Genomic DNA, 57,671 nt, shown 5'->3' with positions numbered 1-57,671 from the left:
ATAATCCTTCGTGGTGGAAGGTATTGACCTTTCTCTGGATAATATACCTTTTTTAAGATTTGAATCAGCTTCGGAAATATCTTTTTGAACGGCGGGTGTAGATTCTTCAGGTGATTGAGATGTATTTGACACATCGACCTTTGCCAGGGGAGCATCCTCCTTGGCATCATTAAAATTGGTCTGCAGCGCTACTTCCATCAGTTTGTCATCAGGAACAGATGACGGTGACACAGGCAACTGTTTTGACATTTCAGGAATTGAAGGCTGCATTTCAATCAATGGCCCAAAAAAAGCATACCCTGCAAACAACCCTGCCCCTAATAAAAAAACCACCCATAAAACTCTTTTATCTTTTTTCTTCTGAGGTAGTTCGATGTCGAGCTGATTTTTCAGATTAGCCCACCCAAGATCTTCCCGTCTTTTGAGTGTTTTTTTATCTGTTTGTGTATTATTCTGCATCATATTTTGTTTGAATAAAATATATCTGAAATCTCCATTAGTATCATCTACCTGGTTTTTATTGATTTGCTATTAGGGTCCTTTTGATGGTTTATTTTTTCTTTAAGCAAGGTTCTTGCCTGATTGAGATACCATTTAGAAGTGCCCTCACTCACATTTATTTTTTTTGCAATTTCCTGGTGAGAATACCCCTCCAATGCAAACATATTGAACACTGTCTTATGGGTGTCCGGCAAAGCGCTAATATGTGAAAGCAATTCTTCAGTATCCCAATGACCCACTGCCGATTCATCGAGAATCTGACGCACATCATCCAACTCAATAAATCTTGGACTTTTTTTAGATCTGAAGTGATCGACCACACAATGGAACATGATCTTTCTCAACCAACCTTCGAAAGAGCCAGTAAACTGGTATTTGTCGATACTTTTAAAAACTTTGATAAAAGCATCATGAGTAATCTCCTGTACCAGGTCCTCGTCTGAGGTATAGCGGAGACCCATATAGAACAAGGTTTTAAAATATTTTCGATATAAAGCTTCCTGGCACCTCCTGTCATTGGAGACGCAACCACTCACTAAAGTGGCATCATCAAGCTTTTTAGCTGAAAATATTCCCATGCAGGTCAGTGTAGGTTAATACCCAATTTGAATTCGGTGCGTCTAAAATAAATGTCTTCATCCACAAAAGTACTGCCTTCCATATAGCCGTAATAAGCTTTTTGCAATAATACACCTACGCCAATGACCCACCCTAATTTTCTGGCAGTACCAAATTCATAGCCAAAAAACGGGTTTATAAACAGTCCTCCCTTTTTATCCACCAGGCCAGTAAGATAATTTTTTGCGGCCAGACCATGCCCAATTTTTAAACTTATGAGAGGACTACTGTAATTTTTGATCATTCTCCATCTGGCTTCTCCAAATAAAGGCAAGATCAATCTGCGGGCATTCAGATCATAATTGTACATACCTACCCCTGCACCGAGTGCTATTTGACTATTTATATAATAATGCCCTGCCATGGATACCCCCGTCGAAACTTTGGTTGTACCAATATTCCATTGACCATTATTGACGCCCATGATCTCCGTTGAAAGACCCCATCGATACCCAGGACTGCTATAATTCAGACTGTTTTTTTGGTTTTCAAAGGATAAAATCGCAAGATCTCTTGTTCTTTGACATTGATCAAAGTGCCATTGTCCAATTTGATCGTGTACGGCCCGTCCAGGTTTTTTTCGACGATCTGACCAATAATCGAAGTGCCGTTTCTTTTGACAAACCGATATTTCAAATAAATCGGTTCTTCTTGTGCGGATATCGCAAAATATAATAGCAGCCCAATCAGTCCTAGGATTATTTTCTTCATAATGATTAGTTTTTGACCACAGGTATTAAACTGATTGATTTAATATTCTTAGGATCACTGGCGTCTAACTGCAAGAGTCCGTTTTCACCTACTACGATTAAATGGGCAGCATCCAGCGCTATCACATCATAAGCATGAAATGAAGTTAGATGACTGAGCTGATGTTTATCAATGGCATTATTATCTTTCACATCAAAGACTTTAAAGCCATAGTCTCCTTCGCATAGATATAGAACATCCTCTACGATCGATAAACCATGAGGATTGGACATGGCGTATTTTTTGATTAATCTTGGTGAAGTAATATTGGTGATATCTACTACATCCAGTTCATTTGTAAAGTTTTCACACCTGGTCCCATTTCTTAAAGTGATATAAGCTATATCGCCTTCAACATAGACTGGATCGCACGCCCGCGCGTGGGAGAAAGTACTCAGCAAAGTAGGTGCTTCTGGGTTTTTATTGTCCATGATATACATGCCACTCTGAGCGCCAATAAACAATTTGTCTTTATAAGGAAAAAGTGTTTCGACATTCCATGCGACCGATACTGACTTTCCTTCTTTAGGATTCTTTGCGTCATCAATATAGATCACATGCAGATCTGATTGATCTATTGCATAGAGGTAAGGATCAACTATTCCAAATCTTGAAAAAGAGCCTGCTATACCTACCGAAGCACCACTAGCCCCTGATGATCCAGGTGTTTTGATACTACTCTGTGCAGCTACATCAGCACTAAACCAAAATACACCTCCGCCACCAGGAAAACTGTTTTGACCAAATCCTTGTTGGTTACAGTCCAGCACCTGGGTCACGTTGGTTCGTGAATACCCAATCAGGATGGGTTGATTGTCCACATTGGCGCTCCATCCATATGATCGGTTAAAAACAGCATTTAGCCGTTTGAGTAGTTTTGGTGCGGTGACATCACTAATATCTATGGCCAGCATATCGATAGCATTGTCAGCATAAAGCACATTTTCTTTCACCGCCATGTCCATATTGCCGGCTATCGTGATAAAAGAAACATTTTGAGGGCTTGCAGGATTTCTGTTATCTATGATGTGAATACCTTCCGCTATTTCGTTGACGAGAAGATAATGACCATACACATAGATTTTGCCGGGATTCTTCAGTTCCTGAGCTTGACCAACTTTAAACTCAGATCTGATGGCATTGGCGGTCTTATAGATAGGATCAAATCTGACAAATTTTTGATGGCTGATACAGTCATCCTTAAAACAGGAGGTGAAGGAAATAAGTAAAAATAAGAGCAAAAAGCAGACTGATTGTTTCATAAAATTTGATTTATACCTGTTGAGACGGAAATAAATCCATTAACGTTGGAGCTAGAGTCTTCTTATTCAGCAAAACCTTCTTATTTTGATACAGAATTGATAAAAACTTAACAAATGCAAAGAACTATCGGCTGGTTTAAGGATGCCATCATCTACCAGGTACATGTCAAGACCTACCGTGACACGAATGGTGATGGTATAGGAGATTTTGCGGGGTTGATCAGCAAGCTGGATTATATCAGAGATCTCGGTGTCAACACTATCTGGGTCATGCCCTTTTATCCCAGTCCATTACGAGATGACGGATATGATATCGCCGATTATTACAATATAAATAAAAGATACGGAGACCTCAATGATCTCAAAGAGCTTATCAGTCAAGCTCATGCCAGAGGCCTGAGGATCATCACAGAACTCGTTATCAACCACACCTCTGACCAACACCCTTGGTTTGCAAGAGCCAAAGCTGCGCCTCCCGGTTCATCTCACCGCAATTTTTATGTCTGGTCAGATGACCCTACCAGGTATAAGGAAGTTCGCATCATATTTACAGATTATGAACCCTCTAACTGGTCCAAAGATGAGGATACCGGCATGTACTATTGGCATCGGTTTTTTAGTCATCAACCTGACCTTAATTTTGACAATCCAGAAGTGCAAACAGAGATTTTTAAGATTCTGGATTATTGGGCTGCCATGGGAGTCGATGGATTCAGACTGGACGCAATACCCTACCTATTTGAGCGGGAAGGTACCTCCGGAGAAAATTTACCAGAGACCCATGATTTTCTAAAAAAACTTCGTACTCACATGGACAAGCATCATGAGGGATTGTTGTTCCTGGCGGAGGCCAATATGTGGCCGGAAGACTCAGCTTCGTACTTTTCAGATGGTGATGAGTGTCATATGAATTATCATTTTCCACTGATGCCCCGACTCTATCTTGCATTGAAAAAAGCTGATCGCACACCTATTGAATATATCATGAATCGGACACCTAGCATACCTGATGCTTGTCAATGGGCTATATTCCTACGATGTCATGACGAGCTTACTTTGGAGATGGTCACTGATGAAGATCGCTTGTATATGCGTGAAAATTATGCACCCGATCACCGGGCTCGAATCAATCTTGGCATCAGAAAAAGACTAGCCACTTTGATGGACAATGATGTGCGGCGTATCAAACTCATGAATGCGATGTTATTCTCTATGCCCGGTACCCCACTGATATACTATGGTGATGAGATAGGAATGGGTGATAATATATGGTTGGATGATCGTGATGGCTTACGAACGCCTATGCAATGGAATGAAAGCAAAAACGCAGGATTTTCAGAAGTCGAGTCTGAAAAACTATACCTCCCTGTCATTGTAGATGAAACATATCACTACACGAAAGTAAACGTAGAAGAATCTGAACTCCATGCAGATTCTCTACTCCATTGGATGCGCCGGATTATCCACATCCGCCGACAATATCATGTCTTTGGCCGGGGCAGTTTTACTTTTACCCAGGCAGATCATCCTTCTATATTATCCTATTGGCGAGAATATGCCGGCGAAAGAATATTGGTAGTGATCAATCTCAGCGATATGGAACAGCTCACTTCCATAGTTCTGGGCAAAGCCGGTTACCAGGGGGCCATGGAAGACTTATTGAGCAATGATCGGGTACACCCGGAGGACGGCACTTTAAACTTAAGACTTACTCCATATGAATTCAAATGGTTTTCCGAGATAGAAGTGGAGCGAATAGAGTTGTTGGAGGATAAGTTGGTGATGGGGATGGATTGATCCCAACCTACTTTACCAACTCGTCAATCAGTATCCTAAACTGCCCATCCGCCAAAAACTTAACCTCAGCCTGATCATCCATCAATACAGGATCCAGCGCCCACACATCTTTGATATCTGCTTTCATACTAAACCCTAAGGTCTTAATCTGTGAGAGTGCCTCCTTAAGATTCTTTTTACCTGAATCTATATAACTGCCTACATCATACACCATAAGCTCCTCTAGTTTTTTGTTGAGGTTTTTTTTGAGTATCCAGGAGGCCGCTTTGACTAAGATGTTTTTGGATTTAAGCGAATAATCCATATCCTTCAATTCAAATCGTCGTCTGATTTTATTGTACACCGGCACTCCTTCCAGCTCCAGCGTAGCTGGGTAGGTACCGGATACAAATGCTTCAACATGGACTTTTGGGCTGCGCCCGGTGATATGCAGTGAGTCTATGATCATGACTTTATTGCCGTCTCTAAATTCCTGATCTTTAAAATAATCCCTCAGCAATTGCTCTCCCCTTTGAAGTGGAAATCTCACAGTGAGTTCGATCAGCGAATCTTTTGCCAACTTATCGATTTGTTCGAAAGTAGGCAAAACCCCCGCGTAAGGCAATTCCGGCTTGGGGCCAAACTCAATATCCGTAATCGATCTGAATTCCAGCGAAGTCTGCACCGTGCCATCCACGGTATTGATAGGTACCATTTTGATCTTTTCAGGCTGTATGAGTAACCAGGAGACATGAGGTGTATCGGAGATTTGAATGGGCTGCTGAATTTTCCTCCAGGCAAGATCAACGTAATCCCTGAGCCTAAATCCGTCTTGCAACTGAGCATCAATATTTTTACAGACGATGTTTGCACTTCGACTCATTATTTTGTCTGCAATAAGTTCTATGGGTATGTTGATGATCCCAAGCTTGACTTTTGGAGTTTCGATCCATTCATGACTTATAATCGTCGTAGTCGTCTCGAATCGCCAGTCTTCCAGGATGGAATAATCCGTATTAAAGAATATGCGCATCGCACCTTCGGCTTTTACCCGACTGATACCAATATCTCTTTCGATGTGTAGTCTGAAAGGTACGTTATACATTAATTTATTTGGCAGGATGGAGAGTTGGACACTGTCCATTTTTTCTGCCCGTATGATCATTTTATCATCAGTGATATCATTGTCCTCATAAAGGATAGTTGGGATTAATAAATTGACCTGCCTGACAAGGGCATCAGAATCAATCAGTACTGGCAAACGGATCTCGGAAATCGAATTGATCGAACTCATGGCAGGAATATTGGTGGGTGAAGGTCCCGGTGAAGAGGAAGGCGCAGAAGGGCTCATGCCGACTGGTGGGGGTACAGATTTTTTACTACAGCTTATCCCAGCCAGCAAAAAAAGAATGAAACAAAAACATGTCGAAAACTTGTGATTCATCAAATCCTTTGTATTTTTCATTTAAATACCAATTCAACTAATTTATGAAAAAGCTACTGTTAAATCTGATCATAATATTAATCATTTTTACGCTTCCTTCAGCAGTCTGGGCACAAAAGAAAAAAGGGGTTTCTCAAAAAGTAGCTACAACAGAAGCACCGAAGATGATGAGTTCGTCCATGACCTATGATACCAGTTTGTACAACTCCATGCAGTGGCGCAATATTGGGCCTTTCAGAGGTGGACGATCCTGCACCGTAACCGGAGTACCCGGCAAACCCAATCTCTACTACTTCGGCTCTACAGGTGGAGGGGTGTGGAAAACTGATAATGGAGGCAATACCTGGAAAAATATAAGTGATGGATATTTTGGAGGCAGTATTGGTGCAGTGGCGGTGTCTGCCTCAGATCCGAATGTCATCTATGTAGGAGGCGGAGAGGAAACAGTCAGAGGGAATGTCTCTTTTGGGTATGGAGTCTGGAAATCTGAGGACGCAGGAACTACCTGGAATTCACTGGGATTGGACAAAACAAGATTCATTGGCAGGATACGTATACATCCTACCAATCCCGATATTGTATATGTAGCGGCTATTGGAAATATTTTTGCTGCACATCAGGATAGAGGTGTATTTAAAAGTATGGATGGAGGAAAATCCTGGAAGAAAGTGCTTTATATAAATGACACAGCAGGAGTAGTGGACCTTTGCCTGGATCCCAATAATCCACGGATCATGTATGCCAGTTCATGGAGCATTCGCCGCACACCATATAGTTTGGAATCGGGTGGACCCGGCTCCGCACTGTGGAAATCTACCGACAGTGGCGAAACCTGGACCAATATTTCCGCCAATCAAGGATTGCCGAAAGGGACCTGGGGTATCAGTGGAGTCAGCGTATCCCCTGTCAATTCTGATCGCGTTTATGCGATCATAGAAAACGAAAACGGAGGCGTATTTTCCTCTGATGATGGGGGCAAAACCTGGGATGCTCAGAGTAAAGATCGCAACCTCAGACAAAGAGCCTGGTATTATAGCAGGATCTACGCTGACCCAGTAGATCAGGATATCGTATATGTCATGAATGTATCCTATCACAAATCAAAAGATGGTGGCAAGACTTTTACCAGTGCAAATTCTAACCATGGAGATCACCACGACCTCTGGATAGCACCGGAAAACAATCAAAGAATGATCATCGCTGATGACGGAGGAGCTCAAGTGAGCAATGATGGTGGTGAATCCTGGTCTACTTACGAAAATCAACCTACCGCACAATTTTACCGAGTGACTACAGACAATGCTTTTCCCTATAGAATACTGGTAGCCCAACAAGACAACAGCACACTGCGGATTTATCATCGTACAGAAGGGTTTGCAATTACGGAAGATGATTGGGAACCTACGGCTGGTGGCGAAAGTGGTCATATAGCAGTAGATCCATTAAACAATGATATTGTGTACGGAGGAAGTTATGATGGTTTGCTGGAAAGAGTGGATCACAGTAAAAAAATCGAGCGATCAGTCGATGTACATCCTGATAATCCAATGGGGCATGGGGCTGAGGGCGCATCATACCGTTTCCAATGGAATTATCCCATATTCTTTTCTCCGCACAATCCGAAAAAAATGTATGCTGCCTCTAATCACCTCCATGTCACCTATGATGAAGGACAATCCTGGGAACTCATCAGCCCGGATTTGACCAGGAATGTAGCCAGTAAAATGGGCCCCTCGGGCGGTCCAATCACCAAGGATAATACCAGTGTAGAATATTACTGCACCATATTTGCAGCGGCAGAGTCACCACGTGTAAAAGACCTTATCTGGACGGGCTCAGATGATGGACTACTGCAATTAACCAGGGATGGGGGCAAAACCTGGACCAATGTCACCCCTCCTGATATGCCTCAATGGACGATGATCAACAGTCTGGAACCTGATCCTTATAATGATGGCGGATGCTATTTTGCAGCTACTGGTTATAAACAAGGTGACTTCACTCCCTACTTGTACAAAACAGAGGATTATGGAAAGTCATGGAAAAAAATTACTAACGGTATCAAATCTGAACATTTTACGCGGGTGATACGATGTGATCCGAACCGCAAAGGTTTATTGTATGCTGGTACTGAAACGGGTATGTATATCTCTTTTGATGATGGTGGGTCCTGGCAATCTTTTCAATTAAATCTGCCTATCGTACCGATCAATGACCTGACCATTAAAAACAAAAATCTAATAGCTGCTACGCAGGGGCGTGCACTCTGGATCATCGATGATCTTACTCCACTTTATCAATTGAACAATTCTATCCCTAATACCAATTCCTACTTATTCAAACCTATGGATGCCTACCGAATGGGTGGCTCAAGTGGTGGATTCAGGAGATCTAATTCGTTGACGGTAGGTAAAAATCATCCTGGTGGTGTGATTGTCAATTATTTTTTACCAGACGCTCCAAACAAAACAGACACTGTAACGCTGTCGTTTTTTGAAGAAAGCGGAAAGCTGATCAAAACATTTTCCAACTTTCCCAAAGAAGATGAAGAAAAAATAGAGCCCAAAAAAGGAGCCAATACTTTTGCCTGGAATCTTCGATATCCCAATGCAAAAGGCTTCGATGGCCTCATCATGTGGGCAGGCTCCCTCACAGGTCCCATGGCAGCACCCGGCAAATATGCTGTGGCCTTAAATACTAAAAATCAAAATCTGAAGCAAGACTTTAATATTATCAAGTCACCTAAAACTGCCAATTCTGAGCAAGACATTGCAAGGCAAGTCGAATTCATCAATCAAAACAATCAAAAACTGACTGAAACTCACCAGGTAATCAAAGACATCAGAGCACTCAGAGCCCAATTAAATACTTATATGGAAAAAATTAAAGACGATCCGACTATGAAAGATGTTCTTGATCAGTCTAAGGCGATTGACTCTTCCATGACTAAGATCGAAGAGTCGCTCTACCAGACCAAAAACCGAAGTGGTCAGGATCCACTTAATTTCCCTATCAGGCTTAACAACAAACTTGCTTATCTCAATTCTATTGCCAATCGGGGTGACTTCCCTCCTACCCAATCTACACTAAAAGTACAAACAGAGATCTCCTCCCAAATCAATGATGAAATTTTTAAATGGCAGGAAGTGCTCAATAAGGAAGTACCCCGCTTAAATACCCTGATTAAGTCCAAAGCGATAGATCCAATCTCGATCAAAAAACAAGTCAAACCATAGTTTTGATATCAGGTAGGTTGTTATTGTATTTATCGATTGTAGCCTTTTTGGTTTAGAAAAATAAAAAACTGGATATTGCTTGATTATTATGAAATATTTGAAAATGCTATTTCATAAAAAATGGACTTTGGGGTTCATAATTTATGTAGTATCCTTCTTCCAACTACATGCGCAGGATAGCCTGGAGATAAGTCTTTTGTCCTGCAGCCCGGGGACAGAATTGTACAGTACTTTTGGCCACAGTGCTATACGGGTTCGTGATTTTGTGGCAAGCACGGATTATGTATTTAACTATGGCACTTTTAATTTCCGTGAAAAAAATTTTTATCTCAAGTTCATGCAGGGTAAACTCAATTATTATCTCACCGTCACCACCTATGATGAGTTTATGTATGAATATCAAATGGAAGATAGAGCAGTATATGAGCAAGTCTTTGGCTTGAGTAATAACCAAAAAGTCTCATTATACCGGGATCTCCAGATCAATGCACTGCCAGCCAACAGAAGATATAAGTACGATTTTTTTTGGGACAATTGTTCTACCCGTGTCAGAGACAAAGTAGAACAAATCTTTGATCAAAAGATCATATATCCTATCAAAAACGATAACTTAACCTTTAGGGACTACCTTCACAAATATCTCACTAACCAACCCTGGAGCAGATTCGGGATCGATCTGATATTGGGACTACCTGCTGATGAACTCACCGATGCACGCAAGGCTATGTTTTTACCACTGGAGATGATGTATGTCTATGATGAAACCAAGGTCGAAGGCCGGCCCACTAACACGGCATCCAGAGAGCTTTTTGCACAAAAAAGCAAACTACAAACTACGAACTGGTTTACCCCCTTTAATGCTCTATCTATCATGCTCATTATCAGCGCATTATTATATATTTTCGGCAAAAAACTCTTTATTTATACTTTTTTAAAAACAGCTTTCATGGTATTGGCTGGATTAGCAGGATTGATCATTAGTTTTCTCTGGTTTGTCGCTGATCATCAAACCACCGAATTCAACTTACATTTGATTTGGGCAAACCCAATATTATTACTTTACCCTTTTAGAAAAAGACTATTCAGTCAATCCCTTTTGAATAAATTAAGCAAAATCTTTATTGGAATGCTGGTTGCTTTATTTTTTTGGTTTCCAATTTGTCCGCAAAATATGCCTCAGGAATGTCTGATAATATGGTTTCTGATGATACTTTTTGTATTTCCTGACACTAATTGGAGCTTCATGATCAATCAGAATCAAAACGAGAATCCGGCCAAACCAGTTGCTTGAAAAAATAATTATATTTTGATGAGTTAAAATTGTGTAAATTTCGTTTGGTTTTTTTAGATTTGCCCATGCTAATCTGGTGATTTACAGAAGCTAACCTAGAAAACGTACAAAGAACCTTTATATCCTATGCCAAAAAAAATTACATATCTTTTTTTCTATATATTCTGCTTATCGATATTTGTGTCATCTTGCAAAAGCGGCCAGGTAGATGATCCAACAGATCCTGGTAAGATTGCTCAGGTTAAAAGTTACGACGCAGATGTAAGTTTACAGTGGTATAAATTATTTTTAGAAATAGATCGATTTTCACCTGGGTATCGTCCACCGGCTGCTGCCAGATTATTGGGATATGTAGGCTTGGCCGGTTACGAAGCTGTAGTGCCGGGCATGCCAGACTATAACTCTTTATCCAAATTGTATCCTGACCTTTTAGTTCCCTCTATTGAAGTGGGCAAAGAATATCATTGGCCTACGGTGCTCAATTCTGTTTATTATCACTTGTTCAAAAAATTTTATCCAAATATCACTCAAATCTATATTGACAGGATAGACGCCATCAACCTTCGTTTTAATAGCATCTATGGTTTGAAAATCCCTAAAGAAGTGATAGACAGATCCACTTCAAGAGGTATTGCAGTCGCTGATGCATTTTACACTTGGTCAGAGACCGATCAAATTGGTCACAATGGTTTTAAAAATCCTACTCCTCTGGATTACGTTCCGCCCAAAGGACCTGGCAAATGGCAACCCACCGGGCCAGATTACTCTCCTGCCTTATTTCCTTATTGGGGCAAAGTAAGACCCTTTGCATTGAAACAAGATGAGCTATTAGGTCGACCATATCAATATTGGGTTGGAGAATTTAGTGAAGATGTCAGATCTCCCTTTTATTTGCAAGCCATGGAAGTCTATGGCATGACCAGTCCAGTCGTCTACAATAGACAATGGATCGGTGAGTTTTGGAGTGATGATATTTATGAGCTCACTTTCGAACCATCGGGCAGATGGATTTCTATTGCCAACCAGGTGATCGAAGATCATAAATCCAGCCTTGAGACAGTGGTTTTCTTATATGCCAAATTAGGTATGGCTTTGACTGATGCAGGAATATCTGTATGGAATACCAAATACACTTATAATATTGAAAGGCCAGTGAGTTTTATCAATCGTATTATCGATCCTGCATGGACTCCTACTTTGAATAACACTGTCAATGGTTACAAAGGTATCACCCCCTCATTTCCTGCATATCCATCGGGCCATTCAGGTTTTGGTGCAGCAGCAGCGGGTATACTCAACACTTTTTACGGCACTGAATACGGTATGACAGATAAAAGCCACGAACTTCGTACTGAATTTAATGGTATACCACGCACGTTTAATTCTTTTGATGAAATGGCCATTGAAAATGCTATTTCAAGGATTTATTTAGGCGTGCATTATCGTATGGATGCAGATGAAGGATTGGCTATTGGATATAAAGCAGCCAGAAAGGTGAATAGTTTACCTTGGAAAAAATAAACTGCCTGGTAGCTGTTATTGATGACAATAAATAACAGCTAAGATGTTTAGCAAATCTGGTTTTACCTGCTGAACCGAAGATAAATTATATACTTCCAGAACATTTTCTTACTTACTGCTAATGGCTCGCACGAACCATTCAGTATAAATGTAGATTTTAAATCAACTAGTATGAAGTTTTTGAAGTATGTTTTTGCCTTGTTCCTCATGTTAGCCTGCCAAACTATGCGGGTAGCACATCCGGAGAAACCTATTATACCTCCCATTCCTCCAAAGACTGCAGCGATTCCTACTGATCCCGAAGAATTGAAAGAATTCGCCATCAAGTTGGCTCATAAATACATCATCGTAGATGGTCATGTAGATCTTCCTTATCGATTGAGCATTAAAAACTTCAGACCTACCAAAGAGTTTGTAGGCATTCCCGTTGAAAGTAAAGAAGGAGATTTTGACTATGTGAGATCAAAAATAGGCGGTTTGTCATGTCCCTTTATGTCCATCTATATTCCTGCATCTTATCAAAAAGGTGGTGCAAAAACCTATGCAGAATCTTTAATCTCTATGGTAGAAAGCATCATCGAGGCGCATCCTGACAAGTTTGCCCCTGGCCTTACGGTAGATCAGGTAGAATCCAATTTTACCCGAGGATTGATTTCCCTTCCTATGGGTATGGAAAACGGCGCTCCAATCGAAGATGACCTCGCGAATATTGCTTTTTTCCATTCCAAAGGGATTCGATATATCACGTTGACTCACTCAGAAGACAATCAAATCTGTGATGCAGCTTATGCCAAATCCAGAACGTGGAATGGCCTCAGTCCTTTCGGTCAAAAGGTAGTGCTTGAAATGAATAGACAGGGGGTGATGGTAGATATCTCTCATGTTACCGACAGCACTTTTTGGCAGGTCGCACGGATCAGCCAGGCACCAGTGATCGCTTCTCATTCATCATGCAGGTCCTTCACACCTGGATTTGAAAGGAATATGGGGGATGATATGATCGCCGCATTAAAAGAAAATGGCGGAGTGATTATGATCAATTTTGGATCTGATTTTCTCGATGGGTCGATTCAAAAGAAAAATGATTTCGCTCGTAATGAATTGAATACAATATTAAAAGAACAAGGCCTTGAACCAAAAGACTCAGCAGCACATGCTATCTCCCGAGAGTATGCCAGGACCCATCCTGCATTGTATTCGGATGTTAAAAAAGTGGTGGATCACATCGATCATGTAGTCAAACTAGCAGGGATAGATCATGTTGGCTTAGGATCTGATTTTGATGGCGTAGGTGACTCATTGCCGGTAGGGCTAAAGGATGTAGCCGATTATCCAAACATAGTACATGAGCTCCTGTTGAGAGGCTATTCTGAAGAAGATATAGCTAAAATCTGTTCAAAAAATCTATTGCGGATTTGGAGGCAAGTAGAACAAGTATCCAGCAAGTTAAAATCTTGAGTCATCTTGGTAAAAAATCAACTTTGTTTTAAGCCAGGTTGCTCACATCTGGAAGCAGGTAGATGTCTCAACGATAATTAGTAATTTTATGAAAAGCCTTAGTTATGACATACAAAACTTTCAGTCTATGGATATGCCTGACCATGTTGAGCTGCCAGCCTGCTGCGCTTAAAGGTCCGGTAGTCGCCAAATCAGCCGGCTTTGATGAGTACTGGTATCAAAATAAAGCTGAGATTACAGCCTATGATCTGAACCAGGCAAGATATGGTGAGATGCGACAGGGAGAAGCAATCCTAATCTTCGTGACGGAAGAATTTTCTAAATCCAAACAAGTTAAACTGGACAATACCTCCATCCTGCCTGAAAATAAGGTGCCTGTATTAAAGATGAACATGACTAAGCGCTTCGATACAGGCCTATACCCCTATAATATTATGTTGTCCAGTTTTGTGGCCGCTGGGGGAGTAGCACCCTGGCAAGCTATCAAGATCGCTGCTTCAGTTACAGAGTGGTGTGGACAAGTATATGCTCAGCTTAACCTCAATAATGACCATTATCGATACCAATTGCACTCCTATTTTGAATCAGATGGTGAAAAAGATATGCATCTCAACCGGCATATGACTGAGGATGCTATTTGGAGTCTTATCCGCCTCAATCCGGATGCATTGATTCAATCGGACAGCATCATGGTCATCCCTGGACTGGTCTATTCCAGGTTATCGCATAAAGCACTCCAACCTTATCGAGCCAAAACCAGGCTTTTATCCATAGACAATGGCAATAAAGTATATCAATTAGAATATCCGGAACTGCAAAGGTCTTTGTACATCGAATATGAATCAACCTTCCCATATCAAATCATCAAGTGGAGCGAAGAATACAAAGAGGGTTTTGGTGACCAGGCAAGGGTATTGACCACCACCGCAGTCAAGAAAAAACAATTAATGATAGATTATTGGAACAAACATGGCATCGCAGATGATAGTTTAAGAGCATTGTTAGATTGGCATAATCTGGTCATAGACTCAACAGACAGTAGTCATGGCAATTAGATATAGGATATACTTTATCAATCCCGTTTTTACTTTCCAAACATAATTTTAATTCTTATAGATTTTTTTTCATTCTTTTGTACCCATGGATATATTACAAGCTATAATTATCGCCATCGTGGAAGGCATTACCGAGTTTTTGCCCATATCTTCCACCGGACATATGATCATTACAAGCTCTATTATGGGCATACAGACAGGGGAATTTACCAAATTATTTGAGGTTTCCATTCAGCTAGGGGCTATCCTGGCAGTGGTAGTACTATATCGTAAAAAGTTTCTAGAGCCTATACTCAAAGGATTTAAGAACATATCATTTTATTTTAAACTAATCATCGGTGTGATGCCTGCGCTGGTATTGGGTTTTTTGTTTTCAGATAAAATCGATGAATTGCTCGAAAGCCCCAGAGTCGTAGCGATCACAATGATCTTAGGCGGAATCGTCCTGCTTTTCATCGACAAAGTTTTCAAAAACCCAACAATTCATGATGAACCAGGCATCTCCAATAAAAATTCTTTAGTGATCGGATTTTGGCAGACAATAGCTATGATACCTGGAGTAAGTCGGAGTGCAGCCTCCATTATAGGAGGAATGCAACAGAAATTGGATCGTGATACTGCCGCAGAATTCTCGTTTTTTTTGGCAGTTCCAACCATGGCCGCTGCCACCTTATACTCGCTGTTTTTAAAACATTGGATGATCGACGGGATACAAATGAAAGGTTATGATCTTATCCTTAGATCCTCAGAAAATATCATAGCCTTTGTAATAGGCAATATCGTAGCTTTTCTGGTTGCTATCCTGGCGATCCGATTATTGATAACCTACCTTCAAAGATCCGGATTTAAAGTCTTTGGGTATTATAGAGTAATCGTCGGCATAGTACTTTTATGGTGGTTTAATCGCTGATAAAATTTTATACCCGGATGAATACTCAAGACAATCCTGCCAGGAGCAAAAAAACTTGGGTTTACATTCTTTCGGCATTTGTCTTTTTAAAAATATCACTCCATGTGATACTCAATGCTCAATGGTCCTTTCATAGAGACGAGTTATTATATCTTGCCCTTGGACGACATCTTGCATGGGGTTATGCTTCAGTACCACCTGCTATCGGGTTTTGGGCATGGTTTGGAGATTCTGTTTTGGGAGGATCTGTAGGTGCTATCCGGCTGATCGCTACCTTATTTGGTTCGATAACAGTATTGATGACGGGACTAATAGCCAAAGAGATATGGCCCACTACAAAGGCCCCTTTTACAGGAAATTGGTCCATGACCTTAATTGGTATGGCAGGCATAACCGCCGGTGCCTTTTTAAGACCAAGCATGCTGTTTATGCCGGTGGTGTTTGATGTTTTTTATTGGACCCTGCTGTGTTGGATCTTTATTAAATATATCAATACAAATGATACATCCTGGTTGTTATACTTTGGTTTTACAGCTGGATTAGGACTATTAAATAAATACACGGTATTGATTTTTTTATTTTCTATGCTTCCGGGATTGTTGCTGACCAGTTATCGTAAGATCTTTTCAAGGCGTCAGCTTTATTATGCTATCGGATCGACCCTATTGATCCTATCGCCCAATATTTACTGGCAATACACGCATTCATTTCCAGTTTTTGAGCATATGAGCAAGTTGTCGGCAACCCAATTTTCACATGTTTCCCTATCAGGTTTTGCCATCGATCAGCTATTGTTTTTTCTTCCGGCTTTGCCAATTTGGATCGCTGGGCTATATGTTCTCTTGATCTGCAAAGAAACTGCTCCCTGGCGGATATTTGGATGGATGTATCTGATGGTGATTCTGATCTTATTGGCATTTAGCGCCAAAAGCTATTATTCTATTGGAGCATACCCGGTTTTGATCGCTGCAGGCGCTGTATACTTAGAAAACAAGACACAAGATAAATGGAGAATGATTCGCTACATCTTACCTGGTTGGATGATTTTATTTGGCTTGATCAATTTACCGGCGTCCTTACCCCTATTGCCTCCGGCAAAGGAGGCCAGGTTCGTTAAGGTGCTTACTCGGATTCCAGGTATGGAAGGCATTCTGAGATGGGAAGATGGTCGTCAATATGACTTGCCTCAGGATTTTGCGGATATGCTTGGTTGGAAAGAAATTGCCCTTCATACAGGTAAAACCTGGCAAAACATAACTGATAAAAAAACAGCAGATATTTATGCAGAAAATTATGGTCAGGCAGGTGCAATAGAACATTTTGGCAAGCCTTATGACCTTCCTCAAGTGCTAAGTTTTAGTGATAGTTATCGCTATTGGCTACCAGACACACTACCAGCTGACTTTCAAACATTAATATATGTCAATGATGAGTTAGGAAGCGATATGCCGGGTTATTTTCAAAAAATTGAGAAAGTATTTGAACTTGATATGCCATTATCCCGACAGCATGGTACACAGATATATTTATGTCAATATCCGACTCCAGCTTTCTTTGACAGAATGAATAATGCTTTCAAACTTTTCAAAACTACACAGCCATCAGGTAATGACTGAGCTGGAATATTATTGTGATATCATTTATACGGCTCCGAATACCGCACTATAATACTCTCTGTTCATCCTGGCAATATTGTCAACGGAGATATCCTTTGGGCATTCTGCTTCACATGCATAGGTATTGGAGCATTTTCCAAAGCCTTCAATATCCATTTGGTTGACCATATTTTTAACCCTGGTCTTACGTTCAACCTGGCCTTGTGGCAATAAAGCGAGGTGTGACACTTTAGCAGAAGTAAATAACATGGCAGATGCATTTGGGCATGCTGCTACGCAGGCCCCACAACCTATACATGCTGCAGCATCAAATGCAGCACTGGCATGGTCCCGATTTACAGCGGTAGCATTTCCATCGGGGGCTTGCCCAGTATTGACAGATATATATCCCCCAGCCTGGATGATACGATCGAACGAAGATCGATCGACGACCAAATCTTTAATCACAGGAAATGCATTGGCTCTGAAGGGTTCGATGACGATCGTATCTCCTTCTTTAAAATGTCTCATATGCAATTGACAGGTCGTGGTGCCTTTCAATGGCCCATGTGGCTGTCCATTGATCATCATACTACAAGCACCACAGATGCCTTCCCGACAATCATGATCAAAGGCTATGGTATCTTGTTTTCGATCTAACAAAGATTCATTAAGCACATCCAACATTTCTAAAAATGACATGTGTTCATTGGCATCGACTGTATGGAGTTCAAATCGACCCTGATCTTTGTTGTTTTTTTGTCTCCAGATTTTTAGTGTCAGTTTCATCAATCTATCTTTTTAAATGACATGGATCATTGGACTTCTGTCAAAGGACATTAGGTATTATTTATAGCTTCTAGATTTCAATTCGACATATTCAAATTTGAGTGGTTCTTTACTGAGGATCATATCACTGTCGTTCCATTCCCAGGCTGCTGCGTAAGCAAATTCCTCGTCTTGCCTGAGTGCCTCTCCTTCAGCATCTTGATATTCTTCCCGAAAATGACCACCACAACTTTCGTTACGATTCAGTGCGTCTACGATCATCATTTCGCCCAACTCCATAAAATCAGCTACGCGATTGGCTTTATCTAATTCGGGATTAAATTCGTCGGCTGTACCGGGCACGTAGACTTCTTTCCAAAAAGTGTCTCTGAGTTTTCTGATTTCCTGGCGCGCATACATTAAGCCCTCTTTAGTTCTGGCCATACCACAATAATCCCACATGATTTTGCCCAACTGTCTGTGCAGACTTTCTACGGACTGGCTGCCTTGAATGGTCAGCAAATGCTGTATTCTGTCTTTGACATCATTCTCAGCCTGATCAAACTCAGGACTGGTTGTTTTAATAGATGGCGTCCGGATCTCATTAGACAAAAACGCACCGATCGTATATGGCAATATAAAGTAACCATCAGCCAGGCCTTGCATTAAGGCAGATGCTCCTAATCTGTTAGCGCCATGGTCACTAAAATTGCACTCTCCCAATGCGAACAACCCTGGCAGATTAGTCTCCAGGTTATAATCCACCCAGAGTCCACCCATGGTATAATGAATAGCGGGATAGATCATCATTGGAGTCTTGTAGGGATCATCACCAACTATTTTTTCATACATTTCGAAGAGGTTGCCATACTTTTCGCTAATGACTGCTTCACCTAAAGATCTGATGGTGGCTGCATTCGGATTATGTATCCCCTTTGTATTAGCTTGCGATTTACCATAGCGATCGATCGCGGCATCAAAGTCCAGGTACACTGCCAATCCGGTGGCATTGACTCCTCTCCCTTCATCACAGACCTTTTTAGCAGCTCTGGAAGCTACATCCCTGGGTACGAGATTGGCAAAGGCAGGATACATCCTTTCCAGGTAATAATCTCTATCCGATTCTGGAATGTCCGTAGCTTTTTTTGTTCTGTTTCTGATGGCCATCACATCATCCACATTTTTCGGTACCCATACCCGACCATCATTGCGCAGGGATTCGGACATGAGGGTGAGTTTAGATTGGTATTCTCCACTGACCGGGATACAGGTTGGATGTATCTGGGTGAAACATGGATTGGCCATCAAAGCTCCTTTTTTTACAGCTTTCCAGGCTGCACTCACATTACAACCCATAGCGTTAGTAGACAGATAATATACATTGCCATACCCACCTGTGGCTAAGACTACACAGTGTGCACTGTATCGCTCCAGCTGCCCTGTCACAAGGTTGCGTACTATGATACCCCTTGCTTTACCATCAACGATCACTACATCCATCATTTCATGGCGATTGTACATTTTTACGGTGCCCAGTGATATCTGTCTGGATAAAGCACTATATGCTCCAATCAATAGCTGTTGCCCGGTTTGACCCCGAGCGTAAAAAGTCCTTGATACCTGTACACCACCAAATGACCTGTTTTCCAACAAACCACCATACTCACGAGCAAAAGGAACACCCTGTGCGACACACTGATCGATAATATCGACACTCACTTCTGCCATTCGATATACATTGCCTTCCCGGGCACGGTAGTCACCACCTTTGACCGTATCATAAAATAACCTGAAGACACTATCTCCATCATTAGCGTAGTTTTTAGCGGCATTGATACCTCCTTGTGCAGCAATGCTATGTGCCCGACGAGGGCTATCGTGAAAAGTGAAACACTGTACATTATAGCCGAGCTCGCCTAAACTGGCCGCAGCAGATGCTCCTGCAAGCCCGGATCCTACGACAATCACATCTAATTTTCGCTTATTTTGAGGAGCTACCAGAGGTACTTTAGATCTATAGTTGGTCCACTTTTCGGCGATGGGGCCAGGCGGTACTTTGGAATTCAATTCCATGCTGAATAATTATTTAAAAAGAAAATGATAAATAGGAATAATAGCAAAACCAAGCGGTATGAGTATGCAGAATAATCTTCCAATACCCTTTATGATAGGTGTATACCTTGGATGATTGAATCCGAGGGTCTGAAAAGCACTTTGAAAGCCATGCTCCAAATGGAAGGCTAACACCACCATACTGATGACATATAATAATACGATCCACCATTGATCATAAGCCATGGAAACCCTGGAATAAAGATTTTGCATCGCTTCGTAATCAACATAGTTGACGGTCTCTAAGACTCCTTGCTTCATCTTAAACCAAAAGTCACCCATATGCCCAACCAGAAAAAATAATATCATGGTACCTAATAACCCCATATGCCTGGATCCAAAAGTAGTCTTTGAGGCGTGCTTGGTATTGTAATTACTAATTCTCGACTTTCTATTCTCATAAACCAAGATAAGGCCCTGAATTGTGTGTAACAAAATAAAGGTATATAGAGAATAGCTGATAAATTTGATCAATGGGTTATGAGTCATAAAATAAGTATACTTATTAAATGCTTCACCCTCATCATCTTTAAGCAATTGAAAATTGCCCATAAGGTGCACGACAAGAAAAAGGCAAAGGAATAAGCCTGTCAGGCTCATGATGATTTTTTTGCCAAGAGATGACTTAAAAAATTGTAGAATCCAATTCATAAAACTTTGATTCGAAAAAAGGTGGATATACTCAATATCAAAGGCAAAATTACTAAAGCATGTATGGAAGATTTAACACATTAGTCTTTCTTGGCTATTTAGAGAAAATCTAAATAAAAGTTTGTGAAAACGAATTTCGATAAAACCGAACAATTCAAGTCAACTCTCGTCTTCAACCAAATAATCTTAACTTTGCTGCCGATGAACAAAAATTTGTTTCAGGAATATTTAAGCCTGTTCCCCCCTGTCGAACTACCAGCCACCCTGACCTTAGACTCTTATAGAACTTTTGAGCAAGTCAATGATTTAATACCGTTGGACCTAGCTGCAAAATTTATCCTGCAAGAAGACGAATTGCCTGAAGAAGAATTTACGGAATTCCTGCCCTGCTTCAAACTACCCCAGGGCACTGCAGAATATATCACAGTAGTTTATTGGAAAGCATCTCTCATGCGCTATGATTTTATACTGAGTACTTACACCAAAAACGGTATCCCAATATCCAGGCAAGTAATAGCAGGGACCTCCAGTGATGGAAAAATTATCACCAAAAAAGTTGCCACGATAGATCCGGATGGCTCTATCACCGTCATAGCCTCAGATCTTGCTATTGATCAGCTTTCCTTTGATCCTGCCAAAACCAAAGAACTTACCTATGAACTCCTGCCCAATGGGTATATCTCCACGCTAGATGAAAATGAATAAACTAAAAAAATCAGCCACTCAGAAATACCATTTTGACGCGCTAAAGGCACTTGTATCAGATTTTCTCAAACACCATTCGGATAAATATTATTCTGCCAGGCAGATCCTACGAGCTGTCAATGCATCCAACGATTTTTCAGAACTGGATCAGGTGCTGACCAGACTTGTCAAAACCCGCCAGATCCACGAAAGAAAAGGAGGGCAATACAAATATGGACCACTAGACAAACCCGGGAGATCTGCTGCGGATACCAAAAGGCCCTCCGGTGCGATCGAAGGCAGGCTGGAGGTGATAAGGAGTGGAGCTGCCTACCTGATCTCAGATCAAAGTGCAGAAGATATCTATATCCATGAAAAAAATCTAAATGGAGCCATCCATGGTGATATCGTCAAAGTAAGCTTTGTCCAAAATGCAAGACGAAAGCCGGATGGCAAAGTGATCGAGATCGTAAGGAGAGAAACGCATTTTTTTGTAGGTACACTCAGTCGTCGAAAAACCATTTGTGTAGTACAGCCTGATAGTCCAAATCACAGATTTGAAATCCATATCAGCAATGGGGACAGTATGAATGCCAAGGAAGGAGACAAAGTCATCGTACACATTCTTTCATGGCGAGATGGTACTCATCGATATCCTAAAGGTAAGGTCACTCAAATATTGGATAAAGGCTCCATTATTGACAATGAGATGACCGCTATTTTGATCAATCACGGTTTTCCCATTGATTTTAGCCATGAAGCTCAACAAGAGGCTCAAAAGGTATCGGGTAGCATGAAAGATGGATTATCCTGGCCTGACCGCAAGGATTTCCGGAATACCACCACATTTACTATAGATCCCGAGACAGCCCGTGATTTTGATGATGCCTTGTCTGTTGCCTTTATGCCGGATGGCAATCTTGAAATCGGTGTGCATATCGCTGATGCTTCACATTACCTCTCGGAAGGAAGTATATTAGATCAGGAGGCTTATGCCCGATCCACATCGGTATACCTGGTAGATCGGGCATCCCCGATGCTGCCGGAAATATTGTCAGGAGATATATGTTCTCTCAAGCCGCTCACTGATCGTCTTACTTTCTCCGTGGTATTTACTTTTGATCATCATAAGACAAAAGTGCTCCAAACCTGGATTGGCAAATCGGTTATTCATTCAAATCACCGCTTTACATACGAAGCTGCTCAGGATGTTTTGGACTTGAAGCAAGGGTATTACTTGAAAGAACTTGGTGAATTAAATAGGTTGGCCAAACTCCTTCGAACGGAGCGATTTAAAGCAGGGTCTATCGGATTTGATTCACCCGAGTACAAATTTCAACTGGACCCGGTCTCCGGGAGACCATTGGCACTTACAGAGAAAGTACGGATAGATACACATCTTTTGGTGGAAGAATTTATGTTACTTGCCAATAAAGCGGTCGCCGAGTATATCTTTAAAAAGGAGAAAAACCAGGACAGCATACCCTTTGTATACCGGGTGCATGACCTGCCTGACCTCGACAAATTAAAGGACCTGGCATCTTTTTCAAAAGAAATTGGATATGATCTCAAAATAAATACACCTAAAGAAATAGCAAAATCGCTCAATGCACTTTACGAAGCTAGCCAGACCAACGATGCACTCAAACTCCTGCAGCCGTTGGCTATTCGCACGATGGCCAAAGCGGAATACACGACCAACAATATCGGTCACTATGGACTAGCTTTTGAATTATACTCACATTTTACTTCTCCGATACGCAGGTACAGCGACATCCTGGCACACCGGATCTTGTTTTTAAATATGCATCAGACCTTTAGAGTCGATAAAAAAAGATTGGAAGAACAGTGCAAACATATATCTAACCAAGAACGCAAAGCGATGGATGCTGAGCGGGAATCGGTCAAATTTTTCCAACTATTATTCATCATGGATCATGTCGGCGAAGAGTTTGATGGCGTGATTTCCGGGATTATCGAGAAAGGAGTATTTGTAGAGCTCGACGAAAATCATGTAGAAGGTTTTATCCCATTTGTCGAGATGGCACAACCTTTTTATTTGTCTGATAACAGGCTCAAAGCACTGGGTCGCTCGACCGGACTTGTTTTGTCTATGGGAGACAAGATTAAAATCAAAATTCAGGCAGCCGATATGACACTCAAAAGAGTTCAAATGTCATTTATATCCAAAACCTGAACAAACTTAGAGATATGAGACAGGCGTGCATTTTGGGACTTTTGATTGCGTTTGGCTTACTGAGTTGTGCCAGTCATCGAATGACTACATATGGTGGTATTGGCCCGGAAAGATCATTATATTACTATCAAACCGGCCAAGGAGAGCCGATCATCCTGGTCCACGATGGACCGGGGCTCAATCACTATTATTTCCTTCCTTATATGGATCGCATGGCGAGTCGTAATCATATGATTTATTATGATCAAAAAGCCTGTGGCGAATCTGAAATACCTACAGATACTGCTGCCATGAGCCTGGCTTCTTTTGTGGACGATATAGATCAGGTAAGGAAAAAATTTGGGCTTAAAAAGTTCCATTTGTTAGGTCACTCATGGGGTGCCATGTTAGCTGCAAAATATGCCATACAATATCCCCAATATCTTTCATCTCTGATATTAGTTAGTCCTGCCGGATTTTCATCTGCAGATGTAAGTGAGGCTAGTAAAGCCCTCAATCGAAAATTTGATTATACCGACCAGTTTCAACGCACCCAGATCATCGAAAGTCAGGATTTTAAAAACGGAGCTCCGAGTGCTATGGCAGATCTGATGAGGTTGAGTTTTAGGCAAAATATGGCCAAAAAAGATCTCATTGATAGTCTGAACATCTTCATACCGGAAGATTATGCCAAACGCAATGCCCAATTAAAGTATTTATTTCATGATTTAAGAGATTATGATCTTTATCCTTCTCTATCTACCATTAAAGCTCCTACCTTGATCATTGCCGGCGAAGTCGAAGTTGGCCTGCCTGCGACCAATAAAATAAATCAGAAAATACCAGGGTCGATTTTAAAAGTAATAAAAGAATGTGGTCATTTTCCATTTGCAGAGCAACCTGCAGCATTCGATGCGGCCATTTATAATTTTTTGTTACAGCTGAAGTAATCAGCATACTTCCTATTATATCGTATACTAATTATTTTTTGCATTTATCTATAGTCTGATTACGAGCATTAATATTAGATTTATAGAATGCTATTACTCATGAATCTTCCATTAAAAAATGATGCGGCTACTTTTGGAGTGCTCATTCTGGTTTTGGCTGCCATATTTTATACAACCCAAAGTAAAAGCCCGGGATGGCAAAAATTTTACAAATATGTTCCTGCACTACTGTTGTGTTATTTTGTTCCAGCACTGCTCCATTGGCCTCTAGGCATCATCTCGAGTGACGATTCTAAGTTATATCCATTTGTTTCCAGATATATCCTTCCTGCCAGTTTATTATTGTTTTGTATCAGCCTGGATTTAAAAGAGATTTCCAGGTTGGGACCTAAAGCATTAATTATATTTTTAGCAGGAACTATAGGCATTATCATTGGAGGACCATTGGCATTGTGGTTGGTGAACACACTAACCCCTGGTATCCTGCCGGCACCTGCCACTGAATTATGGGCAGGCCTCTCTACCATCGCTGGGAGTTGGATCGGTGGCGGTGCCAATCAAACTGCCATCAAGGAAATCTTTGAAGTGCCCAATACTCTGTTTGGTACTGTAGTGGTCGTGGACATTGCAGTGGCCAATTTATGGATGGCCATTCTACTTTATGGTACCGGTATTCATCACAAAATAAACAAATGGCTTAAAGCAGACTATAGTGCCATAGACCGATTACGAGTAAAAATGGAGCACTTCAGTGCAAGTGTAACACGACAACCCACTCTGCCTGACCTGATGATACTGATGGGTTTGACATTCGGAGGGGTAGGGCTGGCTCATTGGCTGACGGATGGTATCATGCCGATCATGGAGGTATACAAAGAAAGATTGGCTGCCTATGAGTTACATGCTCTGAACTCTTCCTTTTTCTGGATAGTGGTATTGTCCACCACTTTAGGTATACTATTATCTTTTACCAAAGCACGGTCTTTTGAAGGCATAGGTGCTTCTAAATGGGCATCACTCTTTTTGTATATCTTGGTGGCAACGATAGGTATGCAAATGGATCTCAGTCAAATAGGCCAAAACTTAGGTTTGATATCAGTAGGTATTATCTGGATGATGATTCATATAACGATCATCCTGCTTGTTGCCAGGATGATACGAGCCCCTTTCTTTTATGTCGCGGTTGGAAGCATGGCCAACGTTGGAGGTGCTGCCTCAGCACCCGTGATAGCATCTGCTTTTGCTCCTGGCCTAGCCCCAGTGGGCGTACTTTTGGCAGTATTAGGGTATGCCATAGGTACTTATGGTGCCTTGATATGTGCTTATTTAATGCACATGGTTGCGGGCTGATGCTCAGTCCATTTTATAACTCAAATTTTGAATTTTTAACCTCCCGAAAAGATATTGGGCTTTCAAAAGCCAGATCACTTGGTTCTGGTTACCATTTTGGCCAAATCCTGTCCCGTCATGATCCCAACCAACAAGTTTGTTTAAAAAATAGTACCTTTGCAGACTTTATTTGCCAAACTTTCAAGGCACATCACCAGTAAATTACCTATGGATAAAAAAAGAATCCTCTTCATATCTCAAGAAATGAAACCCTACACCGAAGAAGGTGTAATGTCAGACATTGTCAATCAAATCACCCAATATGTTTCTGGACATGGTTACGAAATCAGAGTATTGATGCCGAGGTTTGGTACCATCAACGAAAGACGCCACCGCCTTCATGAGGTGGTCAGACTCTCCGGTATGAATATTATCGTTGATGATGATGACTATCCATTAATTATCAAGGTAGCTTCTCTTCCAGGATCCAGAATGCAAGTGTATTTTCTGGATAATGAAGAATTCTTCAAAAGAAAATTTATCTATCAGGATGCTGCAGGCAAGCAGTTTGATGACAACCTTGACCGAATGGTGTTTTACTGTAAAGGCTCCATCGAGACTGTTAAGAAATTTGGTTGGGTACCTGATATCATTCACTGTCACGGTTGGATGACTTCACTGATCCCTCTTTATCTCCGTACTACTTACAAGGATGAGCCGATATTCAGAAATGCTAAGATTATATATTCTGTTTATGACGCTGATCTGGATATGGCCTTTGATAAGAAATTTTTAACTAAAGCTTCGATCAATAACCTGGATCCTAAAAAACTCGAAGACTTTTACTCTGGCAAAAGTTATAGATTACATCAGGGTGCCATGAAATATGCAGATGCGATCATGACAGGCAGCGAAAAACTAAATAAAGATGTTCTAGTTGCTAAAAAAAGCCTTGGAAAAAAACCACAACTGGAATATATGCCAGAAGAAAATAGAACCGCGACTTATTTCGAGTTCTACGAAAACCTCCTCAAGTAATATTCAAGTTTATTCTCAAATATTTATGAGAAGTAAGATTCTAGTCATTTTTCTGCTTGCCATCGCGGCAACCTTGCAATTCTGCAATGATCCTGCTTTTATTGGGGCTGATCTACTTAAGGATGACGAGATAGACCTTAGTTTCGTCGATACCTTCAAGTTGGAGGCTCAAACGATTCTGGATACAGGGACCATTACTTATGATCCGAGTATTCCGGTCGTTCTGAGCAGCTTACCGGTCGGAAAATTCATCGATCCTGTTTTTGGTACCGTAGATGCATCCATTTACTCCCAATTCCTGAAGTCAAATTTTGTTTCCCCTCCTAGCTTTGTGGGTGCCACCCTGGATTCTATCATGTTATATCTCGCTTTAGACACTATCACGCCGGTATACGGCAATACCATTGATGAGCATGACCTCGAAGTTTTTAAAATGAACGGAACCATTCCGTACAATATCAGATATAGAAGTGGGTATTATGACTTCCCTTTCAACCCTATACCGATTGGTCAACTTCTCGGTTCTTTTCCCGATCCCAATAAGCGGGTTAGAATAGTAGAACCCACTGATACCTTTGATTATGATCCTCATGTGGCCTTTAGACTCGCAGACTCTTATGGTCAATACATTATGAATCTTGACTCCTTATATTATAATAGTGATTCTATTTTTTTGGCGAATGTACCTGGTCTTACCATTCAACAAAGCAATGAGAACAAAAGGATGGTAGTATATGATATCAATTCAAATTATTCAAGACTGCAAATCCTATATACCCAGGGTGGCGAAAAAAAGATCTATCTTTTCCCATTGCAGCAAGGGCCTAGAGTGCCTCAATGGAAACAAACCTTTTCTCAAACCATCACTGATGCTTTGTACTCTAAAGAAAAAGGTAATGAATTGATCTATCTACAATCTCTTGGAGGATTAAAAGCAAAGTTGGAATTCACCAATCTCACTTTGCCCCCTAATGCCATTATTAACAAAGCAGAGCTAGAATTTACTGTAATTGAATTGCCTCAGGATCAACCTTCTATATATACAGCTCCTACTAGGATAACCCTTTATCGAAAAGATGTAAATGGAATCTTCACTTTTATCTCAGATCAAGGTAATTTGGCAGATTACTCCCTAATCGGCGGATTAGTGTCTGAAAAAGTAGTCAATGGACTTACGGTCAAATATTATTCGATTAACATTTCTAACCATATCCAGGACATTTTAAAAGGCAGGCAAAATCCCGAAGTCTATGTTGGGATCGCACCCAACAGTGCTGAAAATATCTTGCCCCTACCAGAAAATCTGTCGCGGGTAGTATTAGGAGGCCCTAAACATCCAGAATACCCTTGCAAGCTAAAAATCAGTTTTACTACTTATTAAAAATCAGTCTATTATATCATGAGGTATAACTCCAATCAGGTCAAACTACTTTTTCCGGAATATGGCAGGAATGTCCAGGATTTAATTCAAACTATTCGACACGAACAAGATCCTGTCAAGCGGCAAGCCCAGGCAAATGCTATAGTCAATCTGATGGCCCACCTATCTCCCGGACAAAAAAATGGTATTGATATCAGACCCAGGCTTTGGAAACACTTTTTTGCAATCGCAGAATATCAAATAGATGTAATCTCCAATGAGGGAATTAAGTATGAAGTAGAAGCAGAAAGAATCAGGCCCGCCAGAATCGAATACCCAACCAATAATGAGGCCTTCAGACACTATGGCAACCATGTAAGAAGATTGGTCGAGAAAGCCATTGAAATGGAAGACGGGCCAAAAAAGTCTTATTTGATTTCACTGATTGGTTCTTACATGAAAATGGCCTATAAAACCTGGAACAAAGATCATTATGTCAGTGATGAGGGTATCATCAAAGATCTAAAAACGCTATCCAAAGGCAAACTCAATATTGAAGACGCCACTGCCCTGGATGTTTTATCCAGAAAAGGTAAAGGAGTAAACCTCCAGCCCGCTACTTCAGAATCCAGACCAGTAAAGGTTAATAAATTTAGAGGTCGTAGTAGCAACAACAATCGGCGATTCAACGATAGGAATCGCAACAATCGGCGCCGTTAAACGTACTGTTCTACCTAGTTCCAGTTTTTTTGGATTAGCGCTGATTCTTTATCTACCTATTCTATAATTTCCATAGGGATTCTTATCATATTATGATTTAAATTAATACATTTGAGTCTACTTATCAACTCTTTTTATGTATACAGATTCGTTTCAAGTACAAGGTGGCAGAAAACTAAAAGGCACCCTACAACCTCAAGGTGCCAAAAATGAAGCCCTCCAAATATTATGTGCCGTATTATTGACAAAAGAAAAAGTCACTATATCCAATATCCCAGGCATTTTGGATGTCACGAGATTGATCGAATTATTGGCAGGCTTGGGGGTCGAGGTAACCAAGATCAGTGAGGATACCTACGAGTTTGTTGCCAGGGACATTGATACCGAATATTTATCCAGCGAGGAGTTTGATAAAAAAGCCAAGGCTATCAGAGGGTCAGTGATGTTGATAGGTCCCTTACTCGCTAGATTGGGCAAGATGTACCTGCCAAAACCCGGCGGTGATAAAATAGGTCGCAGGAGACTGGATACCCATTTTAGCGGATTGCAACATCTTGGAGCAACTGTCCATTATGATGCGTCAAAAGCGCAATATTATGTAGAAGCCGAAAAACTGATCGGTAAATACCTATTGATGGACGAAATATCTGTCACAGGCACCGCCAATGTCATCATGGCAGCAGTTTTTGCCCAAGGGACTACCACGATCTACAATGCGGCATGCGAGCCTTATACGCAGCAATTATGTAAGATGTTGGCGAGGATGGGGGCTAAAATCAGTGGCATCGGATCAAATATGCTTATGATTGAAGGCGTAACTAGTTTGTCTGGCACGGCACATAGGATGTTACCTGATATGATAGAAGTAGGAAGCTTCATAGGCCTGGCTGCAATGACTCAATCTGAGATCACAATCAGCAATGCTGGAATTAAAGATCTTGGCGTAATACCTGATGTATTTAGAAAAATGGGGGTGACCATTGAAGAAAAAGGAGATGACCTTTTTATTCCAGCTCAGGACGAGTATGAGATTTCGACCTTTATGGATGGCTCGATCCTCACTATTTACGACGCTCCATGGCTAGGTTTTACACCTGACTTGATGAGTATCATTTTGGTACTGGCCACTCAATCCAAAGGGAGTGTATTGATACACCAAAAAATGTTCGAAAGCAGATTGTTTTTTGTAGACAAACTAATCGATATGGGAGCACAGATCATTCTCTGCGACCCTCATAGAGCGACTGTAATCGGACTGAATAGAAAGTTCTCTCTTCGGGGTATTGAGATGAGCTCACCAGACATTCGGGCAGGGGTAGCCTTGCTGTTGGCTGCTATGAGTGCCAAAGGAAAAAGTGTAATACACAATGTGCATCAAATCGATCGGGGATATCAAAATATTGATGGTAGACTGAATGCCATCGGAGCAGAGATCACCAGATTATGATTTGCGATTTATAGTAAAATCGATCAAGGCGTGTAGTCCTTCACGACCCTCTCCTGGAGGAAAAGTAAATAAGGCTTCTTTGGCCTTCAAGGCAAACTCTTCCATTTTTTGAGTGCTGTATTCCAGACCACCATTAGCTCTCACCTTTTCGATGATATTTCTGACTTTTTTCCTATCGTCGCTTTGATTGCGGATAATGTGGATGATTTCTCTTTTTTCATCCGGCGACACTTTATTCAAGGTATAGATCAGAGGCAAGGTCATTTTTTTCTCTTTGATGTCTATGCCTGTTGGTTTTCCAATATTGTCATCACCAAAATCAAACAAATCATCTTTGATCTGAAAAGCCATGCCGATCCACTCCCCTATCTGTTTGATTTGAGAGATAATTTGCTGGTCAGAAGTCACTGAGGCCGCCCCTGCAGCGCAAGAGGCTGCAATCAATGAAGCAGTCTTCTGCCGGATGATTTCGTAATATACTGCTTCATCAATATCCAGTTTTCGGGCCTTTTCAATTTGCAGGAGTTCGCCTTCGCTGAGTTCTTTGATGGCTTTGTTGAGTATATGCAGGACTTCATACTGTTTTTCTTCCAATGCCAAATTCAACCCAGTTGAAAATAAATAGTCCCCGACCAAAACCGCTATTTTATTTTTCCAAAGCGCATTGATAGAGAAAAAACCACGGCGCTGCATAGACTCATCGACCACATCATCATGGACCAGGGTAGCGGTGTGTATGATCTCCACCAATGCAGCAGCTGTAAAGGTGGCATGCGTAATTTCATTGACCATTTTGGCACAAAAAAATACAAACATCGGCCGTACTTGTTTCCCTTTACGCTTTACGATATAATATGTGATCTTGTCTAATAATGACACTTGACTGCGCAGTGAGTTTTTGAAATATTTTTCAAACTCCTTTAATTCACTTTCGATCGGTGCCTGAATGGTCTGAAGATTCATGTTAGCTGACTAGGCCGCAAGATACCATTATTGTCCTAGCTGCGTTATATATTCAGCCTTTGTTCGGAAAAATAGCAGAAGATTATTTTTATCATATTATACTAATTTATATTTATTATATCCTAAATAACAATATTTTAAACTAAAAATGATTCATTGCCAAAAATTTTACCTGCTTCGACGCATTTATATAAACCAGGATATGCGGCACTCCCTGTCTAATGTTTTAATTTTGTGACTGTTCATGCTTTCTTTATTTAGAAAAAATAGTTTTTTTAATAGCCTTTTGCTATTGTTCTATGCATTGATACTCCAGATCATACCTGCCATATTTGGATTCAAATTGCATGACACCCAAGGACTCCAGTTTGGACCTTTTCGTCCGATAGTACAGGTTTTAATATTATTCATACTAGCTGTTTTTATTAATCGATTAGTGATAGAAAATCGAATACATAGGGACATTATGCTGTTTCCGGGCTTGTTTTTTATTCTATTCTCAGTGATCCTTCCGGAGTTTTGGAACAAACCCGATATACATATAGCTAATTTTTTTGTCATCTGGGCCTTACACGAACTTTTCCAGATATATAAAGTATCCAACCCTGCTGTACACATCTTTAATGCCGCTTTTTTGATAGGCATCGCATCGATTATTTGTCTACCAATGTTATGGTACCTTTTATTAATCTTTATAGGTATAACTAATCTTAAAAAAATGGAATTGGTCCACCTGATTCAAATCCTTATCGGTGGAGTTATCCCGTGGTTTCTTTGGATTACCTATCATGTTTGGACCGGACAGACCGGTCCGATGATAGACGAGATGATAAGCCAGGTTGGATTTGACTTATTTTCTAAAGTTCCTGATGCCATCTCTTTGTACAAGTACATTGGTTTCGTGTTTTTGATTTTATTTTTATTTGTCCTGTATAATGAGTTTAGAAAGAAAAAACATATACAAGCTCAGAAAAAGATAGATATCCTGTATCTGGCAATTATTATATCTATTTTGGCTGCATTATCACACCGGCCTTTCACTATGGAGGTTATGCTATTTGCAGCGCCGATGATTGGCATCTTTATTGGTTTACTATTTTCTCATTTCAAAAATTTTAATGTACCTGAGATGATTCACTTTCTGCTTTTTTTTACGGTGCTGGTCATGCAGGTTTTTTATTATTTTAAATTTTAATTTCTTCAGATCATGTCAGTATTAAAGTGTGGTGTAGTAGTTTTTCCCGGTTCTAATTGTGATGATGATCTCATACATGTACTGGGAGAGGTCTGCAAATTGCATGTCGAAAAAATATGGCACAAAACGCATTCATTACCTTACCTGGATGCAGTCTTCCTGCCTGGTGGATTTTCATATGGTGATTATTTGCGTTCCGGTGCCATTGCCAGGTATGCCAATATAATGCCTGACCTAAGCAGATTCGCAGCTAGCGGTGGATTCGTATGGGGTATTTGCAATGGTTTCCAAATATTATGCGAAGCTGGCTTACTGCCTGGTGTATTGCTAGCCAATCGTGATCAAAAGTTTATTTGTGACAATGTTTTCCTCAAGACCATCACCACAGACAGCATCATTACCTCCATGATGTCAGTGAGCGATATTGTCAAAATCCCAATCGCCCATGCTGATGGAAGATATCATGCTGATGATGTCACTCTCCAACAACTTTTGCTGCATGACCAGATTATATTTAAATACTGTGATCAAAATGGAACACTCACAGAGGATGCCAACATCAATGGCTCTCTGAAAAATATAGCCGGTATCTGCAACAGGGGCAGAAATGTGTATGGTATGATGCCGCATCCGGAAAGGGCTTCAGAGGATGTCCTTGGCAATTCTGATGGACTCATTATGTTTCAATCTATGATTCGTCGACTTGCTCAAAGAAAAGTATTAGCCAGTTAATTATTTCTTAATCAGTCATTAGTACATGTGTTAATCGCGTAATTTTGTGACATATTTTTCCAATCTATGCCTTTATACCTTATAGTTTGTAGCTTATTTTTTATCCATGGAAAAAGTCCTGTGACCTGGAACACTTCTGCACAAAAAATAAGTACTGATGAATATGAATTGGTTTTTACAGCTACGATCGAAGATGGATGGAATATTTACTCTCAATATCTGGCCAGTGATGACGGCCCGGTCAGAACCACAATCGCATATGATGCGCCAGATTTATTCCAAATGATTGGAAAAAATGCCGAAACGGGCGATATCAAAAAAACCATGGACGACATGTTTGGGATGGAAGTGATCAAAATCAAGCATAAGGGCGTCTTTACACAAAAAATTAAGATCAAAGATATTTCAAAACCCATCACTGGCAATATAGAGTATATGTGTTGCAATGATGCACAATGCCTTCCTCCGAGGCAAGTACCATTCAGTATCGATCTTTCTAAGATGATCAATTAAATCTCTTTTATGCAGTATCTTTTATATTCTTTATTTGCCTTATTTTATTTCCAGGCGACTCCTGGCATCCTAAAACCGGCGCATTGGTCTCACCGCATTGAAAAAGTAAACGATACTCAATATAAGCTCATCTATGAAGTTAAATTAGACCATGATTGGGGTACATATAGCCAATACCAGGACAATCCGGATAGCCCGGTGATGCCGATTGAGTTTAATTATGAAGATTCGTCCAATATCAGATTTATCGGAAGGACAGAAGAATCAGGTCATATCAAAAAAATATATGATAGTGTATTTGAGACAGAGGTAGTGAAGATCATTGAGAGTGCGTCATTCACCCAATTAGTAGAAATCATTGATCCCCAAAAGCCCATCACAGGATACAAAAATGGTCAGGTATGTAACAGTGAAAGATGCATCATGGATGACTATGATTTCACATTCCAGGTTGCTAGTGCTACCAATACCGGGCAGGTAAGTTCTGAAGCAAATACAACTACATCCACAGACAATGATCACACGATAGATCAATCCATATCAAGCTTGCAGACCAGCTACTCCACTGTCAAAAGCACCTGTACCACAGAAGAAAAGCAGATTAGTCAATCTCATTTACTTACCTTCTTTTTCGGTTTTTTGGGAGGCCTACTCGCACTCCTGACCCCATGTGTATTCCCCCTGATTCCACTGACCGTAAGTTATTTTACAAAAAGCAGTAAGGACAGGGCTTCTGGTATTCGCAACGGGATTTTATATGGACTGTCTATCATCGCGATATATGTCGGCATTGGACTTCTGATCACCTCGCTATTTGGGGCTACCGCATTGAATGACCTGTCTACAAATTGGCTGGCCAATCTGATATTTTTTGTTGTATTTGTAGTATTTGCCTTATCATTTTTTGGATATTATGAGATCACTCTACCCAGCAGCTGGAGTACCAAGACCGATGCCCTGGGTCGCAACGGAAGCATGATAGGCATATTTTTCATGGCTTTTACCCTTGCTATTGTCTCTTTTTCGTGTACTGGACCGATCATCGGTACCGCTTTGGTACAATCAGCTACCTCCACCATAGGCCCAGCCATCGTCATGTTTGGTTTTGCTTTAGCATTGGCATTGCCGTTTGGTCTGTTTGCAGCCTTTCCTGCATGGCTCCAATCCCTACCCAAGTCTGGAAGCTGGATGAATAGTGTCAAGGTAGTACTCGGCTTTCTTGAGCTTGCCTTAGCTTTAAAATTCCTTTCCGTTTCAGATATGACCTCACATTGGGGATTTTTGAGATATGAATTATTTATGGGGTTATGGATTCTGCTGTTTGCAGGCATGTCTGCTTATTTATTGGGTTGGATCAGATTTCCTCATGATAGTCCGCTGAAGAAAAAAACACCTTTGCGTTGGGCTTTCGCCGGGTTGTCATTGGCATGGACCTTATATTTATGTACAGGTTTTTTCACCAACCAAAAGACCCACTCTTATCAATCCTTATCCCTACTCAGTGGTCTTGCACCCCCTGCCTATTATAATTTTTTCAAACCCCAACAGATTGGCGATCTAAATTTAAAACAAAGGTTCCCCTCCTATTCAAAATGTGCCAATAATCTGGATTGTTTTAAAGATTATACAGAAGGGGTCACCTATGCCAAAGAAATCGGCAAACCTGTACTTTTAGATTTTACAGGGTATGGTTGTGTCAATTGTCGTAAGACTGAAGAAAATATCTGGATAGATGAAATGGTTTGGAGCAAACTTAAAAATGATTTTGTATTGGTATCACTCTATTGCGATGATGAGACTCCTCTTGATCAGCTTACTTACTCTATCAGCACCAGTAAAAAGCTTAGAAATATTGGCAATAAATGGGAAGATTTTCAGATCGTCAATTTCCAACAAAACTCCCAGCCGCTGTATGTACCAATCGATCCATTTGACCAGGAAATCCTGGTACCTGCACGAGGATATCATAGCAGTATCACCGAATACCAGCAATTTTTGAACTGTGCTCAACAAACCTTTAAGTCAAAGGCGACTGGCTCTTTGGGCCAAAATTAGACGCCAGGAGGATTCAATAGTGTGTGTAATTTATTTGCCAAGATAGCCACAGTCAAGACAGGTAGATTCAACCTCCTGATCAAAAAGGAATTTCTATATAATAAATCTTATTAGGCTTTTTAGTAAGGGTACTGGACCTGAGCCATGGGTTGAGCACTTTTAGCATTCGATAGGTAGTCCCGTGTTGTCTTGCCCATGCTCCCAGGTCAGGAATCGAACTATTTACTTCTATTGATTTGGTTTTTATATCACTGTATCGATCTTTGGTATCAATAAAAAATCCATAATCGTCAGGATGTTCGATAATGTCTTTCATAGCCAACAATCTAAATATGTACCTGGAAGACTCATCATTGATGTTGAGGTCATAATATGAATCTTCTCCTTGTCTCGAAAGTTCTTTATTCAAGTTGCCTTCACCGGCATTATAGGCTGCTGCAGCCAGGGTCCAGGATCCAAACCGTTGTTTGTACCGCAACAAATGCTGGCAGGCGGCTATAGTGGCCTTTTCAAAATGATATCGTTCATCAACTTCTTCATCGATTTGCAATTTATAAGAGTCTGCTACAGGTTTCATAAACTGCCAAATACCTTTTGCACCAGCTGGCGAAGTCTCATTTCTCAAGGAAGTTTCGATCACAGGGATATATTTAAAATCCAGAGGGATCCTGAATTCAGCGAGCGTTTTTTCAATAATAGGAAAATACCGTTGAGCCGTTTTAATACAAAGTACTGTATTTGAATGCCAGTATGTATTGACCAACAGCTCTCTATCCAATCGCTCCCGGACATCGATATTTTGTATAGGCACAGATTCTCCTGCGAATGTATATTTATCCCTAATCGGGACTGAATGAATGTTTTGAGGCACGACCGTCGCTACCGGAGCCGCCTTTAGTTTTGACGATTCATTTGGTGTAACATATGATATAAAGAGCAACATACTCAATATACCTGCCATAAAATAAGAAAACCTTGACATCCATATATTCATAACAACAAAATTTTAAGAGTTAGATGGCACTATTATATTCAATCATCGTGCCCAAAATGTCCAAATTTACCCTTATTGAGACTTGCATTCAACCTTTGAACAAAGTTTAACCGTATTTGACGATTTGAGAACAATTATAATCGTCTTGAAAGAATAATTCGATTTCAGACCACCCTGGGTCTTTTAAATATAGGCACTGTGCTACATGGCTCTCCATACATCAGGCTTTGTACGAGGGGTTGTAGTTTGTTGGCAATAGCCAGGTAAGCTGATGCAGGCAGTTCATCATCACTGCATCCCTTTATGACCACTCGCTTTCCTTCCATATCAGACCAGTCCCTGGAGCTTATTTGATGAAGCAATAGGGACTCATACACTTGTTCAATTCTTCCAAAATAAATTCCAGAGGTAAATGGTGTAGCATAAATAGCCACTAACATATAAGCCCACATCGGGATAATGGCTTCTGAGCTACAAAATACAGCTAATGTTTTTCCTTTAAACTCCGACCAATCAATATTTTTGAGTGATTCCCGGAAGTCTTTTTCCTTCACAATCAAGCCTTTAAATAAAAACGGTTGCAGATCAAATGGCAGGATAGATCCTTTTTGAACCAACTGATCCAAGGCCACAGTTTGAAGCTCGCTTTCCGCGACTCTATTGACTAATATGGTATCTGATTCTGCCATTGATTAATGTTCTGGTGCTATTTCTGCGTCGAGGTCCGTGATCATACGCTCGATCGGGATCTCTTCGCCAACTTCGTTAAATCCACCTTCAAACTCTTTGATGGTAGGTAATTGATCAATGCTTTTAAGACCAAAATAGTTCATAAATTTTTCGCTGGTCACATACAATATTGGTTTACCTGGGCCTTCACCTCTCCCTTCAATGGATATTAATTCCTTTTCAAGTAGCTTTTGAATAGTGTGATCACAGTTTACACCCCGGATTCGTTCAATCTCTGGCTTTGATACAGGCTGTTTGTATGCGATAATGGCTAGAGTCTCCAGAGCGGTGCGACTGAGTCTTTTTTGATTCATTTGATTCAAAAAAGTCTTCACTATCGGATGGTAAGCACCTTTGGTCATAAATTGATATCCATCTGCTATCTCCATCAACTCAAAAGCATAATCTTCCTGCAAATACTTCGATTTAATAGCATCCAGAGATTCTAAAACCAAAGCGCGTTCGACCTTTTCTTTATGATAAGATTCAAGACAAGCCACGATATCATCTAACCCCAATGGCTCAGAAGAAACAAATATCAGGCTCTCGATTTGCAATTCAAATAATTCCACTTCAGTCGGTTTTTTAAAGCGCCAAAATTAACCCAGTTTTTTCAGTTATCCTCATATTACTCTCCTTTGAAACGCAAAAGCGCTATCCGGCTCGTAGAATTACGTGCCGCCTGATCTACAATAATTGACTAACAATCAATATTTTGCAGTTCATATGGATGTATTAGCGATAGATGTAGGCAATTCTGATGTGGTGCTTGGACTTTGGGGTAAGGGCCAAACTATACCAAAAACGATGAGAATGAATACCTTAAGCATTGTTGAAAACCCTAATGCATTCCTTGAATTGCTTTCCCTGGTACACGAAAAGTGGGGGCCTTCGGACTCAGTCAGGCTTGTCATGAGTAGCGTGGTACCTATGGCGACCAAGCCTATCCTCCAATATTTAAATCAATTTTTTAACACTTCAGTCAAATTCCTGGATCAGTCCCAATATCATAAACTTCCCCTGACCATACTAAAACCCGATGAAATAGGTACAGATCTAGTGGCAAATGCCCTGGCCGCACATTCGATGTACCATACTGATTCTATTATCGTGGACTTTGGTACCGCCATGAGTTTTACTACGATAGACAAAACCGGTAAAATCATTGGCGTTAGTATAGCTCCTGGCTTATATACTGCCGTAAGGGCACTTACTTCCAATGCAGCTCAATTGTCTGATGTCCAGCTTCACATGCCCAGCTCCGCCCTGGGTCAAAATACGGAGCACGCGATCCAATCAGGTATCATGTTTGGATACGATGGTTTGGTTAGAGGGATTATCTCCGCTCAGGAAAAAGAATTAAACCTGAGGTTAAATGTGGTCGCTACCGGCGGGCTTAGTGCGCTGATACATACTTTAAGCGATAGAGTCGACGATTATCAGCCTCATCTTACTTTAGAAGGATTGCGCCTGGCAGAATCTTTGATTTAAACCTATCCTCCTACAAATTATCCTGTGGGTCAAATCGGTTCTTACGATATGGCAGTTTCAGGAAATTAAATGTACCTGGATTGGCAAATAAGTTGAAGGCATAAGTGCCGCGATCCGGCTGAAAGCTAAATGTCATCTGCCAACAATGGAGCGATCGGGTAAATCCAAAGTCAGGATACGAAATGTTTTTTCTCTTAAAATCGTAACCGATATTGCCTACGCTGATCGCCCAGTTTTTGGTCAACTGGACAGATCCTTGTGTATTGATCGAATTGGCCAGGACTCCAAATTTTTCTTCACCAGTCACTGGATTTCGGTCTATGCCAAAGGACAAGTTGTGATTAAAATAAAATCCTTTAAACATCTGCCAGAATGTCTCAGGGTTTTCCCGTTTCTTTTTTGGTGTGTTTTCAGTGTCTTCTTCAGGGGCAGGATCTTTTTCTTCAGGCTTTTGCCCTTTCAATTTTGCGATTAGATCTTTTATATCCTGAATGCTAAAATTTGACCCCAGATTGACGCTATAATTGCTCAACCGGGCCAGGCCTTGTCCCGATTTTGCCAATAACTCATTGATCCTACGGCCAGTATCATCTTTTTTATAAAAATCAAATGACATATTCACGTTGAGCGTGGTCAAACCACCAAGAAATCTGGTTGCTCCACTAACAGACATTGGAGTCCATTTAAACGAGTCAGCAGCAAAATTGTAAAACCCTGACATATAGATATTGTCAAATAATTTAAACTTCTTTTCAGTGGAGTCTTTTTTGTCCAGGTATTTGGCTTCAAATATATTAGTCAGATTATACCCTATACCCAATTGTTTCCCCTGTGGTTGAATATCATTGTAAGTCATCCCTTCAAATATAGAATAGGCCTGCCTTCCATTTCGGGTATCGTAATACTTGGTATACTGATCATTTGAAGGGGTGTAATTGAGCGACACTGAAGGTCTCATTGTATGCCGAATACCTCTGATAAAGCCTTTTTTAAATTTCATGGTCCCATAGATTGAGGTATTGAGGCTGATGCCTGCATCAAACAAATGTGCCGCCTTAAAACCATTGAGCGTATCCCTTTTAAGCGTGTCCAGGCTACCGTTGACATTGGTAATTTCCTGGTTTTTAAGATTCCAGATCTCTCTAAAATTAACTGATGGTGACAAATTAAAATATTTCATCACCCTAAAATTCACATCAGAGGACGCTACATGTCTGACCCCAAACGATGAAGCCAGGTTATTTAAAGTACTTGGATTAAAAAAGGTAGTATCAGTAGCTCTCACCATGGATTGCACACTTGAGTTATAATTAAAAGAGACTCTTTCATACCACTTCTCGTCGCCACTCTTTAGTTTTCGTTTTAGGGGATATATCCTCTGCATTTGAAGGTTGATATTTGGAAGGTTAAGGATCACTGATTTGTCGCGCGTATTTTGAGAATGACTCATGGATGCTGAGAGCGAAATTGGTTTCCCTGGAAACTGCATGGTATAATTGACATTACTGGAGTAGCTATTGTTTAGTACCTGGGATGCATTGTTATAGTTTAACTGTTGATATCCATTCGTTTGAAAATTGACCGAGGCAGAAAAGTTTCTGTAGGGATTGGATTGAGATGCCTGTCGATGACTCCACCGGATATTGTAAGATTTTTCGTTTTGTAAGGCTGCTGATTCGCCGGATTCATATTTCCTGTCAGAATACCCAAAGTCAAAATTGCCACTGAACTTATATCTCTTAGAGTAGTTGGATCCCAATTTTATTCCCCAACTACCCCTGGTATAAATATCAAACTGAGTACTCAAATCAAAATGAGGCCCCAAAGGAGTATAAAACCCAATATCCCTCAATCCAAAACCCAGCGAAGGTGAGTACTCATAATCACTTGGAATGATCAACCCTGCACTCCTCTTATTAGAGATCGGAAAAAACCCAAAGGGCAACCAAATAGGTGTAGGTACTCCCATGATCTCAAGATTAGAAGGACCCACGATGACCATTTTATCCTTTACAAATTTTTGCTTGGTACTTCTGATCCCAAAATGCGGATGTTCAGCATTACAAGTCGTCAGGATGGCATTTTTGTTAAAGATGATGTCTTTTTGTGTAGTATCAACCGGATCCCCTCCGATGAATTTAGTTTTAGTACCCCGGATGAATACATCCGTGTAATGGCTGACTATTTCATCTATGATGCCTTTGCGCGTCTTGAAGTTGTACCGCATTTTTACGGCATCAAACTCCTGGTCACCATCCGAAAAATGGGGCAACCCGATCCTTTTTCCGTTAGTATCTAAGACTCCTTCCGCATAAGCTATATTCTCATTCATATCCAACCTGATCATAGCCGCAGTCAGGGTATAAGATTGATAGGTCACCTTGGCATTACCAAATAAATAAAACATTTTTTGCTGAGCATCAAGATAGGAACTGTCATCACTGGAGTATTCTACTTCGGCATCCGGTGCATCAGGAGAAATCAAAATATCAAGGCTATCGCGGACACCTATAGAATCTTTTTTATTACTCGCAGTATCTGCCAATACAATAGCACTTCTACCTCTAGTTTGGCTGTAGACCTGAAGGACAGTTAAAAAAAAATAAATGACTATAATGAAAACTCTCAATCCATCGGATTAAACGGTGAAACGGGCTTTTTTGTCTCCAACTTAACGCAAGATTAATTTAGATGTTAAAACAACTGCAAAAATAGAACTTTGTAGTCAGACATTAGCGACACAAAATCCTCCCCACTCTGTCCAGAAACTAATATCTTTGCCCCTTTATGTCAAAAGAAACCAGAATCGCTCTCCTGGCTATTGTCTCGGTAGCTATATTGATTATTGGCTACAAATTTATTATCGGTAAAAGTATATTGTCCAAACGACAATTTTTTTATGTGAAATACAAGGACATTGATCAGCTTCAGGTATCGAACCCCGTCATGATCAATGGATATCAAGTAGGTTCGGTCAATAAAATATACCTCGATCCGGCGGACAATACTACACCCATTGTTGTATTGGAAGTGAATAGTAATATCAAAGTGCCAAAGGAAGCCAAAGCAGTATTGACCAGTTTGGGATTGATGGGAGGTAAGGCTGTTCAACTTCAATTTACTGAAAAATGCACCACTAACTGCGCCAAAAGCGGAGATTATCTGATCGCAGATGCCAAAAGCCTCATCAGTAATTTTATTGGCGAGGGAGAATTGGAAGGTTATATGGGTACTCTAAAAAACACGGCCTCCCAACTTTTTGATAGCATCACCGGAGAGTCGGGAAAAAAAGAAATAAAACAAAGTGTTGCAAACCTCGAGATGACCCTCCAAAATTTGGCTCACGCCACTACTACACTCAATAGCTTGTTATCTCGCAATACTTCCAAATTGGACAAAATGATTACCAACATGGAAAGTGTGATTGGTAATATCCAAAATTCTAATCACGAGATTTCAAACATATTAAAAAATGCTGATTCTATCGGTACTCAGGTACGTGATGCTAATCTCTCTAAGACTATAGGTGAATTTAATGAAACTCTTCAGGAAGGCAAAAAATCTATACAAGGCCTTCAGCATACTTTAAAATCTGCAGATGAATCTTTGATATCTGTCAATGCGCTCATCAAAAAAGCTCAGGAAGGGGATGGTACAGCTGCTAAAATCTTGAATGATCCCGCTTTGTATCAAAACCTGTCTAATACCTCACGCCAACTAGAGCTCTTTTTGCAGGACCTTAGGCTTAATCCTAAGCGCTATGTCAATGTATCTGTGTTTGGTAAAAAACAGAAAGAATACACTCCAGCTGAAAATGATCCGGCTATGGTGTCAGATACTTTAAAATAAATCCTATTGAGGTAAAAATTGGATTGCTCTTTTCACTGATGGATTGAGAGCAGTGCCTTCTACTTGTGTAGATACTTCTATAAAAAACTCAGACTTAGTCTTATTTAACCATTTAGCCAGCTTTGAAACTTGCCGATGTACCACAGACTTGTTGCCTAACTTGTCCATACTGGAATATTGAGGTTTAATAGGCAGATTAAAATCTATTATTTTTTCACTATTGGCCTTTAACTCCACAGAATCCTCCAGATGAATCGAGCCCCAGGTGTAATCATTTGTACGCTGATCTTTACCCCTTCCTCTATGATAGGTCTCTATAAGTTTTACCTCCAGTTTTTTAAGGACTTGACTTGATTTGGTATGTAATCTCAGGCTACCACTGATTACAGTTGTAGCCGTATTAAAAGTGTCTGGCACATCCAGGTCTACTTTCAACCCTTCAATTCCAAAAAAAAGTTTGACTTTTCCCAGCATGTTCTACTAATTGAATATTTTTTTTGCAAGCCAACCTTCATGCAATGGTTTCAAAAAATGGTAGCGCAATTCTCTTTTGGAGGCGATTGTAGTATCACCATACATCGCATTTTTGTTAAGCATTCCATTTGATATCATATGCTTAATAGCTGGCAAATCTTCGAATTTCATTGTCTCACCCTGTAAGATGCCGATTTTGGTCTTGACTAACAAAGAAATCCTATAATCTGCCTCTAGCTTTTGGATGAACCTCAATAGTTTATCGATAGAACATCCACTCGCACCATATTTGGATTCATCCAGGCTGATGATCAGGTAATTATCTTGCCACCACTCTGCGCTAGCTTCCAGCGTAGCACTATGGCTGGTCCATTCTGAAATGAACACTTTTAACTCTTTCTTCATTTGGATCAAGGTATCCTCAGAGATATCTCCTACTATCGAAAACATCCAAATTCTGGCGTCATCCGGCAATTGATTAAAATCTATCCACATAATATGGACAAAATTAGCCTTTATTTTGCTCAAGTATCATTTCAGCCAGGTCATACACCATGACTTGGCCTTGTTTTTCTTGTTGCTTTATTCCATCCGTCATCATGGTCAGGCAAAATGGACAGTTGGTCACTATTCGGTTGACTCCTAGACCCAAAGCCTCTTCTACTCTTTCTTGATTGATCCTTTTTGCGCCGGGCTCATCCTCTTTAAACATTTGAGCGCCTCCTGCACCACAGCAAAGTCCATTCTCTTTATTTCGTTTCATTTCTTTGACATCCACATTCAACCTCTTTAAAGCTTGTCGCGGATCTTCATAGATGCCATTGACCCGACCTAAATAACAAGAGTCATGCATCGTGGCGGTTATCTCTTCATCAGACTTTATGATCAACCTTCCTGTTTTTAGCAATTCATGGATGAAAGTGGTATGGTGCACTACTTCGTAGTTTCCTCCAAGAGCAGGGTATTCATTTTTTAAAGTATTAAAGCAATGAGGGCATGTAGTGACGATTTTATTGATTTTGTACTGGTTTAAAATGCCTATATTTTGCAGAGCCAACATCTGAAAAACAAATTCATTGCCGGACCTCCTGGCAGGGTCACCACTGCATTTTTCTTCATCACCAAGTACTGCAAATTTTACTTGCGCCATATCCATGATCTTGGCAAATGCCTGAGTCACTTTCTGTGCCCTGCTATCAAAGGCACCAGCACAACCTACCCAAAATAAAACCTCAAAAATATCTCCTGTATTAGTATACTCCGCTACAGTCTTTACTTTTTCCATATGCATTAATTTTGATTGGCCCAGTCTGTTCTACTTTGACTCATTGGCCACACACACCCATTATTTTCCAGGCTATTAAACATGGCTGTCCAACTGGCGGGGCCTTTAGATTGACTCAGGATTTCATTGCGCCGAAGCTCAAGGATTGGCTCCATGGGGTTGATGAGTACAGGGCATGCCTCTACACAGGCCTGACAGGTAGTGCATGCATGCAATTCTTCAGCTGATATGTATGAAAATAGAGATTTGCCATCCTCATAGCCAGGTATAACATGGCTGCCATGATCGAGGTTTTTACCTATCTCCTGCATTCTATCTCTAATGTCCATCATGATTTTTCTGGGGGAAAGTTTTTTGCCGGTGATGTTTGCTGGACAAACCATGGTACATCTGCCACATTCAGTACAGCTATAGGCACCAAGTAGTATTCTTTGAGATAAGTCAAACACATCTTTGGCCCCGAATTCATCCAGTCCCGGGTCAGAGATCGCCGCTGGCTGAGTGCTTTCGACTGCCAACCCCAACATAGATTTAACTTCATTCATGATTACTGGCATATTCTCCATCTCCCCCCTGGGATTGATTTTAGAATAATATACATTTATGAAAGCCAAAAATATGTGCAAGTGCTTGGAAAATGGCAGATAATTCAGGAATCCGAGTACGACCAAATAGTGAAGCCACCAGCCTCCCCTTTCAAGTATATGCAAAGAAGAAATAGACATACCTCCGAACAGAGCAGGTCCGATATATCGACTGATTAAAAAATGACCGGCCTGGCCATTCATATCCGGTGATATTTGAGCCAGTACTCGCTCGGCCCCGTTCATACTCATAATGCCTATGATCAATAACAACTCACCGATGAGTATAAGATTGGCATCTCTTTTTGGCCATCCGACCATCTCAGGCTTTTCAAACCTGTCCACTTTCTGTACATTTCTTCTCCACAAAAAAACCAGGGTAGCGACTAAAGCCAAAAAAGACAATACTTCAATGAAGGATATTAAAAAGGTATAAAAATTACCCAAAGGAGAAGCAAAGATCCGATGTCGGTGTAATAACCCATCCAAAACTATTTCTATCAATTCCAATTGAGTCAAAAGAAAAGCCGCATAAATAAAAAAATGCAATACTGCCGGTTTCCACATCTTAAACATTTTCTTTTGCCCAAAAGCGATGAGCACTACCTTCTTCCACCGGTCTAGTGCATTACCATCAACTTTTTCAGGCTTTCCCAGTTTAATATTTCTGTACAGCTTTTTATAGTTTATATAGGCCAGGCTGAATCCGGCAAAAGAGATGATTATAAAAAGGATGACAGACCACATAAGCGTTAAAAATTCTACCTTGCATAAAATTACAAATCAAACGACTGACTTCTATGAAAATTTTGAACGAAAGTCAAATTCGACAAAAGATCAGGCGGCTCGCCATCGAAATCTTAGAAAAGAATTCAGATTCGAAATCGATCATTCTTGCCGGTATCAACAATAAAGGCTACGCATTCGCAGAGCTTATCAAAACCGAAATCAAAGCTTTTTCAGCTATCCCGGTTATAATCACCCGGATCAAGCTGAATCCAGCAGATCCACTTTCTCAGGAGGTGACCATCGAAACACCTTTTGAACAATTAGACAAAAAAAATATTATCATTGTTGACGATGTCGCCAATACAGGACGAACCTTGTATTTTGCGATGAAGCCATTATTCAAAATTTTACCTAAAAAAATTGAAGTAGCAGTATTGGTTGACAGGATGCACAAATCTTTCCCGATCCATGTAGACTATGTAGGATTGTCCTTATCCACTACCATGGAAGAAAATATTGAAGTAAATCTCAGCGAAAGTGAGTGGTCTGTAGATTTGAACTGATTAAACCCTTGTTTTTAATATTTCCCAGGTATGGTCGGCCATCAATCTTACGGTAGCCATGTATTCAAATGGGTTTTTCCGCCCCCATTCGTGAGGCGCCACCAATGAAAGGACCCAACTGCTGTCTGTTTTTCGACTATAGAGATGATAAATATGATTTATGACGGGATCAAAGCCAACGGCAGCTTGATAGATTTGCTCAGAGATTTTGACCCGAGACTGGATGGTTTTACTTTGTTCTATCAGATGTTCTATCTGGGATCTGATTTGGTCTAGCTGGATGTCTGTCTGTTGATACATGGCTTTCATCGCCAGGCCTTTGACTTTCCCCATTTCTTCGGGTTTGACCAGAGCTGAACCGGCATGGTGGGCGTATGCTAAAGTGCCAGGATCAGCAGCTACTAGCTTTTTATCGATTGGATTGACAAAATCTTCTTCCATCTAAAAACAAAATTTATTCAAATAGGGTACCTGTCGCCGTGGGGGGGACTATACCCAAATGCCGGTAAGCTTTTGTAGTGGCCTCTCTGCCTCTTGGCGTCCTTTGGAGAAAACCTTCCATAATCAAAAACGGTTCATATACCTCTTCTATAGTGCCTGGTTCTTCTCCAGTGGCGGTCGCAATAGTGGTCAAACCGACCGGCCCGCCTTTGAACTTGGTAATAATGGTACTTAATATTCTTTTATCCATCTCATCCAGGCCATAATCATCTATATTCAAGGCATGCAAGGCAATCCTGGCTATTTCAATGGATATAGTTCCATCTCCTTTGACCATGGCAAAATCTCGAACTCTCCGGAGCAATGCGTTTGCTATCCGGGGTGTTCCCCGGCTTCTGCGGGCGATTTCAGTTGCACCTTCTTCTGTGATGGATATTTCAAGGATGTTGGCAGATCTTCGTACGATACCTATTAATGTCTGTACATCGTAATAATCAAGATGGCAGTTGATACCAAATCTGGCCCTTAAAGGGGAAGTCAATAATCCCATACGGGTGGTTGCCCCTACCAGGGTGAATGGATTCAGATTGATCTGGACACTCCTGGCGTTTGGACCTGAGTCTATCATTATGTCTATCCTATAATCTTCCATCGCACTATACAGGTACTCTTCGACCACATTATTGAGCCGATGTATTTCGTCTATAAAAAGTACATCTCCGGTGCTGAGATTAGTCAAAAGTCCGGCTAAATCGCCCGGCCTCTCGATCACCGGGCCAGAGGTGATTTTGAGATTGGCTGATAATTCGTTAGCAACGATATTAGCCAGGGTAGTTTTGCCTAATCCTGGCGGTCCATGCAGTAATACATGGTCTAATGCTTCACCGCGCATTTTGGCGGCTTGTATAAATACTTTTAAATTGTCGACGATCTTACGCTGACCACTAAACTCCTCCAATGCAGCAGGCCTCAAAGTCTTTTCTATGACTTTATCATCAGAGGTTTCTGGTTGATTGAGTGAATCAGGTATCCGTTCTAACATTCAAATTATTTAAGCGCCCATACTGATTTAAAATTGGACAATCGAGATATTCTCGCGGTGCAGGCTGATTCTTCTTTCAAAGGATATTCACAGACCAATTCCCCAAAACAATCAAACAACAATCCATATACATTGCCATAAAGCACGTAGTACGGTTTATTCTCCTGGTATCCCCTACTAACAGAATTTGCCTTATTCCTGATAATGGCTTTATTCAACCATCCTACACTAAGTGGAGCATCTGTATCAGAACAAACAGGCTTGAAAAAGACCTGCCCTTGTTTTTCTCCAGGTTTTATCTGGGTGATGCAGCTTATTTCTACTGGCTCAGCGGCGGTAAGGCAAGCGGTGACGACATCCTTCATTTTCTTATAACTAATCTTTACTAATTGACCTTCGCTAAATAAAAACTCTTTATCTGACAATTCTACCGGAATAAGTCTGGTACCATCCTTTAGTTCCAGTAGAAAACGACAGGCATCCAATCCTGTATAATCCCGCACAGTAGCCTCTTCAGCACATTCACCAGTGTTTTTTGAATCTTGTATCGATTTTGGAGAACCACAAGTGGTTAATATTAGGATACCGAAAGCCAAGGACAGAAATTGCTTCATTACATATTTAATTTTGATTTTAAACCTTCATCGATAGCATCCAAAAATTCCTCGGTATAAAGATAGTGCGTACCATGCGATACTTTATTGCCATGGATACAGACTGCCAGATCCTTTGTCATTTTCCCGCTTTCGACGGTTTCGATACACACTTGCTCAAGTTTTTGACAAAAATCTATCAGCTCCTGGTTACCATCCTTTTTCCCTCTAAACTCCAATCCGCGGGTCCAGGCAAAAATCGATGCTATGGGATTGGTACTGGTAGGCCTTCCTGCCTGATATTCCCGGTAGTGACGGGTCACAGTGCCATGAGCAGCTTCTGCTTCCATGGTCTCCCCATCAGGCGTGACAAGCACACTGGTCATCAATCCAAGAGATCCAAACCCCTGTGCCACCTGGTCACTTTGCACATCACCATCATAATTCTTGCATGCCCACACAAAATTACCATTCCATTTAAGTGCAGAGGCTACCATATCATCTATCAGTCGATGTTCGTAGATGAGATTTGAAGCCTCCATATCAGCTTTAAATTCCAAATCATATACCTCTTGAAATATATCTTTGAACCGGCCATCGTATTTTTTAAGTATGGTATTTTTGGTAGAAAGATATAAAGGCCATTTTTTTTGAAGAGACATTCTAAAACATGCCCTTGCAAAACCTCTGATGCTTTCATCCGTATTGTACATCGCCAGTGCGACGCCGTCACCTTTAAATTGATAGACCTCATGCGTAATACCGGCACTACCATCTTCAGGAGTAAAGGTGATGGTGAGTTTACCTTTGCCTTTGGTCACAAAGTCAGTAGCTTTATACTGATCGCCAAAAGCATGCCTGCCTACTACGATCGGCGCAGTCCAGTTGGAGACAATTCGAGGCACATTTTTCATAACGATTGGTTCTCTAAACACGGTACCGTCTAATATATTTCTTATAGTACCATTGGGGCTCTTCCACATTTGCTTGAGGTGAAACTCTTCTACTCTGGCTTCATCTGGAGTAATGGTCGCACACTTGATGCCTACTCCATATTTTTTAATAGCATTTGCTGCGTCTATAGTCACTTGATCATTGGTCTGATCCCGATATTCCACTCCAAGATCATAGTATTCGATAGGCACATCCAGATAAGGCAGGATAAGCTTCTCTTTTATAAACTTCCAAATAATCCTGGTCATTTCATCACCATCCATTTCGACCACAGGATTGGCCACCCTTATTTTTTGCATACTCAGAATAAATTATGTGTTTGAATAATTAAATTTTAACTGTAAAAATACCATTCTTTAGGCTTTGTCAGATAGCTTGACTGATATAATCTTATGTACTTGGATAGGTCTACCTGCCTGGGGAAGTAAAAATGGGTCCATAAGAAGGCTAAATCTTATAAAAACCATAAGATTCTAACTAGGGCTTATTAATTTTACAGGATATGTTGCTCTTAATATCCCCGGCTAAAAAATTAGATTTTAAGCCTATTCCCTTATCCATTCACACGGACATTCGATTCCAATCTGAAACTGCCGAATTGGTAACCCTAATGAGAAAGAAATCCAGCCTGGATCTTATCAAATTGATGGACATTAGTAAAGCATTGGCCGATCTCAATGTAAAGCGATTTAAATCATTTGATCTCACCATGCCGGAGTCATTATCTAAGCAGGCCGTTATGTAGGGCTGAAAGCGGAGGATTTTAACAAAGGTGACCTCGATTTTAGTCAAAAACACTTGCGCATTTTATCAGGTTTATATGGATTACTTCGTCCCCTAGATCTTATCCAGGAATACAGATTAGAGATGGGCTGTGGATTGAAAGTCGGCAAGTCAAAAAATTTATACGAATACTGGGGAGAAAAATTAACTGACAAAATCAATCAGGATATGAAAGAGTCCAAAGACAAAATACTAGTAAACCTTGCTTCAGAAGAATATTATTTAGCAGTAAAAGAAAAAATGCTGAATCATCCTGTTTTGCACATTAGATTCGAAGAAAAAAGAGCTGGAAAATACCAGGTCATCTCATTCAGTGCCAAAAAAGCCAGAGGCTATATGGCAAGGTATATCATAAAAAATCGAATCAAAAAATCAGAAGATTTAAAGTCTTTTGACCTCGAAAAATATAGTTTCGAACCTTTGCGATCTGAAAAAAATTTATTGACTTTCGTTCGTTAGATTAACCGAAAAAACAAATCGCATGAAGTATATCAAATTAATGCTCCCCTTTTTATTGACATTGGCCTGGAGTGTCTTTTTAAATAATCCAATAGTGACTGCTGATGAGACTTTACCGGCTTTAGGTCCTTTTCTGAGCCCATTCACAGGATTTTGGCACAATGCCTATTTAGATGATGTCAAGTTTGGTAAAATCAATAACCAATTTGTAAAAAACGAAGCAACCGTATATTGGGATGACAGATTGGTTCCTCACATCTTCGCTCAAGGCGAAGCAGAAGCTTTTTATGTTTCAGGTTATAGCATAGCATCACAAAGACTTTGGCAGATGGACATGCTTTCAAGGTCAGCCTCTGGCAGACTAGCGGAGGTGCTTGGAGGAGAAAGATTGATTCAAAGAGATATCACTCAGCGCAGGTTAGGCATGATGTTTGGAGCGGAGAATTCTTTAAAAGGTTGGCAAAAAGATTCATTAAACTATGCATTGCTGAAAGCATATTGCGCTGGAGTCAATGATTATATCCACAATTTATCACCCAGAGATTATCCTGTCGAATACAAATTGATGGGATTTAAACCCGAATCCTGGACACCTTTGAAATCGGCTTCAATAGTCAAATATATGGCACAATCTTTATGCAGCCGCGAAGCTGATTTGGAATCTACCAATACCAGAAATTTATTGGGTGATAGTCTCTTCAATTTTTTATATCCTCCTTATTTCAAAGAGCAGAGTCCAGTTATTCCTGCAGATACTAAATGGAGTTTTGCACCTTTAACAAAAGACACAGTCACAGCTAATCAATTTACAGAATTACGATATCTGTACCAAAGGGAAAACGAAGTGCCCCCTCCCGGGCAAGGCAGTAATAATTGGGCAGTATCAGGAGAGAAAACACAGTCCGGCTTTCCTATTCTTTGTAATGATCCTCATTTAAGATTGACATTACCCTCCATATGGTTCGAAAATCATATTAATACCCCTACCATCGATGCTTACGGGGTATCTGTACCTGGGATACCATTCATTTTGATTGGTTTTAATAAAAATGTCGCTTGGGGCGAAACAAATGTTGGACAAGATGTCGCCGACTGGTATCAGATTAATTGGACCGATTCCTCTCACCAGTCGTACTTAATTGATGGTGAAGTCAGAAAAGTGACAACCAAAATAGAAGAAATCAGGTTAAAAAACAAAGCCTCTATCTTCGATACTGTGAGATACACTGATTGGGGACCAGTCGTGACTGAAAAAATAAATGATGCCCACCATGGACTAGCTTATCATTGGATTGCTCATGAAATTCCTGACAAATTTGAAAGTGCTACCTTCTTAAATCTCATGAAAGCAAAAAATTATGATGACTATTACAATGCACTCAAAAACTATTCAAATCCAGCCCAAAATTTCGTTTTTGCATCCAACGGTGGTGATATAGCCCTCACTGTAAATGGAAATCTTCCAATAAAAAGGATCGGCCAGGGACTTTTTGTTCAGGATGGAGCTACTTCAGCTAATGCCTGGCATGGTTTTATCCCGTACGAGCATTTGCCAAGAGTAAAAAACCCACCAAGAGGTTTTGTATCTAGTGCCAATCAGCATAGTACAGATCCTTCTTACCCCTATTATTATAATGGTGACTTTGAAAACTACAGAGGCCGCATCATTAATAATGCCCTATCAGGTAAGAACAATTTGACTCCAATAGATATGATGCAGCTTCAGAATAGCACTTTTAGTTTAAAAGCTCAAGAAACGCTGCCCTTATTATTATCCTTGTTGGATAATACCACTTTGACTTCTGAACAAAGTGAAGCAGTTAAGGTCCTTCGCGATTGGGATTTTTCATATGACTCCGCTTCAATTGGGGCATTAATTTTTCATACATGGTTCAGATCCTTTTACAAAATGACTTTAGATGAACTGTATTCCTCTAAAGATTCCTCAAATCTATTATATCCTGAAAGTTTCATCATCCATAACTTATTGGATCCTGTTAATTCAAAACACAAAATATTTGATGTAATGTCCACCCCTCAAACAGAGACTGCAAAGGATATTGCCAATACCTCCTTCTTATTCACTCTTAATGAACTCAAGTTTAACTCAAAGACAGCTCAGTCTTGGGGAAAATATTTAAACACCAAAATCCCACATATGGCCAATCTTCCTGGATTTTCATCAGAAATTCTTCTTACAGGAGGTACCAGCGATGTTTTGAACGCCATTTCAAATGGTTCTGGCCCATCTTGGAGAATGATCGTCGAATTATCAAAGGATTCGCCTAAAGCACACGTGATCTTTCCAGGTGGCCAAAGCGGCCATCCCGGATCGAAGTATTATGCAAATATGATAAATGACTGGAAAACTGGTAGTTATCAAACTGCCAAATTCATGGGTAGATCTTCGATCGAAGGTAATTCAAGAGTCCAATCTTTTTAAAAAACATTCAAAATGACTAAAACAAATCTCTCAAACATACTAGTAGTAATAGGCTATGTGGTAGCTTGTATACTCTTTCAAACCATCTTACCCTGGTATATTATTATCATTTGTGCTTTAGTATCAGCTTATTTTATCACTGCAAAACCCTTGCAAAAGATTAGCCTCTTTTTTCTTTTAGGGTTTATTATTTGGGGTATATCTGCATATTATATCGATCACCAATCATCGTCTAGGTTATCTTCTCGTATAGGCGTTTTGTTTGGCGACCAAAAACCCGCAGTTTTGATTGGAATTTCAGGCTTGATAGCAGCCATATCTTCAGCATTTGGAGCATGGTGTGGCACTAGCTTAAGTACATTCGTTCGAGGCAAATAATAGGGAGTCCGTCGAAAAAAACACTTCCACTTCCAAAAACTTTGCTATAATCAGGAATTAATACCAATTTTGGAAAAACTCTGGCGCAAATGGATAAAAAAACTATAACCTATTTAAAAGCTGAAAAACGAGTAAAGGAAATGAAGTCTTTCTACAGGTTTCTATTTGTTTATGTTACGATCTGCTGCTTTCTCATGGCAATTAACTTTGTCAGCGATCGCCACGAATTCTGGTCTATTTATCCCGTTTTAGGCTTATCCCTGGCCTTGGCATTTAAATACGCTCGGGTATTCGGCTGGCCAGGCTTTGGCAAAGACTGGGAAGAAAGAAAATTTTATGAAGAAATAGAAAAAATAAGAGAGCGGGAAGAACGTATACAATTTATGTTGAACAGGGAAAAAACTAACTCACCCTCCAGTTCGATCGATGCCCCACGCATAGAGCCTGATTTAGATAAACTCGAATTGAAAGAACTAAGAAAACAATGGAATGACTCAGAATTTGTTTAACTCTACCAAAAAGTTGGGTACAAATCGAGTAATAAAAAATGGCCATACACGTTCATCGGAATTATAATTGTCGTCTTGATTAAAAAGTAAACTATGTATGGCCGACACAAATATATGTATTTGGTTTTCTTAAAGAACATATTTTAAAAAATTTTAAAGTTAAATAATTCAACAAGACTTCTGGTTTCGAGTTAATATTACTGCCTTGGGTACTTTATCTCCTACACAATTGAAATGCATCCAAATATCCGATCCAATCCATGATCAGATAAAGTCCCTTTGAAGGGAATGATATATCATTTTTAAAAGTCTTCTAAATAAAGATCCACCTTACTGATTAAATCAATCACATTTATAATCGTTGTGAAAACACGCGATTGCAGAGCAAGCACCTTGATTGATTTCTTGTTGATCCATCAATTTATTGACTTTTTGAAGACCCAATAGTTGGTTATTGCTGAATTATCAATAGCTGAATTTATTCTATACTTTCTATAGAATTAAAATAAGTGTAGATTCCGGACCATTGTGACCCCCCAATTCCGTTTCAAGCTGACCCCCCTATTCCGGGCAAGCTGACCCCTTATTATTGGTTTTTAGAAGCTCAATAAAAGGCACCCTGCCTGGGAAGACATTCCAGGAATCTTGAAAACTGGGGAATGGCCGTTTCTTGGATCAGGAGACCTGACATTCCGGTACTCCCGAAGGCTCGGGACTGACCCCTTAATTGGGATCAGAAGGCTGACATTCCGGCGTATTCTGACCCCCAAATAGTTTGAGAAAGTTGATTGATTTTAACCTGTCCTTTACCTGCAAAAAACAGGTATGGCAGCAAAATCAATAAAGATGGAACAGTTAAAACAGATACTTCGACTACATCATCAAGGGTATGCAATTAAACGGATAGCAAGAGATCTGGGTATATCTAAGACGACGATCAAAAAATATCTCAGAAGTGAGCATATAGACAAAGATCATAATATGGATGGCTCGATTAAAAGGGTCAATCCTGAGGCTTTGCAGGACGATACTACAGGTTATCTCGGTAATCGATACGGCAAGCTAATTGTTTATTTTAGAGAGGTTGAAAAGAGCTCAAAAAATGTAGGGATTACTCGTCAACAATTATGGCTGGAATACAAAGAAACCCAGCCAGATGGTTATAATTATAGTCAGTACTGTTTTCACTTTGGTGAGTATACCAGGCACAAAGAAGTGGTGATGCATTTGGATCACGATCCTGGTGCGGAAGCTATGGTAGACTTTGCAGGTAAAAAACTTAGTTATGTTGATCTTTCTACAGGAGAAGTCATCAGCTGCCAGGTATTTATTGGCGTATTGCCTTGTAGTGGCTTAATGTTTTGCAAGGCTGTACCAAGTCAAAACACATTTGATTTTAATGATTGTATTAATGCCATGCTGAAGTATTATGGTGGCAGCCCCAAAACGATATTATGCGCTAATTTAAAAACTGCTGTAAGTCGTCCAAGCCGATATGAGCCGGTCTTTACTGAATTATGTTATCAGTTAGGAGAGCATTATAAGTCATGTTTTAGTGCTACTCGTCCTTATAAACCGAGAGACAAGGCGATGGCAGAGCGATGTGTACAAATTGCCTACAATCATATTTATGCACCATTGCGACACAATACTTATTATAGCTTAAAAGAATTGAATGCTGCAATTATAGAATGCTTAGACAAGCTCAATTTAAAAAAATATAAAGGGTCTTCCTATAGTCGAAAAGAATTGTACCTGGAAGTACTGAGAATTCAATACTTACAACCATCAGATCAGAGGCATAATCTCCAATAAATGGCAAAAAAAAAGTCTACTATCGTTAGATAGCAGACTTTTATATTATGCTGGCGACGACCTACTCTCCCAGGAAAAACCAAGTACCATCGGCGCGGAGGGGCTTAACTTCTCTGTTCGGAATGGGAAGAGGTGGTTCACCCTCGCTATAGCCACCAAGAAATATCATTTTGAAAATTGGGTGAGGAAATTAAAATCGAATAATTATAAAAAGGAAGCTTTCGGGCAATTAGTACTACTCAGCTTCATACATTACTGTACTTCCACATATAGCCTATCAACGTAGTAATCTACTACAGCCCTTCATCGAATACTCATCTTAAGGCCGGTTTCGCGCTTAGATGCTTTCAGCGCTTATCCAAACCGAACATAGCTACCCAGCGATGCAGCTGGCGCCACAACTGGTACACTAGAGGTTCGTCCAACTCGGTCCTCTCGTACTAGAGTCAGATCCTTTCAATATTCGTGCGCCCACAACAGATAGGGACCGAACTGTCTTGCGACGTTCTGAACCCAGCTCACGTACCGCTTTAATTGGCGAACAGCCAAACCCTTGGGACCTTCTCCAGCCCCAGGATGCGATGAGCCGACATCGAGGTGCCAAACCTCCCCGTCGATATGAGCTCTTGGGGGAGATCAGCCTGTTATCCCCGGAGTACCTTTTATCCTTTGAGCGATGGCCCACCCATGCAGTGCCACCGGATCACTTTAGCCGTGTTTCCACCCTGTTCGGCCTGTCGGCCTCTCAGTCAAGCACCCTTCTACTAATACGCTCTACGCATGATTACCGTCCATGCTGAGGGCACCTTTGCAAGCCTCCGTTACTTTTTAGGAGGCGACCACCCCAGTCAAACTACCCGCCACACACTGTCCTCCGATTAGATCGGAGTTAGAACCTAAATACAGAAAGGGTGGTATTTCAACAGTGACTCCACCTATACTAGCGTATAGACTTCAAAGTCTCCCACCTATCCTACACATCCCGTATTCAAGCACCATGTGAAGTTATAGTAAAGGTTCACAGGGTCTTTCCGTCCCGTTGCGGGTAACCGGTATCTTCACCGATACTTCAATTTCACCGAGCTCGCGGCTGAGACAGCGTCCAGATCATTACACCATTCGTGCAGGTCGGAACTTACCCGACAAGGAATTTCGCTACCTTAGGACCGTTATAGTTACGGCCGCCGTTTACTGGGGCTTCAGTCAAAGACTTTGGATTGCTCCTAATCCCCTCCCTTAACCTTCCAGCACCGGGCAGGTGTCAGACCCTATACATCATCTTTCGATTTAGCAGAGTCCTGTGTTTTTGTTAAACAGTTGCCTGGACCTCTTCGCTGCGCCCCACATAATTGCAGGGGTCTCTTATTCCGAAGTTACGAGACTAAATTGCCTAGTTCCTTAGCCGCGGATCACTCGAGCGCCTTAGGATACTCTCCTCGACTACCT

50 protein-coding genes, 2 rRNA genes and 1 pseudogene (2 of these 53 running past the window's edge) are annotated in these 57,671 nt (G+C 40.6%); 29 read left to right on the top strand and 24 right to left on the bottom strand.

Going from position 1 to position 57,671, the window contains the following annotated elements; translation table 11 throughout:
* The 5 genes in view from IPJ09_01230 to IPJ09_01210 are tightly spaced (at most 44 nt apart) and all read right to left on the bottom strand, a layout consistent with a single transcriptional unit that may run on beyond the window.
* Window positions 1-462, bottom strand: partial view of a hypothetical protein gene (locus tag IPJ09_01230; protein ID MBK7370073.1) — the beginning only. 1,083 nt of this gene lie to the left of the window's left edge; the window shows 462 of its 1,545 coding nt (coding positions 1-462); the start codon lies at window positions 460-462; its stop codon lies off the left edge, out of view.
* A 44-nt stretch (window positions 463-506) separates the two neighbouring features.
* On the bottom strand, window positions 507-1,079 hold the full coding sequence (locus IPJ09_01225; GenBank protein ID MBK7370072.1) for a sigma-70 family RNA polymerase sigma factor: 573 nt from the start codon (window positions 1,077-1,079) through the stop codon (window positions 507-509).
* Between the two features lie 5 nt (window positions 1,080-1,084).
* Window positions 1,085-1,543: a hypothetical protein gene (locus IPJ09_01220; protein ID MBK7370071.1), complete on the bottom strand. Its 459-nt coding sequence runs from the start codon at window positions 1,541-1,543 to the stop codon at window positions 1,085-1,087.
* A 44-nt stretch (window positions 1,544-1,587) separates the two neighbouring features.
* On the bottom strand, window positions 1,588-1,830 hold the full coding sequence (locus tag IPJ09_01215) for a hypothetical protein (protein MBK7370070.1): 243 nt from the start codon (window positions 1,828-1,830) through the stop codon (window positions 1,588-1,590).
* Window positions 1,831-1,835: 5 nt separating this feature from the next.
* The gene (locus IPJ09_01210; protein ID MBK7370069.1) at window positions 1,836-3,131 is read right to left on the bottom strand and encodes a hypothetical protein; all 1,296 of its coding nucleotides are present in this window, start codon (window positions 3,129-3,131) and stop codon (window positions 1,836-1,838) included.
* Between the two features lie 114 nt (window positions 3,132-3,245).
* Here IPJ09_01210 and treS point away from each other — a divergent pair, with 114 nt between their 5' ends.
* Window positions 3,246-4,928 carry a maltose alpha-D-glucosyltransferase gene (gene treS, locus IPJ09_01205; GenBank protein ID MBK7370068.1) on the top strand — a complete coding sequence of 561 codons (1,683 nt, stop codon included), beginning with the start codon at window positions 3,246-3,248 and terminating at the stop codon, window positions 4,926-4,928.
* 7 nt (window positions 4,929-4,935) lie between these two features.
* On the opposite strand, the gene IPJ09_01200 is transcribed toward treS, so the two are convergent.
* Complete coding sequence (locus tag IPJ09_01200; protein MBK7370067.1) at window positions 4,936-6,201, bottom strand: DUF4403 family protein; 1,266 nt, start codon at window positions 6,199-6,201, stop codon at window positions 4,936-4,938.
* Between IPJ09_01200 and IPJ09_01195 the strand changes: the two genes are divergently transcribed.
* From IPJ09_01195 to IPJ09_01160, 8 genes are all read left to right on the top strand, one after another.
* Window positions 6,200-6,346, top strand: a complete 147-nt coding sequence (locus IPJ09_01195) for a hypothetical protein (protein MBK7370066.1) — start codon at window positions 6,200-6,202, stop codon at window positions 6,344-6,346. The two genes, IPJ09_01200 and IPJ09_01195, sit on opposite strands and share 2 nt — an antisense overlap.
* Before the next feature lie 49 nt (window positions 6,347-6,395).
* Complete coding sequence (locus tag IPJ09_01190; protein ID MBK7370065.1) at window positions 6,396-9,587, top strand: glycosyl hydrolase; 3,192 nt, start codon at window positions 6,396-6,398, stop codon at window positions 9,585-9,587.
* 127 nt (window positions 9,588-9,714) lie between these two features.
* Window positions 9,715-10,878, top strand: coding sequence for a DUF4105 domain-containing protein (locus tag IPJ09_01185; protein MBK7370064.1), 1,164 nt, complete (start codon window positions 9,715-9,717; stop codon window positions 10,876-10,878).
* Window positions 10,879-11,058: 180 nt separating this feature from the next.
* Entirely contained in the window at window positions 11,059-12,399 is a 1,341-nt protein-coding gene (locus IPJ09_01180; protein ID MBK7370063.1) for a vanadium-dependent haloperoxidase, read from the top strand.
* A 171-nt stretch (window positions 12,400-12,570) separates the two neighbouring features.
* Window positions 12,571-13,857 (top strand): dipeptidase, encoded by a 1,287-nt coding sequence (locus IPJ09_01175; GenBank protein MBK7370062.1) that lies wholly within the window; start codon window positions 12,571-12,573, stop codon window positions 13,855-13,857.
* A 104-nt stretch (window positions 13,858-13,961) separates the two neighbouring features.
* The gene (locus IPJ09_01170) at window positions 13,962-14,912 is read left to right on the top strand and encodes a septum formation inhibitor Maf (protein MBK7370061.1); all 951 of its coding nucleotides are present in this window, start codon (window positions 13,962-13,964) and stop codon (window positions 14,910-14,912) included.
* An 85-nt stretch (window positions 14,913-14,997) separates the two neighbouring features.
* Entirely contained in the window at window positions 14,998-15,822 is an 825-nt protein-coding gene (locus IPJ09_01165) for an undecaprenyl-diphosphate phosphatase (GenBank protein MBK7370060.1), read from the top strand.
* Between the two features lie 17 nt (window positions 15,823-15,839).
* Window positions 15,840-17,438: a glycosyltransferase family 39 protein gene (locus IPJ09_01160; protein ID MBK7370059.1), complete on the top strand. Its 1,599-nt coding sequence runs from the start codon at window positions 15,840-15,842 to the stop codon at window positions 17,436-17,438.
* Window positions 17,439-17,462: 24 nt separating this feature from the next.
* Here the strand turns inward: IPJ09_01160 and IPJ09_01155 are convergent, their stop codons facing one another.
* From IPJ09_01155 to IPJ09_01145, 3 genes are read right to left on the bottom strand one after another with little or no spacing between them, the layout of a single operon-like run.
* Window positions 17,463-18,206 (bottom strand): succinate dehydrogenase/fumarate reductase iron-sulfur subunit, encoded by a 744-nt coding sequence (locus IPJ09_01155; protein ID MBK7370058.1) that lies wholly within the window; start codon window positions 18,204-18,206, stop codon window positions 17,463-17,465.
* A gap of 57 nt (window positions 18,207-18,263) precedes the next feature.
* Window positions 18,264-20,258, bottom strand: a complete 1,995-nt coding sequence (locus tag IPJ09_01150) for a fumarate reductase/succinate dehydrogenase flavoprotein subunit (protein MBK7370057.1) — start codon at window positions 20,256-20,258, stop codon at window positions 18,264-18,266.
* Between the two features lie 9 nt (window positions 20,259-20,267).
* Window positions 20,268-20,948 carry a succinate dehydrogenase cytochrome b subunit gene (locus IPJ09_01145; GenBank protein ID MBK7370056.1) on the bottom strand — a complete coding sequence of 227 codons (681 nt, stop codon included), beginning with the start codon at window positions 20,946-20,948 and terminating at the stop codon, window positions 20,268-20,270.
* Window positions 20,949-21,149: 201 nt separating this feature from the next.
* On the opposite strand from IPJ09_01145, the gene IPJ09_01140 reads away from it, so the two are divergent.
* The 8 genes from IPJ09_01140 to murA all read left to right on the top strand — a co-directional run bounded on the left by IPJ09_01140 (window position 21,150) and on the right by murA (window position 30,652).
* Window positions 21,150-21,653 (top strand): hypothetical protein, encoded by a 504-nt coding sequence (locus tag IPJ09_01140; protein MBK7370055.1) that lies wholly within the window; start codon window positions 21,150-21,152, stop codon window positions 21,651-21,653.
* Window positions 21,646-23,829 carry a ribonuclease R gene (rnr, locus tag IPJ09_01135; protein MBK7370054.1) on the top strand — a complete coding sequence of 728 codons (2,184 nt, stop codon included), beginning with the start codon at window positions 21,646-21,648 and terminating at the stop codon, window positions 23,827-23,829. Before IPJ09_01140 ends, rnr begins: the two co-directional genes overlap by 8 nt.
* A gap of 14 nt (window positions 23,830-23,843) precedes the next feature.
* A complete protein-coding gene (locus IPJ09_01130) occupies window positions 23,844-24,758 on the top strand; it encodes an alpha/beta fold hydrolase (GenBank protein ID MBK7370053.1) in 915 nt (304 codons plus the stop codon).
* Between the two features lie 87 nt (window positions 24,759-24,845).
* The gene (locus IPJ09_01125) at window positions 24,846-26,108 is read left to right on the top strand and encodes a DUF819 family protein (GenBank protein MBK7370052.1); all 1,263 of its coding nucleotides are present in this window, start codon (window positions 24,846-24,848) and stop codon (window positions 26,106-26,108) included.
* 207 nt (window positions 26,109-26,315) lie between these two features.
* Entirely contained in the window at window positions 26,316-27,125 is an 810-nt protein-coding gene (locus IPJ09_01120; protein ID MBK7370051.1) for a glycogen/starch synthase, read from the top strand.
* 25 nt (window positions 27,126-27,150) lie between these two features.
* Window positions 27,151-28,506 carry a DUF4270 family protein gene (locus tag IPJ09_01115; GenBank protein MBK7370050.1) on the top strand — a complete coding sequence of 452 codons (1,356 nt, stop codon included), beginning with the start codon at window positions 27,151-27,153 and terminating at the stop codon, window positions 28,504-28,506.
* A gap of 18 nt (window positions 28,507-28,524) precedes the next feature.
* Window positions 28,525-29,205, top strand: coding sequence for a DUF4290 domain-containing protein (locus IPJ09_01110; protein ID MBK7370049.1), 681 nt, complete (start codon window positions 28,525-28,527; stop codon window positions 29,203-29,205).
* Between the two features lie 136 nt (window positions 29,206-29,341).
* The gene (gene murA, locus IPJ09_01105; protein ID MBK7370048.1) at window positions 29,342-30,652 is read left to right on the top strand and encodes a UDP-N-acetylglucosamine 1-carboxyvinyltransferase; all 1,311 of its coding nucleotides are present in this window, start codon (window positions 29,342-29,344) and stop codon (window positions 30,650-30,652) included.
* Here the strand turns inward: murA and IPJ09_01100 are convergent.
* The gene (locus IPJ09_01100) at window positions 30,647-31,615 is read right to left on the bottom strand and encodes a polyprenyl synthetase family protein (GenBank protein MBK7370047.1); all 969 of its coding nucleotides are present in this window, start codon (window positions 31,613-31,615) and stop codon (window positions 30,647-30,649) included. The two genes, murA and IPJ09_01100, sit on opposite strands and share 6 nt — an antisense overlap.
* A gap of 244 nt (window positions 31,616-31,859) precedes the next feature.
* Between IPJ09_01100 and IPJ09_01095 the strand changes: the two genes are divergently transcribed.
* The 4 genes from IPJ09_01095 (at window position 31,860) to IPJ09_01080 (ending at window position 36,110) form a co-directional block, all read left to right on the top strand.
* On the top strand, window positions 31,860-32,810 hold the full coding sequence (locus tag IPJ09_01095; protein ID MBK7370046.1) for a hypothetical protein: 951 nt from the start codon (window positions 31,860-31,862) through the stop codon (window positions 32,808-32,810).
* Window positions 32,811-32,822: 12 nt separating this feature from the next.
* Complete coding sequence (gene purQ / locus IPJ09_01090) at window positions 32,823-33,542, top strand: phosphoribosylformylglycinamidine synthase subunit PurQ (protein ID MBK7370045.1); 720 nt, start codon at window positions 32,823-32,825, stop codon at window positions 33,540-33,542.
* Window positions 33,543-33,608: 66 nt separating this feature from the next.
* Entirely contained in the window at window positions 33,609-34,055 is a 447-nt protein-coding gene (locus IPJ09_01085; protein ID MBK7370044.1) for a sugar transporter, read from the top strand.
* A gap of 9 nt (window positions 34,056-34,064) precedes the next feature.
* The gene (locus tag IPJ09_01080; protein MBK7370043.1) at window positions 34,065-36,110 is read left to right on the top strand and encodes a thioredoxin family protein; all 2,046 of its coding nucleotides are present in this window, start codon (window positions 34,065-34,067) and stop codon (window positions 36,108-36,110) included.
* A gap of 79 nt (window positions 36,111-36,189) precedes the next feature.
* On the opposite strand, the gene IPJ09_01075 is transcribed toward IPJ09_01080, so the two are convergent.
* From IPJ09_01075 to scpB, 3 genes are all read right to left on the bottom strand, one after another.
* Window positions 36,190-37,104, bottom strand: coding sequence for a lytic transglycosylase domain-containing protein (locus IPJ09_01075; GenBank protein MBK7370042.1), 915 nt, complete (start codon window positions 37,102-37,104; stop codon window positions 36,190-36,192).
* Window positions 37,105-37,268: 164 nt separating this feature from the next.
* Window positions 37,269-37,793 (bottom strand): DUF2480 family protein, encoded by a 525-nt coding sequence (locus tag IPJ09_01070; GenBank protein ID MBK7370041.1) that lies wholly within the window; start codon window positions 37,791-37,793, stop codon window positions 37,269-37,271.
* A 3-nt stretch (window positions 37,794-37,796) separates the two neighbouring features.
* A complete protein-coding gene (gene scpB, locus IPJ09_01065; GenBank protein MBK7370040.1) occupies window positions 37,797-38,405 on the bottom strand; it encodes an SMC-Scp complex subunit ScpB in 609 nt (202 codons plus the stop codon).
* Window positions 38,406-38,559: 154 nt separating this feature from the next.
* Here scpB and IPJ09_01060 point away from each other — a divergent pair, with 154 nt between their 5' ends.
* Complete coding sequence (locus IPJ09_01060) at window positions 38,560-39,324, top strand: type III pantothenate kinase (protein MBK7370039.1); 765 nt, start codon at window positions 38,560-38,562, stop codon at window positions 39,322-39,324.
* Window positions 39,325-39,334: 10 nt separating this feature from the next.
* Here the strand turns inward: IPJ09_01060 and IPJ09_01055 are convergent, their stop codons facing one another.
* Window positions 39,335-41,953 (bottom strand): LPS-assembly protein LptD, encoded by a 2,619-nt coding sequence (locus tag IPJ09_01055; GenBank protein MBK7370038.1) that lies wholly within the window; start codon window positions 41,951-41,953, stop codon window positions 39,335-39,337.
* A 158-nt stretch (window positions 41,954-42,111) separates the two neighbouring features.
* Between IPJ09_01055 and IPJ09_01050 the strand changes: the two genes are divergently transcribed.
* Window positions 42,112-43,173, top strand: a complete 1,062-nt coding sequence (locus IPJ09_01050) for an MCE family protein (protein MBK7370037.1) — start codon at window positions 42,112-42,114, stop codon at window positions 43,171-43,173.
* Between the two features lie 3 nt (window positions 43,174-43,176).
* On the opposite strand, the gene IPJ09_01045 is transcribed toward IPJ09_01050, so the two are convergent.
* The 4 genes from IPJ09_01045 to IPJ09_01030 are packed head-to-tail and all read right to left on the bottom strand — an operon-like array spanning window position 43,177 to window position 46,263.
* Window positions 43,177-43,647 carry a sporulation protein gene (locus IPJ09_01045; GenBank protein MBK7370036.1) on the bottom strand — a complete coding sequence of 157 codons (471 nt, stop codon included), beginning with the start codon at window positions 43,645-43,647 and terminating at the stop codon, window positions 43,177-43,179.
* A 6-nt stretch (window positions 43,648-43,653) separates the two neighbouring features.
* The gene (locus IPJ09_01040) at window positions 43,654-44,142 is read right to left on the bottom strand and encodes a hypothetical protein (GenBank protein MBK7370035.1); all 489 of its coding nucleotides are present in this window, start codon (window positions 44,140-44,142) and stop codon (window positions 43,654-43,656) included.
* Between the two features lie 13 nt (window positions 44,143-44,155).
* On the bottom strand, window positions 44,156-44,938 hold the full coding sequence (locus IPJ09_01035; GenBank protein MBK7370034.1) for a (Fe-S)-binding protein: 783 nt from the start codon (window positions 44,936-44,938) through the stop codon (window positions 44,156-44,158).
* Entirely contained in the window at window positions 44,938-46,263 is a 1,326-nt protein-coding gene (locus IPJ09_01030; protein ID MBK7370033.1) for a (Fe-S)-binding protein, read from the bottom strand. Before IPJ09_01030 ends, IPJ09_01035 begins: the two co-directional genes overlap by 1 nt.
* A gap of 53 nt (window positions 46,264-46,316) precedes the next feature.
* Here IPJ09_01030 and IPJ09_01025 point away from each other — a divergent pair, with 53 nt between their 5' ends.
* On the top strand, window positions 46,317-46,808 hold the full coding sequence (locus IPJ09_01025; GenBank protein MBK7370032.1) for a phosphoribosyltransferase: 492 nt from the start codon (window positions 46,317-46,319) through the stop codon (window positions 46,806-46,808).
* On the opposite strand, the gene IPJ09_01020 is transcribed toward IPJ09_01025, so the two are convergent.
* The 4 genes from IPJ09_01020 to IPJ09_01005 are packed head-to-tail and all read right to left on the bottom strand — an operon-like array spanning window position 46,809 to window position 50,137.
* On the bottom strand, window positions 46,809-47,249 hold the full coding sequence (locus tag IPJ09_01020; protein MBK7370031.1) for a DUF2452 domain-containing protein: 441 nt from the start codon (window positions 47,247-47,249) through the stop codon (window positions 46,809-46,811).
* Between the two features lie 13 nt (window positions 47,250-47,262).
* A complete protein-coding gene (ruvB, locus tag IPJ09_01015) occupies window positions 47,263-48,291 on the bottom strand; it encodes a Holliday junction branch migration DNA helicase RuvB (GenBank protein ID MBK7370030.1) in 1,029 nt (342 codons plus the stop codon).
* 5 nt (window positions 48,292-48,296) lie between these two features.
* Window positions 48,297-48,905: a hypothetical protein gene (locus IPJ09_01010; protein ID MBK7370029.1), complete on the bottom strand. Its 609-nt coding sequence runs from the start codon at window positions 48,903-48,905 to the stop codon at window positions 48,297-48,299.
* On the bottom strand, window positions 48,905-50,137 hold the full coding sequence (locus IPJ09_01005) for an NADP-dependent isocitrate dehydrogenase (protein MBK7370028.1): 1,233 nt from the start codon (window positions 50,135-50,137) through the stop codon (window positions 48,905-48,907). Before IPJ09_01005 ends, IPJ09_01010 begins: the two co-directional genes overlap by 1 nt.
* Window positions 50,138-50,340: 203 nt before the next feature.
* Here IPJ09_01005 and yaaA point away from each other — a divergent pair.
* The 5 genes and pseudogenes from yaaA to IPJ09_00980 all read left to right on the top strand — a co-directional run bounded on the left by yaaA (window position 50,341) and on the right by IPJ09_00980 (window position 56,225).
* Window positions 50,341-51,080, top strand: a pseudogene (gene yaaA, locus IPJ09_01000) (peroxide stress protein YaaA).
* Between the two features lie 22 nt (window positions 51,081-51,102).
* The gene (locus IPJ09_00995) at window positions 51,103-53,523 is read left to right on the top strand and encodes a penicillin acylase family protein (GenBank protein MBK7370027.1); all 2,421 of its coding nucleotides are present in this window, start codon (window positions 51,103-51,105) and stop codon (window positions 53,521-53,523) included.
* A gap of 12 nt (window positions 53,524-53,535) precedes the next feature.
* The gene (locus IPJ09_00990) at window positions 53,536-53,901 is read left to right on the top strand and encodes a hypothetical protein (protein MBK7370026.1); all 366 of its coding nucleotides are present in this window, start codon (window positions 53,536-53,538) and stop codon (window positions 53,899-53,901) included.
* A gap of 89 nt (window positions 53,902-53,990) precedes the next feature.
* Window positions 53,991-54,410, top strand: coding sequence for a 2TM domain-containing protein (locus IPJ09_00985; protein MBK7370025.1), 420 nt, complete (start codon window positions 53,991-53,993; stop codon window positions 54,408-54,410).
* 846 nt (window positions 54,411-55,256) lie between these two features.
* Entirely contained in the window at window positions 55,257-56,225 is a 969-nt protein-coding gene (locus IPJ09_00980; protein ID MBK7370024.1) for an IS21 family transposase, read from the top strand.
* 48 nt (window positions 56,226-56,273) lie between these two features.
* On the opposite strand, the gene rrf is transcribed toward IPJ09_00980, so the two are convergent.
* Together rrf and IPJ09_00970 are read right to left on the bottom strand one after the other, a co-directional pair.
* Window positions 56,274-56,385 (bottom strand): 5S ribosomal RNA (rrf, locus tag IPJ09_00975).
* A 49-nt stretch (window positions 56,386-56,434) separates the two neighbouring features.
* Window positions 56,435-57,671, bottom strand: a 23S ribosomal RNA gene (locus IPJ09_00970) (it continues 1,664 nt past the right edge of the window).

This window comes from Saprospiraceae bacterium (assembly GCA_016709995.1).
In the GTDB taxonomy this organism is placed as follows: Bacteria; Bacteroidota; Bacteroidia; order Chitinophagales; family Saprospiraceae; genus JADJLQ01.
This window is presented reverse-complemented; position numbering and strand designations above follow the sequence as displayed.

What these genes read in the sequence shown, in the direction of transcription:
- IPJ09_01030 (MBK7370033.1), bottom strand. Translation starts at nt 46,263, where the DNA reads ATGTGGTCTGTCATCCTTTTTATAATCATCTCTTTTGCCGGATTCAGC.
- murA (MBK7370048.1), top strand. Translation starts at nt 29,342, where the DNA reads ATGTATACAGATTCGTTTCAAGTACAAGGTGGCAGAAAACTAAAAGGC.
- IPJ09_01170 (MBK7370061.1), top strand. Translation starts at nt 13,962, where the DNA reads ATGACATACAAAACTTTCAGTCTATGGATATGCCTGACCATGTTGAGC.
- IPJ09_01070 (MBK7370041.1), bottom strand. Translation starts at nt 37,793, where the DNA reads ATGGCAGAATCAGATACCATATTAGTCAATAGAGTCGCGGAAAGCGAG.
- IPJ09_01115 (MBK7370050.1), top strand. Translation starts at nt 27,151, where the DNA reads ATGAGAAGTAAGATTCTAGTCATTTTTCTGCTTGCCATCGCGGCAACC.
- IPJ09_01215 (MBK7370070.1), bottom strand. Translation starts at nt 1,830, where the DNA reads ATGAAGAAAATAATCCTAGGACTGATTGGGCTGCTATTATATTTTGCG.
- treS (MBK7370068.1), top strand. Translation starts at nt 3,246, where the DNA reads ATGCAAAGAACTATCGGCTGGTTTAAGGATGCCATCATCTACCAGGTA.
- IPJ09_01210 (MBK7370069.1), bottom strand. Translation starts at nt 3,131, where the DNA reads ATGAAACAATCAGTCTGCTTTTTGCTCTTATTTTTACTTATTTCCTTC.
- IPJ09_01165 (MBK7370060.1), top strand. Translation starts at nt 14,998, where the DNA reads ATGGATATATTACAAGCTATAATTATCGCCATCGTGGAAGGCATTACC.
- IPJ09_01020 (MBK7370031.1), bottom strand. Translation starts at nt 47,249, where the DNA reads ATGGAAGAAGATTTTGTCAATCCAATCGATAAAAAGCTAGTAGCTGCT.
- IPJ09_01120 (MBK7370051.1), top strand. Translation starts at nt 26,316, where the DNA reads ATGGATAAAAAAAGAATCCTCTTCATATCTCAAGAAATGAAACCCTAC.
- IPJ09_01060 (MBK7370039.1), top strand. Translation starts at nt 38,560, where the DNA reads ATGGATGTATTAGCGATAGATGTAGGCAATTCTGATGTGGTGCTTGGA.
- IPJ09_01100 (MBK7370047.1), bottom strand. Translation starts at nt 31,615, where the DNA reads ATGAATCTTCAGACCATTCAGGCACCGATCGAAAGTGAATTAAAGGAG.
- IPJ09_01010 (MBK7370029.1), bottom strand. Translation starts at nt 48,905, where the DNA reads ATGAAGCAATTTCTGTCCTTGGCTTTCGGTATCCTAATATTAACCACT.
- IPJ09_01075 (MBK7370042.1), bottom strand. Translation starts at nt 37,104, where the DNA reads ATGAATATATGGATGTCAAGGTTTTCTTATTTTATGGCAGGTATATTG.
- IPJ09_01140 (MBK7370055.1), top strand. Translation starts at nt 21,150, where the DNA reads ATGAACAAAAATTTGTTTCAGGAATATTTAAGCCTGTTCCCCCCTGTC.
- IPJ09_00985 (MBK7370025.1), top strand. Translation starts at nt 53,991, where the DNA reads ATGGATAAAAAAACTATAACCTATTTAAAAGCTGAAAAACGAGTAAAG.
- IPJ09_01175 (MBK7370062.1), top strand. Translation starts at nt 12,571, where the DNA reads ATGAAGTTTTTGAAGTATGTTTTTGCCTTGTTCCTCATGTTAGCCTGC.
- IPJ09_01035 (MBK7370034.1), bottom strand. Translation starts at nt 44,938, where the DNA reads ATGCATATGGAAAAAGTAAAGACTGTAGCGGAGTATACTAATACAGGA.
- rnr (MBK7370054.1), top strand. Translation starts at nt 21,646, where the DNA reads ATGAATAAACTAAAAAAATCAGCCACTCAGAAATACCATTTTGACGCG.
- IPJ09_01130 (MBK7370053.1), top strand. Translation starts at nt 23,844, where the DNA reads ATGAGACAGGCGTGCATTTTGGGACTTTTGATTGCGTTTGGCTTACTG.
- ruvB (MBK7370030.1), bottom strand. Translation starts at nt 48,291, where the DNA reads ATGTTAGAACGGATACCTGATTCACTCAATCAACCAGAAACCTCTGAT.
- IPJ09_01155 (MBK7370058.1), bottom strand. Translation starts at nt 18,206, where the DNA reads ATGAAACTGACACTAAAAATCTGGAGACAAAAAAACAACAAAGATCAG.
- IPJ09_01145 (MBK7370056.1), bottom strand. Translation starts at nt 20,948, where the DNA reads ATGAATTGGATTCTACAATTTTTTAAGTCATCTCTTGGCAAAAAAATC.
- IPJ09_01110 (MBK7370049.1), top strand. Translation starts at nt 28,525, where the DNA reads ATGAGGTATAACTCCAATCAGGTCAAACTACTTTTTCCGGAATATGGC.
- IPJ09_01080 (MBK7370043.1), top strand. Translation starts at nt 34,065, where the DNA reads ATGCAGTATCTTTTATATTCTTTATTTGCCTTATTTTATTTCCAGGCG.
- IPJ09_01095 (MBK7370046.1), top strand. Translation starts at nt 31,860, where the DNA reads ATGCTTTCTTTATTTAGAAAAAATAGTTTTTTTAATAGCCTTTTGCTA.
- IPJ09_00995 (MBK7370027.1), top strand. Translation starts at nt 51,103, where the DNA reads ATGAAGTATATCAAATTAATGCTCCCCTTTTTATTGACATTGGCCTGG.
- IPJ09_01225 (MBK7370072.1), bottom strand. Translation starts at nt 1,079, where the DNA reads ATGGGAATATTTTCAGCTAAAAAGCTTGATGATGCCACTTTAGTGAGT.
- IPJ09_01040 (MBK7370035.1), bottom strand. Translation starts at nt 44,142, where the DNA reads ATGTGGATAGATTTTAATCAATTGCCGGATGACGCCAGAATTTGGATG.
- IPJ09_01195 (MBK7370066.1), top strand. Translation starts at nt 6,200, where the DNA reads ATGGCAGGAATATTGGTGGGTGAAGGTCCCGGTGAAGAGGAAGGCGCA.
- IPJ09_01085 (MBK7370044.1), top strand. Translation starts at nt 33,609, where the DNA reads ATGCCTTTATACCTTATAGTTTGTAGCTTATTTTTTATCCATGGAAAA.
- IPJ09_01150 (MBK7370057.1), bottom strand. Translation starts at nt 20,258, where the DNA reads ATGGAATTGAATTCCAAAGTACCGCCTGGCCCCATCGCCGAAAAGTGG.
- IPJ09_00980 (MBK7370024.1), top strand. Translation starts at nt 55,257, where the DNA reads ATGGAACAGTTAAAACAGATACTTCGACTACATCATCAAGGGTATGCA.
- IPJ09_00990 (MBK7370026.1), top strand. Translation starts at nt 53,536, where the DNA reads ATGACTAAAACAAATCTCTCAAACATACTAGTAGTAATAGGCTATGTG.
- IPJ09_01025 (MBK7370032.1), top strand. Translation starts at nt 46,317, where the DNA reads ATGAAAATTTTGAACGAAAGTCAAATTCGACAAAAGATCAGGCGGCTC.
- purQ (MBK7370045.1), top strand. Translation starts at nt 32,823, where the DNA reads ATGTCAGTATTAAAGTGTGGTGTAGTAGTTTTTCCCGGTTCTAATTGT.
- IPJ09_01220 (MBK7370071.1), bottom strand. Translation starts at nt 1,543, where the DNA reads ATGGGCGTCAATAATGGTCAATGGAATATTGGTACAACCAAAGTTTCG.
- IPJ09_01045 (MBK7370036.1), bottom strand. Translation starts at nt 43,647, where the DNA reads ATGCTGGGAAAAGTCAAACTTTTTTTTGGAATTGAAGGGTTGAAAGTA.
- IPJ09_01050 (MBK7370037.1), top strand. Translation starts at nt 42,112, where the DNA reads ATGTCAAAAGAAACCAGAATCGCTCTCCTGGCTATTGTCTCGGTAGCT.
- IPJ09_01190 (MBK7370065.1), top strand. Translation starts at nt 6,396, where the DNA reads ATGAAAAAGCTACTGTTAAATCTGATCATAATATTAATCATTTTTACG.
- IPJ09_01160 (MBK7370059.1), top strand. Translation starts at nt 15,840, where the DNA reads ATGAATACTCAAGACAATCCTGCCAGGAGCAAAAAAACTTGGGTTTAC.
- IPJ09_01125 (MBK7370052.1), top strand. Translation starts at nt 24,846, where the DNA reads ATGCTATTACTCATGAATCTTCCATTAAAAAATGATGCGGCTACTTTT.
- IPJ09_01200 (MBK7370067.1), bottom strand. Translation starts at nt 6,201, where the DNA reads ATGAGTTCGATCAATTCGATTTCCGAGATCCGTTTGCCAGTACTGATT.
- IPJ09_01005 (MBK7370028.1), bottom strand. Translation starts at nt 50,137, where the DNA reads ATGCAAAAAATAAGGGTGGCCAATCCTGTGGTCGAAATGGATGGTGAT.